Genomic DNA, 57671 nt, shown 5'->3' with positions numbered 1-57671 from the left:
CTCGACGACGGCTCGCGGCTGCCCGCGGACGCCGTCGTCGTCGGCATCGGCGCGCGGCCGGCGACCTCCTGGCTCGCCGGTTCCGGAATCGAACTCGGCGAGCACGGAGAGGTCGTCGCCGACGCGTCCCTGCGCACCTCCGCCCCCGACGTGCACGCCGTCGGCGACTGCGCCTCGTTCCCGTCGGCCCGCTACGGCCGCCGTCTGCTGGTCCACCACTGGGACAACGCGCTCCAGGGCCCGCGCACGGTCGCCGCGAACATCGTCGGCGAGGTGCCCGCCGTCCACGACCCCGTGCCCTACTTCTGGTCCGAGCAGTTCGGCCGCTTCGTGCAGTACGCGGGAGACCACGCCCGTGCCGACACCCTGGTGTGGCGCGGCGCGCCCGAGGCCCCCGCCTGGTCCGTGTGCTGGCTGCGCGGTGACCGCCTCACCGCGATCCTGGCGGTGGGCAGGCCGCGCGACCTGGCCCAGGGCAGGCGGCTGATCGAGTCGGGGGAGGGTGTGGACGCGGCCCTCCTCGCGGACCCCGCGCTGCCCCTGAAGAAGGCCGTGCTCCAGGCACCCGGGTGACGCTCCGGAACTCTTCGGCACCAGCCCGGCTACCGACTGTCAGTCCGGGATGGCAGGCTTGTCCCCGTGACCGAGATTGACGCAAAGATCGATGCTCTCGTCCCCGCCTGGCTCACCCTCCCCGACATCGCCGAACAGTTCGGCGTCGAGGTGACGCGCGTCCGGCAGCTGGTCAAGGAAGGCCAGCTCATCGCCGTACGCCGTGGTGAGAACCGCGCGCTGCACGTCCCCGCCGCTTTCATCGACGGGGCCGAGCAGAAGGTCGTCAAGGGCCTGACCGGCACCTTGACGCTCCTCAGGGACGACGGCTTCTCCGACGAAGAGATGCTCGAGTGGCTCTTCACCCCCGACGAGAGCCTGCCCGGTACGCCCGCGCAGGCTCTGAGCGAGAATCGCGGCACGGAGGTGAAGCGCCGCGCCCAGGCGCTCGCCGTCTGACCTGAACGCCGCCGGCGTACGGGCCCCCGCCGGGCCCGTACGCCGCAGACATCACAACGGGGGACCCACACATGCCCGAATCCACCGCACGCGCGCAGCTCGCCGACGCCCGGGTCTACCTGTGCACGGACGCGCGCAGGCGGCAGGGCGACCTCCCCGAGTTTCTGGACGCGGTCCTCGCCAACGGCGTGGACATCGTGCAGCTGCGGGACAAGGGCATGGAGGCGGCCGAGGAGCTGGAGCACCTGGCCGTCCTCGCGGACGCCTGCCGGCGGCACGGCAGGCTGCTCGCGGTGAACGACCGCGCTGACGTCGCGCACGCCGCGGGCGCGGACGTACTGCACCTGGGCCAGGGCGACCTGCCCGTTCCGGCGGCCCGCGCGCTGCTCGGCGACGAGGTCCTGATCGGCCGCTCCACGCACGCGGAGCACGAGGCCGCGGCCGCCGCGGCGCAGGACGGCGTGGACTACTTCTGCACGGGCCCCTGCTGGCCGACCCCCACGAAGCCCGGACGCCACGCGCCGGGCCTCGACCTGGTCCGGTACGCGGCCGCCCTCGGCACGGACCGCCCGTGGTTCGCCATCGGCGGCATCGACCTCGGCAACCTCGACGAGGTGCTCGACGCGGGTGCCCGCCGGGTCGTCGTCGTCCGTGCGATCACCGGGGCCGACGACCCGGGAGCGGCGGCGGCGGAGTTCGCGAAGCGGCTGCGGACCGTCTGAGGGCCCCGCTCCGGCCGGCCGGCACGGACCCCGGAGGGCCCGGCCGACCTGCCGGGCACGGGCCGGGCACGGGCCGCGGGAGCCCGTCCGCGCGGCCCGTGTTCGAGGGCGCCGGCCCGCGAGCGGCGGGTTCTGTCCGAGGGGTGGACAACAAATCGGCAATTCGGGCATTTTCCCCACATCCGGTTGGGGGACCGTCGAGCCCTGGCTAACCTGCCGGTATGGCCCTCGGATCTGCCTCCACCAGGACTGACCGCGCCCGCACGGTGCGCGACATGCTCGCAGCGGGCAAGACGACGTACTCCTTCGAGTTCTCCGCCCCGAAGACCCCCAAGGGCGAGCGGAACCTGTGGAACGCGCTCCGGCGGATCGAGGCCGTCGCCCCCGACTTCGTCTCGGTGACCTACGGAGCCGGCGGCTCCACCCGCGCCGGCACCGTCAGGGAGACCGAGCAGATCGTCGCCGACACGACGCTCACCCCGGTCGCCCACCTCACGGCCGTCGACCACTCCGTCGCGGAACTGCGCAACATCATCGGCCAGTACGCGGACGCCGGGATCCGGAACATGCTCGCCGTGCGCGGAGACCCGCCCGGCGACCCGACGGCCGACTGGGTCCCGCACCCCCGGGGCCTGACCTACGCGGCCGAACTCGTCCGGCTCATCAAGGAGTCCGGCGACTTCTGCGTGGGCGTCGCGGCCTTCCCCGAGATGCATCCCCGGTCCACCGACCGGGACGTGGACGTGGAGCACTTCGTCGACAAGTGCCGCGCGGGCGCCGACTACGCGATCACACAGATGTTCTTCCACCCGGAGTCGTATCTGCGTCTGCGCGACCGGGTCGACGCGGCGGGCTGCGGGACCCCCGTGATCCCCGAGGTCATGCCCGTCACCAGCGTGAAGATGTTGGAAAGACTGCCGAAGCTCAGCAACGCTTCGTTCCCGGACGTCCTGAAAGAGCGCATCCTCACAGCCAAAGACGATCCGGCGGCTGTACGCTCCATTGGCATCGAGTTCGCCACGGAGTTCTGCGCGAGGCTGCTGGCCGAGGGAGTCCCCGGACTGCATTTCATTACGCTGAACAACTCCACCGCGACGCTCGAGATCTACGAGAACCTGGGCCTGCACCACTCACAGCAGGCCTAGACCGGTCGCATCGTCGTACGACACACTGCGTAGCGGCTATCTGGGAGAGGGGCGTACATGGGCTGGACGGTCCTCTACATCGCGTTCGGCATCGTCGCGCTGTGGCTGCTCGGCGAGGTGCTGCTGCAGTACAAGGCGCGGCTGCGGTGGCGGCTGCTGGCCTTCGGCGGCTTCCTCGGTGTGGTGCTCGGTGTCCTGATCCCGTCCGTGGTCGTCATCGGCCTGGGCGCCGCCGCGTTCGCCGTCGGGCAGACCTACGTCACGCTGTCGTTCCGCAGCGGCTTCGCGGCCGGCTGGGCCGTCACCGGCCGTCCGTCCGTCACCAAGCGCCGCCGCGGCGAGGCCGAGCGCCAGGAGCCGACGCTCGAGGTCACCGACCTCCAGCCCGCGGACACCGGTTCGTACGCCCGCGAGGAGTTCGGCCAGGACGACGCCTACGGCGGCGACGAGTCGGTCTTCGGCGGGCGCCCCGAGACGCCGGCCGACCCCGCGGCCGTGTACGAACCGCAGCCGCTCCCCGAGGACACGGGCCAGTACGGCGTGTACAGCGAAGGCGCCTACGCCGCCGCCGACCCGGCCTACGCGGGTGCCGCGCAGAGCCAGGACCAGGGCCAGGGCCAGAGCCAGGACCAGTTCGCGCAGAACTACGGGTACGACGGCTACACGGGCTACGACCAGCAGCAGTACGGCTACGACACCGGACAGCAGCAGCAGTACGCGGCCTACTCCGACCCGTACGTCGGCACGCAGAACTACGGCGGCGGCACGTACGACCAGTCCTACGACACCTCGCAGCAGCAGTACGCCCAGCAGGGCTACACCCAGGACCAGTACGCGGCCGGCGGCTACGGCGGCGAGACCCCGTCCAACGGCGTCTGGGTGCCCCAGCAGCGCACGACCGAGGACCAGTACGGCGGTGAGCTGCCGCCCGAGCAGTCCTACCCCTACGAGGGCAACGGTCAGCAGGGCGGCTACGACGAGCAGCAGCAGTACCGCTACTGAGCTGTCCGGTACGGCCGCCGGGCCGTCGCGACCACCGGCCCCCGGAACCCATGGGCCCGGTGCGGGCACACGCGCCGGCGGCGCCGGGCGGTCCGTGAGCCGGTGAGCGGTGGTGCCCCGGGGCACCCGTCACTGGGAGCCGCGGAAGTCCGGCCCCTCGACGATCAGTCCGGCGACCAGCGCGCCCGACATCCCCGCGTGCGGCAGTCCGCCGCCGGGGTGGGCCCAGCCGCCGGCCGTGAACAGACCCGGAACCCGCGTGCTGTTGGAGGGCCGCAGCAGGACACCGTCCCCGCCCGCCAGCGTCGGCGCGGGCACCGCGCCGCCCTCCGCCCCCGTCTCCCGCTCGGTGTGCACCGGCGTGCGGACCTCGCGCCACAGCACGCGCCCCGGCAGGGAGGGCAGCGCCCGCCCGGCGGCGGCGACCATCCGGTCCGCGAACGCGTCGGCGGCACCGGCGGCCGACCAGTCGTGATGGGCCAGGGACGGCACGGTCGCCGTCAGCACCACCGACTCGTGGCCGTCGGGACGCAGCAGGGGGTCGTCGGGCCGCTCCACCCACACCGTGGGCCGTGCCGGCGGTCCGCCGGTGCCGAAGAGCGCCAGCTCGTCCTCCCGGTCCGTGGTGTGCACGACCGTGCGGTGCGCGGCGCCCGTCTCGCGCGGGCCGCGCAGCGCCAGGCAGACGACCACCTTCCCGCAGGACAGGGCCGCGGGGTCCGGCTCGGGCGCGTCGCCCCCGTACAGGTCCTGACCGCCCGTCAGGGCCGCGGTCGCGTCCGGCGGGCCGCCGACGACGAAGTCCGCCCCGGCGACCGTCCCGTCGGCCAGCTCCACCCCCGAGGCCCGGCCGTCCTTCTCGACGACCGAGACGACCTCGGCGCCGAAGACGAACTCCACCCGGCGGGCCGTGCACCGCTCGTGCACCGCGCGGGCCAGTTCGCGGACACCGCCGCGCACGTACCACGCGCCGAAGGCGTGCTCCATGTACGGCAGGACCGCCGCGCTCGCCGGGGCCGTGCGCGGGTCGAGGCCGGCCGCGAGCGCGTGGCACTCCAGGAGGGCGGTCAGCCGCGGGTCGCCCAGCTCCAGGGTGCCCACCTCGGCGAGCGTGCGCGCCGTGCGCGTCCGCAGCAACCGGCGCCGGGACAGCGCCGGGTAGGGCTCACGCTCGGCCAGCACCCGCCAGTTGGGCCACAGCGGCTCCTCCAGGAGCGGCCGGCGGGTCCTGTCCCAGGCTTCACGGGCCCGCACCAGGAAGTCGCCCCAGCGCTCCCCCGCGTCCGCCCCGAGGGCCTCGCCCAGGGCCGAGACCACACCCGCGCGCGAGGCGTTGGGCAGCGAGACCTCCGTGCCGTCGGCGAACACGTGCCGCGCCGCCGGGTCGACCTGCACCAGCTCGACGCAGCTCTCCAGGGGCTCCTTGCCCGTCTTGACGAACAGGTCGCGGTAGACCGCGGGCAGATGCAGCAGCCCGGGGCCGGTGTCGAACCCGAAGCCGTCGCGCTCGAAGCGGCCCACCGATCCGCCGTACGTCGCCGTCCGTTCGTACACCGTCACCCGGTGGCCCGCGACGGCCAGCCGGGCGGCGGCAGCCATCGCGCCCATCCCGGCGCCGATCACCGCAATCCGTGCCATGCAGGGGACTGTATCGGCCGCCGCCGACAACCGGTCCGCCGAGGTCAGCCCGGTGGCGGCAGCTCGCTCCGGGCGAGCGTCCGCTCCTCGCGGCGCTGCGCCCTGCGACGCAGGAACCGCCTGATCCGCGAGACCAGGAACCAGAGCACCACCAGGCCGGAGACCAGCAGGACGGCCGCGATGATCGCCGCGGCCTGCGGATTGAACATCGCGAAGGTCAGGATGCCGGCGACCCCGAGGTCCTCCGCGATGCTGACCGCGATGTTGCTGAACGGCTCGGGCGAGGTGTTGACCGCCATCCGCGTCCCGGCCTTCACGGCGTGACTGGCCAGTGCCGTCGAACCGCCGATCGCCCCCGCGGCGAGGTCGGGCAGCGAACCGCTGTGCCCGGCGAGGAGCGCCGCCACGACGGCGCCCGACACCGGTCGGATCACGGTGTGCGCGGAGTCCCACACCGAATCCACGTACGGGATCTTGTCGGCGACGGCCTCGCAGGCGAACAGGACGGCCGCCGCGATCAGGACGTCGGTGCGCTGGAGCGACTCGGGCACCTCGTCGGTGAGCCCGGTCGCGCCGAAGACGCCGAGCACCAGCACCACCGCGTACGCGTTGATGCCGCTGGCCCAGCCGCTGGTGAAGACCAGGGGGAGTACGGACACGGACGCGATCGTAGCCAGTCGGCGGCGGCGCGTCCTGGGGATGGGCACCCAGGGCTGAGTACGCGTACCCAGGGCGTGAGTTGAGTACCCGCGCGGATGGGTGGCGACCCGCGCGGACGAGAGAGTGGGGGCACGGAAGGGGGCGCGGCTCCGGCACCGCCGACACGGGGCGGCGGAACGGTGCGACGCCTCCGGAAGCTCCTTCCGCCGGTGACTCGGCGGGAGCGAGGCACGGGGGAGGACCGGCGGGGACCGAACGGGGTCCTTCCGGGAGCACGGGGACACGGGGGACAGGGGGACACGGGGGAGCACGGGGGAGTTCGAAGGGGCGCCGGTCGGCGTGGCCCGCGGGGGACGCGGCCACGCCGACCGGCGCTCACCCGCGTCCGGCCCGCTCCCCGCCGACCCGTCCCTGGAGCAGCCGCGACAGCGCCGCGTGGACGTCGTCGAGGGAACGCTCCGGCTGGAACGCCTGCCAGTCCAGCGCCGCCACCAGCACCATGCCGACCAGCGCAGCCGCCGTGAGCGGGATGTCGATCTCGTCGCTCAGTTCGCCGGCCGCGATCCCGTCCCGCAGGACGTCCTCTACGACCGCGACGGCCTGCTGCCGCACCACCATGAGCGTGGACTGCCAGGCGCGGTTGGTGCGCCACAGCTCCGCCACGTAGAGCTGGGTGAAGGCGGGGTAGCGGTCGATGAAGACGAGCCCCGCGCGGATCATCGCGTCGAGCGCGTCGACCTTGCTCCCGCCCTCCCGCGCGGTCCGCTCCGACGCCTCCCTCAGGGACGCGGTGAGCAGGCCGACACCGTGCCGCAGAAGCTCCTCGAAGAGGACCGACTTGCTCGCGAAGTTGTAGTAGACCGTGCCCTTCGCGACACCCGCCCGTTCGGCGATCTCGTCCACGGTGGTGGCCGAGAAGCCCTGTTCGGCGATGAGGGTCACCGCCGCCTCGTAGAGCTTCTGCCGGGTCGCCTGCCGTCGGCCGCCGCCGCTGTCCACCGTCCTGCTGCTTTCCATGGCCCCGATTGTCACAGGCTCAGCTCCGGGTGCAGTCGGTCGAGGGTCCACACCTGCCGCCGCCGCGCGCAGACGGCGGTCAGCGCGAGGGCTCCCGCCGTGAAGGCCGCGAGGACCGCGCACGCCTCCCACACCGGTCCCAGTCCGCCGCCCGTGATGAGCCTGCGCAGGGCGTCGACGACGTAACTCATCGGCATGAACGGGTGGATCGCGTTGAAGAAGCCCGGGCTGGTCTGTACGGGGTACGTGCCGCCCGCGGAGGTCAGCTGCAGCATCAGGAAGGCGAGGACGAGGATCCGGCCGGCCGCCCCGAAGCGGGCGTTCAGCCACTGCACGATCGCCGCGAAGCAGCCCGTCACCAGGAACAGGAAGCCGATCGTGCCGGCCGCCCGGGCCATCTGCAGGCCGACGGCCCAGTGCAGGACGGACATCAGCGCGACCGTCTGGAGCACGCCGAGCGCGGCCACCGGGAGCCAGCCCGCCAGCGCGACGCGCGGTCCGGAGGCGCCCGCGGCGAGCGCGCGCCGGTTCAGCGGCGGGATCAGCATGTAGGCCACCATCGCGCCCACCCAGAGGGAGAGCGGAATGAAGTACGGGGCGAATCCCGTGCCGTAGTTCGGCGCCTTGTGCAGGTCCTGCGAGGCGAGGCGGACGGGGTCGGCCATCACCTCGGTACGCCGGTCGCGGTCCTCCGTGCCGTAGTCCGGGATGCGGCCGGCTCCGTCGTGCAGCCCGCCGGCGAGCCTGCCCGAACCGTCGACGAGCTTGTACATCCCGCCTTCGAGGTCGCTCGCCCCGGTCTCCAGCACGCCGACGCCCGTGTCGAGGTCGCTCGCGCCCGTCCGGGCCGTGCCCAGCCCCGTGTGCAGCGTCTTCGCCCCCTTGGCGACCTTCGCGGCCCCCTTGTTCAGCGCGTGCACCTTGGAGACGGCGTCGTCGAGGTCCTCTGAGAGGTGCGGGGCGCGGTCGGCCAGCGCCCGGGCCTGCTTCTCCAGCGCGGCCAGGTGCCGGTCCAGCGTGTCCAGGTCGCCGTCCTGGTCGGTGACCAGGGTGTCGACGTCGCCGGCGATGCCCGCGACGTCGGCCGCCGCCTCCTCGGCCTTCTCGAGCTGCGGGCAGGCGGGGTCGGGCAGCGGAGCGTCCTCGCAGCGCGCCGCGTGCACGTCCTTCAGCGCGTCGGCGGCGGTACGGGCCTCCCGGGCGGCCGTCGGAGCGGCCTTCGCCAGCTCTTCGAGGTTGTCGCGGACGGCGGAGGCCGAGTCGGCGACGAGCCGTGCCGTGTCGCCGATCTCCTTCTCGTTGTCCTTCAGGAAGGGCCCCAGCTTGTCGGCCACGCCGTCGACCCTGTCGGTGAGCGCCTGCGTCCCCTGCGAGACCTGCCGGGAACCGTCCTCCAGGTCTCCGGCGCCCCTGTCGAGCCTCTTCAGGCCGGCCGAGAGCCTGCCGCTGCCCGCCTCGGCGTCCTTGAGGCCGTCCGCGAGGTCCTTCGAGCCCTTCTTCGCCCTGCCGATGCCGCCCTTGAGCCGGTCGGCGCCCTTGGCCGCCTTCTCGGTCTCGCCGTGGAGGTCGGAGAACGAGACGAAGATCCGGTCGAGGAAGGAGCGGGACGCCTTGGTCGAGGCGGCCGTCCGCACCTCCGAGAACACCGTCCGCGAGATCTGCCCGACGACGTAGTTGTTGGCGTCGTTCGTGCGCACCTGGAGGGCGCCCGTCTCCGGGGAGCCGCCGGAACTGGAGGCGACCCTCCTGCTGAAGTCGGACGGCATCGTCAGCGACAGGTAGTACGTGCCGTTCTCGACGCCCTCGCGGGCCTCCTCGGCGCTCACCTCCCGCCAGTCGAAGGTCTCGCTCCCGCGCAGCCCCTTCGTGATCTCGTCGCCCATCACGAGCCGCCTGCCCTCCGCGGTGGCCCCCTTGTCGTCGTTCACGAGGGCGACGGGGATGCGGTCCAGCCGGCCGTACGGATCCCAGAACGACCACAGGTACAGGGCGCCGTACAGCAGGGGCAGCAGCAGGAGCGCGACGAGTGCCGCGCGCGGGAGCCTTCCCCTGCCGAAGCGCCTCAGCTCAAGAGCGGCCAGCCTCGGCGAGCGCATCGGCCGCCTCCTTGTCTTCTCGGGGGTCTTGGGAGTCTTGGGGTGCCGGGGGTGCCGGGGATTCGTCGGATTCGCGGGACTCGCTGGATTCGCCGAGCTCGCGGGCCTCGTCGGACTCGCGGGCCTGGTCGGCCTGGTGGGTCCGGTGGGTCCGGTCCCTGGCGTCGGGTTCGCCCTCACGGCGTGCCGTGATCGCCGGGTCCGCGGCGTCGTCGGCGTTCCCGTCGGCCCTGTCGGCTCCGTCGGTTCCGTCTGCCTCATCGGCCTCGGCCTCGGCTTCGGGGGCGGGGGCGGGGGCGGGCGCGGACGCGGGGTCCGGCGCGGGCTCGGGGGCGGGTGCCGCGGGCCCCGTGGACACCACGACCGCGTCCGCGGGCGCGGTGCTGCACACGGCGACGACCGTGGTCCCGGCCGCGGCCAGCGAGCGCAACAGCTCCCAGACCTCGGCCCGCTCGCCCTCCGAGAGCTTCAGGTCGGTGTCGTCCACGCCGAGCAGCCGCGGCCGGCCGATCAGCGCGAGCGCCACGGAGAGCCGCAGCGCCTCGACACGCTCCAGGTCGCGTACGGCGGTCCGGGCGCCCTTGGGCAGCGCGTCCACGTCGAGCCCGGCCGCGGCCAGCGCGTCGTCGACCTGCCGCCGCGCCTCGGCCGACCGCCGGGCGCGCGGCCTCAGCAGCCCCCGCACGGAGTCGCCGAACCTGCGCTGGAGAAGCGCCCGTTCGCGCAGGTGCTCGGCGACGGACAGGGCGGGCTCCAGGTCCGTGACCCCGGGCACGTGGGCCAGCGCGGTGACCCGGCGCACGGCCGCCATGTGCCGGGGCAGCTCGGACCGGCCGACCCGTACGCGCCCCTCGGTGGGCCTCATCCGGCCCGTGAGCGCCAGCAGGAGGCAGGTGCGGCCCGAGCCCGACGGTCCCTCGACCGCGACGAGCGAGCCGGGCTCCACGTCCGCCCCGACGCCCCGGAACACCCACCCCCGCGGCCCCCTGAGCCCGAAGTCCTCGGCATGGAAGCCGAGTCCGTGCGGTTCTTCCACAACTTCCCCCACACCCCGCGTCCTTGCCCCGACCCGGTTTTTGAACTGACTGGTCAGTGCAAAAGTATCCCGAACCTGCGATCGAAGCAAAAGCCCAGGTCAGAACGGATTGTCAGTGGCATACCGCACGATGGGCACATACGGCACCTCCCGTCGGGAGGCGCCGTCACACTGACGACAGGAGGTTCGTCATGGCCAGCTCTTCCGCAGCCGCCGCCCGTCGGCACCGCGTCACCGGCCCTGCCCCCTCACTGACCGGCCCGCCGAGCGACGTGCACCCCGTGCTCCGCCGGGCCACCGCCCCGCCGGCGGCCCTCGACCTGCTCGCCCAGGCCCGCGCCGGACTCGACGAGGCGGCCCTGCTGGAAACGCCGAACGAGCGGTACGCGACGGCACATCTGGCGGCCCTGCGCACCGCCGCCGCCGTGCTCGCCGCCCGCGGCCGCCCCGAGACCACCGCGAGGCGCCGGGCCAGGATCAGGAGCGCCTGGGAGGTGCTCCCCGAGATAGCGCCCGAACTCGCCGAGTGGAGCGTGCTGTTCGCCTCCGGGGCACGCCGACGTGCCCGCGCCGAGGCGGGCATCCAGGGCGCGGCGAACCCGCGCGACGCGGACGACCTCCTGCGGGACGTCGCGATGTTCCTCCGCCTCGTCGAGCGCATGCTCGTGCTCCAACCCGTCCTGCCGCAGCCGCGGAAGGACGACCACCGGGACGCACCGGAGGCCCCGGACGTCCCCGACGCCGGATGAGCGGTCCGGGGCCGCCCCGGTCCGGCCCGCCCGCCTTCCCGTGGCCACCCGCCGTTCCGGCGCGCGAGACGGAGGGCCGGGCACGGGGCGGGAGGCAATAGGGTTGGGGACGCCTGCATCTCCCCGGCGCCGAACAGGCGGGGGAGAAGCCCCCATCGCCCCGCCGTCACCAGGCGGTGCCGTGCCGAGGAGTCGACTGCCGTGCCGGACCCGATGCGCCCCCGCGCCTCCCTCCGTACCGCCGTGGTCTGGGACGTCGTCAAGGACGCCCTCGACCGCCGGGTCAAGGCCACGGGCCGGGAGTCGCTGGACGTGCTCGACACCGGAGGCGGCAGCGGCAACTTCGCGGTGCCCGTCGCCCGTCTCGGCCACCGTGTCACCGTCGTCGACCCCAGCCCCAACGCGCTCTTCGCGCTGGAGCGCCGGGCTGCCGAGGCAGGCGTCCCCGACCGGGTCAGGGGCGTCCAGGGCGACGCCCACGGCCTCTTCGACGTCGTCGACCGGGGCGGCTACGACGTGGTCCTGTGCCACGGGGTCCTGGAGTACGTGGACGACCCCGCCGAGGGCATCCGCAACGCGGTCGGCGCGCTGCGCCCCGAGGGCGTCCTCAGCCTGCTCGCGGCGGGCGTCGGCGGCGCGGTGCTCGCGCGCGCCCTCGCCGGCCACTTCACGGAGGCCCGCCAGGCGCTCGGTGACCCGGACGGCCGCTGGGGCGAGGGTGATCCCGTACCGCGCCGCTTCACGGCCGAACAGCTCACCGGGCTGGTCGAGGGCGCGGGCCTGGCCGTCGCGGCCGTGCACGGTGTCCGCGTCTTCGCCGACCTGGTGCCCGGAGTGCTGGTGGACACCGAGCCGGGCGCCATGGACGCCCTGCTCAAGCTGGAGGCCGCGGCCGCGGAGCTTCCGGCCTTCCACTCCGTGGCGACGCAGCTGCATGTGCTCGGTGGGACGCGGGAGCCCGGCGGGGCCTGAGCCGACTCCCGCGGTGAGCCGCTGATCAGGGGCTCGGCAGCAGATGGAGTACGCCACAGGCCGCCCGATCGAGCGCTCGGAGCCGTATGATCGGGGGAGACCGCCCGGCATGACGGGCCGGTCGCTGGGGAATCTACGCCTCAGTGAACCGGAGCGCCATGGTGGGTTCCGGTTGGCGGATTGGCGCAGAGGGGCGGGTTTCACGGGGGCGATTCCCTGCCTATCCTGAAGGGACCCCCGGTCGCCCAGGCGACTGCACGATGAGGAGGACGCCGTGCCGCTCTCGGAGCACGAGCAGCGAATGCTCGAGCAGATGGAGCGAGCGCTGTACGCCGAAGATCCCAAGTTCGCGACAGCGCTTGAGGGAAGCGGGCTGCGTACGTACACCCGGCGACGGGTCTACCAGGCGGTCGCCGGCTTCCTCGTTGGTATTGCACTTCTCATGGCCGGAATGGTCGCACAGCAGATCTGGGTCAGCGTGGTGGGTTTTCTCGTCATGCTGGGCTGCGCGGTGCTCGCCGTCACCGGTTGGCGCAAGGCTCCCAAGCCGGGTGAACAGCCCGCCGTGGGTGCGCCGGGCGCTCCGCAGGCCCGCCGTCAGGGCCGGCAGAAGCGCTCCATGATGGACCGAATCGAACAGCGCTGGCAGAAGCGCCGTGATGAGCAGGGTGGCCACTAGCCTCCGGGCCACGGCCGACAGACGCACGTAAGGGGTGACCACCGAGAGGTGGCCGCCCCTTCAGCGCACCCGCTCCACGGCGCGACCCGGGCTCCCGCCCGGACCTGCCGCCCCTCGGCGCGCGGGGATGCCCGCACGCCGGATAGCCCTCGACCCCGTCTCCGTACCCGCTCGCCCCTTCGGCGCACGATGTCCGGACGTGGGCCGCACTCCGCGCGTGCTCCGGCCCGGAGCACGCGGGCCGGTCAGGGCCCCGGCCCGAATCAAGCACGCCGGTCCCGTCCCCGGACCTTTCGGCAGGCGCGTCGCGGCCCTGGAGCCCTCGGCGGGCCAGTCCCGTCTCCGGACCCCTTCGGCCGGCCCAGTCCCGGTCCCGCCTCCAGCACGCCGGTCCCGGCTCGGGACCCTTCGGCTGGGCGGCTGGTCAGTCACGGTCCCGGACCCTTCGGCGGCCCGAGTGTGGGGGACTCGGGCCGCACCCGTACCCCCGTCGCGCCCCCGGGGGGCCGTAGTCCTCGCCCGGCCTTCTCCGCCGGAGCCGATGTGCGAGCGCCGTGCCCCCGGGACGCGTACACGTGGCGAACCGGCCTCCCCGCGGGCGGGGTCACTCGGTCCCCGCCGGGGCACCCGCAGGCCGGGCGACGGCACAGGACGGGCGAAGGGGCGTCCACCCGGACCGGGTGGACGCCCCTTCGCACGAGCCCTTCCGTCAGCCGCTGCCCTGCCCCGAGGGCCGGTGCACGACGGCCGTCCAGCGGGCCGCGGCCCGGGACTTCCATCCGGCCCAGCCCTCGGACACGGCCCACGCCACCCGAACGGCCGAACGAGGCGCCAGCAGTGCGCGCAGCCTCGGACCGCGGCCGACCGAGCCGCGCAGGCCCGCGCTCATCACGCGTACGTCATCGGCCAGACCCGGGGTCGTCCGGGGCTGCGGCGCGTAGAGGACCTGCTCCACCGCGTCGGCGACCCGGTGCACCGCGTCCGCCGCGTCCGCTTCGAGATGCCCGACGCGGACGATCCGTGCCGCCGCCTTGCGGGGAGTCCGGGACTCCTCCGGCGCGATGCCGAAGTCCCAGGCGGTGTCGGTCACCTCCTGCCAGGCCGCAAGCGTCGCGGCCGCGGCGTCCGCCTCGGTCCGCCCGTGGGAACCGAGGCGCACCGAGCGGGCCCGCATCCGCCACAGCATCGGCAGCAGGGGCACCGCGAGCACGGCCATTCCGGCCAGCGTGAGCCCGAGGATCAGGAACCACGGCGGACCGCCGTTCGTCGTCCCGATGACCGCCTGGGGGGACTCTCCACCGCAGGACGGGTCCAGCTTCTTCTCCGCCGCCGAGCAGCTCTCGCTGCTGGAAGGAGCGGCGGAGGGCTCGGTCGAGGCGCCGCGCGACGGGGTGTCCGGGTTCGGGATCGTGGTGCCCGGGGTGTCCGCGCGGGTGTACTCCGGGGTCGTGCCCCGGTTCGGGGTCGGCTCGAACCGGGTCCAGCCCACGCCCTCGAAGTACAGCTCGGGCCAGGCGTGCGCGTCCCGCAGACCGACCGACATCGTGCCGTTCGACTGCGGGGAGCCCGGGGTGAAGCCCACCGCCACACGGGCCGGTATCCCCAGCGTGCGCGCCATCGAGGCCATCGCGAAGGAGAAGTGGACGCAGAAGCCCTGCTTGTCCTTCAGGAAGCGGGCTATCGCCTGCGATCCGCTGCCGACCTGCACCTCGGTGTCGTACGTGAAGCCGCCCTCCAGCGCGAACCAGTCCTGGAGCTTCACCGCCCGCTCGTAGTCGTTCGACGAGCCCGCGGTGATCTCCTCGGCCGTGTTCCGCACCACCGGGGGCAGGGAGCCGGGCACCTCGGTGAACTCGCGCCGCAGCGCCGCCGGAGCGGGAGGCGCCTCGGCGAGCTGGTCGGCGGTCGGCTGCACGATCAGGCTCCGGACCGTGTACTCCAGTCCGCGCGTGGTCTGGCCGTGGTCGCCGACCAGGGTGCGCCCGATGGGCTCGTACCGCCACTTGCCGCCGATGCCCACCTGGCTGGCCGGGTAGGGCATGGGCAGCCAGTCCTGTCCGTACCAGTCCGCCGCCGAGATCCTGGTCTGGATCTCGGTGCGCCGCACGCCGTCACCGAGGCCCGGTGCCGTTGGGAACGGCTCGGGGACGTCCTCGACCTTGCGCTTGGCCGGCTTCCACGCCGTGCCGTCGAACTCGTCGAGCGACACGATCCGCAGATAGAGGTCCTGAGTCTGCTCCGAGTTGGTGCGGTAGGACATGACCTCGCGGTCCTCGTTCACGTTCAGGCTGTCGCGGAGCGAGACCAGCGGGTTCACCGCCGAGATCGTGCCGCCGCCCCCGGTGCCCGAGCCGACGCCCGTGCCGGTACCGCCCAGCAGGCCGCCGTCCAGGGCGGGCAGCGCCAGCGGCACCACCAGGGCGATCCCGAGGGCCACCGCGCCGATGCGCCGGCCCGTGCGGAACGGCGCGACCGCGCCCCCGGACGGGTCCGCGCCGGTCTGGGGCCCGCCGCCGAAGACCCGGCCCCACTGCGAGAGCCGGTCGCGCCCCTCGGCCAGCAGCAGCATGAGGTACCCGGCCGCCGCCAGGACGAACCAGACCCATCCGGCGCCGTCGGAAAGTCCCGCGGCGACCGAGTAGAGGGCCAGCAGCGGGAGTCCGGCCGGGGCCGCGCTGCGGAACGTCACCGCCAGCGCGTCGACGGCCAGACCGATCACGACGACCCCGCCGACCACCATCAGCCGGATGCCGTCGGACAGCGGCGCCGGTATGGAGTACTTGCCGACGTCGTCGCCGCCGGCCTGGAACAGGTCGCCGAAGTGCCGGAACGCGTCGGGGCCCGGGAACAGCCCGGCGAACGCGTACTCGTGGGCGAACAGCAGGGTCAGCAGCATCAGGGTCACCAGGGCCTGCGCCCCGATCGTGACCAGTCGCGCCAGCGGCACCCGGCGGGTCGCCGCGCCCACCCCGGTCTGCACCGCGAGCACGAACGCCGCCTGGATGATCCAGGTCGCCGGATCGACCAGCGGCAGCAGCGCGCAGGACGCCATGAGCGTCGCGGCCATGGCGCACAGCGCCAGTCGTGCCCGTCCGCTCATGAGCCACCGCCCCTCGCGGTACCGCCCGTCGAGGCGACCCCGCTGCGCTGCCGGTCCGCCTCCCGCCAGAGATCGCCCAGACCGGCGCCCGGCGGAACCGCCAGGGCCGTCCACCCCGCCTCGCGCAGCATCCGAAGCCGCTCCTCGCTCTGCTCGTCGGGGACTCCGTGCACCCACGCCTCACTGTCCAGGAGGAACGCGACCGCTCCACCGCTGCGCTGTCGCATCCTCGCGAGGACCGCGGCCTGTTCCTCGTCCAGGTCGCCGAGGAAGGCCACCAGCAGTCCCTCGTTGCCACCGCGCAGTACGTCGTAGGACCGGGACAGGCCCGTGCCGTCGGAGTGGTCGACCACCGCGAGGGTGTCCATCATCAGTCCGGCCGCGTCCGCCGACTCCTGGCTGGCCCCGGCGAAGCCGTCGGTGCCCTCGCCGGGCACCGAGGTGCCGGTGTCGGTCAGCAGGCGCACCGAGAAGCCCCGTTCGAGCATGTGCACCAGCGTGGACGCGGTGCCGGAGACGGCCCATTCGAAGGCCGAGTCCGGGCCCGCTCCCGCGTAGGCGGTGCCCCGGGTGTCGAGCAGCACCGTGCAGCGGGACCGCTGCGGCTGCTCCTCGCGGCGGACCATCAACTCGCCGTAGCGGGCGGTCAGTCGCCAGTGGACGCGGCGCAGGTCGTCCCCGTACCGGTAGCCGCGGGGGATCACGTCGTCCTCGCCGGCCAGGGCGAGCGAGCGCTGCCGCCCCTCGCCGTACCCCTTGGCCTCGCCGGTCAGCCGGACCGGCGGCAGCGGCTCCACGCGCGGGACGACCGTCAGGGTGTCGTACGTGGAGAAGGAGCGGGTCAGCTCGCACATGCCGAAGGGGTCGCTGAGCCGCAGTTGCAGGGGGCCCAGCGGATAGCGGCCGCGCAGGTCGGAGCGCACGCGGTAGGACACCTCGCGCCGGCCGCCCGCCTCGACCCGGTCCAGGACGAAGCGCGGTCGCGGCCCCAGTACGTACGGCACGCGGTCCTGGAGCATGAGCAGGCCGGTGGGCAGCCGCGAGACGTTGTCCATGCGCAGATGGACGCGTGCCTCGGCCCCCGCGGGCACCCGCCCCGGGGAGAGGCGGCGGCTGCCCGCGACCCGGTAGCGGGTGCGGTACAGCACCGCCGTGCACACCAGCGGCAGCACGGCGAGCAGCAGCCCGACCCGGAGAAGCTCGCTCTGCCCGAGGACGTAGGCGCAGATCGCGGCCGCGATGCCGGCGGCCAGGAAGGACCGCCCGCGTGTGGTGAGGCCGGCGAGTGCCGTCCGCAGTCCGCCCTTGTCGTCCTCGGTCTGCGCCGCCGGCATCCCCCCGGTGGTCATCACAGCCTCCGGGGTGGCTGCTGACCGAAGGCGGACGTGCTCCGGCGGCCCATCGCCAGACCGCCGGGCGCCGGGGGAGCCGAGGGCACCGGCGTCCGCTGGAGGATCTCCAGCACGACCTGCTCGGCCGTGCGGCGGTTGAGCTGGGCCTGCGCGGTGGGCAGGAGGCGGTGCGCGAGGACGGCCACGGCCAGGGCCTGGATGTCGTCGGGCAGCGCGTAGTCCCGGCCGCTCAGGGCGGCGGAGGCCTTCGCCGCGCGCAGCAGGTGCAGCGTGGCACGCGGCGAGGCGCCGAGTCTCAGGTCCGGGTGGGTACGTGTGGCGGAGACCAGGTCCACCGCGTAGCGGCGCACCGGATCGGCCACGTGGACCGTGCGGACGGCGTCGATCAGCTTCACGATCTCGTGGGCGTGCGCCACCGGCTGGAGGTCGTCCAGCGGGGAGACCCCGCCGTGGATGTCGAGCATCTGCAGCTCGGCCTCCGCGCTGGGGTAGCCGATGGAGACTCGGGCCATGAAGCGGTCGCGCTGCGCCTCGGGCAGCGGGTAGGTGCCCTCCATCTCGACCGGGTTCTGGGTGGCCACCACCATGAAGGGGCTCGGCAGCTCGTACGTCTGCCCGTCGATGGTGACCTGGCGCTCCTCCATGGACTCCAGGAGCGCGGACTGCGTCTTGGGCGACGCGCGGTTGATCTCGTCGCCGATCACGATCTGCGCGAAGATCGCCCCCGGCTTGAACTCGAAGTCCCTGTTCTGCTGGTCCCAGATCGACACGCCTGTGATGTCGGAGGGCAGCAGGTCGGGAGTGAACTGGATACGCCGCACCGAGCAGTCGATGGACCGCGCCAGTGCCTTCGCGAGCATGGTCTTTCCGACGCCGGGGACATCCTCGATCAGAAGATGTCCCTCGGCGAGCAGTACGGTCAGCGAAAGCCGTACGACCTCAGGCTTGCCCTCGATCACTTCCTCCACCGAACTGCGGACTCTCTCCGCAGTGGCAGTCAGATCTGTGAGGCTCGCTCGATCGTCATAGGTCGTCACCCGGCCCTCCTCGGCCCGTTCTTTCCGGGCCGACGCTCTGCGCTGCGGCCCGGCCCACCCCGAAATACGGACACCACGCGCAATCGTCTCGCGTGACGCCACACCCGCATTCTTGTTGCCGTTACCGGTTCGTGTCACTCGCCTGTGGATAACTGACAGCGGATTGTCAGGTTGTACGGCGTTTGACCGGGTCGAGTCGATGTCAGGTGGGGTCTATCTCACGCAGCAGCCCCGTCTTCACATCGAACACGAAACCACGTACGTCGTCCGTGTGCAGAAGGAACGGAGAGGTGCGCACGCGCCGCATCGACTGCCGTACGTCCTGTTCGACGTCGCGGAAGGCCTCCACCGCCCACGCCGGGCGCTGGCCGACCTCCATCTCCAGGTCGTGCCTGAACTCCTCGGTGAGGGACTCCAGGCCGCAGCCGGTGTGATGGATCAGTACGACGCTCCGGGTGCCGAGCGCCCGCTGACTGATGGTGAGGGAGCGGATGACGTCGTCGGTGACCACGCCGCCCGCGTTGCGGATGGTGTGACAGTCGCCGAGCTCCAGGCCCAGCGCGTCGTGCAGGTCCAGGCGGGCGTCCATGCAGGCTACGACCGCCACGTGCAGGACCGGGCGGGCGTCCATGCCGGGGTCGGTGAAGGCGGCGGCATAGCGTTCGTTCGCCTCGACGAGGCGGTCGGTGACGGTGCCGTCCTTGCTCATGGCGCCTTCGGGCCCGGTGGGAACAGATGCGGAAGTCGTCATACCTATGACGGTAGTGGTCACACGTTGTCCGGTCCTGCTGTGAGAGGGGACAAAGAACATCAATGAGCGTTGTTGTGAGGTAACCCACAGGGGTGGTTCGAGTGTACTCGTACGGGTGAAAAATGTGGTTTTGTCGCTTCGTTTCGGGCTCGGGGCGCGACGCGCAGGCCGGTTCGTTGACCGCGAGACACCGTGGACTAAAGTGACGCGAAGCGGAGGCGACACGCTCTCCCCGCTGGACCTGCAATACCCCGGAGGACCGGCGAGGTGCCGGGAACTCCCCGCGTGCGCGGCGCGTACGTACGGCTCGGCCTCCTCCCGCTCCCGGTCGGCTGACGCTTCCGGCGCCGGCAGGCCGTCCCCTTCTCGGAGCGGGCGGGGACCCGGCGGTGCGTACCGCGGCGCCGGACCTGAGAGGGCCCCTTGAGCCAGAGTCGACATGTCCCGGTGATGCTCCAGCGGTGCCTGGACATGCTGGCCCCCTCACTGGAGCGGCCGGGAGCCGTGGTCGTCGACTGCACCCTCGGCCTCGGCGGGCACAGCGAGGCCCTGCTCACCCGCTTCCCCGAGGCCCGCCTGGTCGCCCTCGACCGCGACAAGGAGGCCCTGCGCCTCTCGGGTGAACGGCTCGCCCCCTTCGGCGACCGGGCCACTCTCGTGCACGCCGTGTACGACGAACTCCCCGAGGTGCTCGACCGCCTGGGGCTCCCGCGCGTCCAGGGCGTCCTCTTCGACCTGGGTGTCTCCTCCATGCAGCTCGACGAGGCGGACCGCGGCTTCGCGTACGCCCAGGACGCCCCGCTCGACATGCGCATGGACCAGACGACCGGCATCAGCGCCGCTGAGGTCCTCAACACCTACCCGCCGGGCGAACTCGTACGGATCCTGAGGGCGTACGGGGAGGAGAAGCAGGCCAAGCGGATCGTCTCCGCGGTCGTGCGCGAGCGGGACAGGGACCCCTTCACCAACAGCGCGCGGCTCGTCGAGCTGATCCGCGACTCCCTGCCGCAGGCCGCCAAGCGCACCGGCGGCAACCCCGCCAAGCGCACCTTCCAGGCGCTGCGCATCGAGGTCAACGGTGAACTCACCGTGCTGGAGCGCGCGATCCCCGCCGCCGTCGGGGCGCTCGCCGTCGGCGGCCGGATCGCCGTGCTCTCGTACCACTCGCTGGAGGACCGGCTCGTCAAGCAGGTGTTCGCGGCCGGCGCCGCCACCACCGCGCCGCCCGGACTGCCGGTCGTCCCCGAGCGCTACCAGCCCCGGCTCAAACTGCTGACCCGCGGTGCCGAGCTCCCCACCGAGGAAGAGGTCGCGGAGAACCGGCGGGCCGCCCCCGCGCGGCTGCGCGGCGCCCAGCGCATCAGGGAGGACGCCGAGTGACGGCAGGACGCGTGCAGCGGACAGCCGAAACCACCGGGCCCGCGGGCCGAGTTCCCCGGCCCACCGGGAGGGCGCGTGAATAGGAAACCCGAACTGACGGGGAGGGCGGCCCGGCTCGCCCGCCTCTTCCCCGCGGGCGCCGCGCAGGCGGCCCGTACCCCCTTCGTCCTGCTGGTCGTGCTGCTGCTCGGCGGCGGCCTGATCGGACTCCTCGTCCTGAACTCGGCCCTCAGCGAAGGGTCGTTCAGGCTCGACGACCTCCAGAAGGACACCAAGAGCCTCACCGACCAGGAGCAGGAGCTCCAGCGGGACGTGGACGCCTACTCCGCGCCCGACGCCCTCCAGCGCCGCGCCCGCGAGCTGGGCATGGTCCCCGGCGGCGACCCGGTCTTCCTGGACCCCGACGGCCGCGTCCGGGGCGTTCCCGGCGCTGCCGAGAAGTCCTCCCTCGCCGTCCCCGTGCGTCCGCCCGAGATGTTCGCGCCGGCCGCGGCGGCGTCCCCCGCGGCGAAGGCTCCGCCCACCCGGACACCGGCCGGCGAACCGCCCGCGCGGCCCGGGCCGACCGCTGTGAATCCGCCCGCTCCGACTCCCGGCAGGTGACGGAAGTGTCCGACAGGGAACCCCCGCGCCGCCGGGTGCCCCCGCCCGCCCGGCCGGCCCGCCCCGGCGGCCGGCGGCCCGGCCCGGGAGCCCGCCCCGCGCGCCGCCCGGCACCGCCCCGCTCCCAGGGCCCGCGCGTCATCCGGCTCGGCAGTCCGCGCCCGCGGCTGCGCCTGGTCGGCGTGGCCCTGACCCTGGTGCTCGTCGCCTTCGTGGTGCGGCTCCTCCAGGTGCAGGCGGTCGACGCGGGCGAGTACACCGCCAAGGCGGAGAAGAACCGCTACCTGAGCCGCACCCTGGCCGCCGAACGCGGCGGCATCACCGACCGCAACGGCGTCGACCTGGCCATCAGCGTCGACGCGAACGACATCACCGCCGACCCCACGCTGTTCACGCGCGGGGCGACGAAGATCGACGACGCGCCCGAACAGGCCGCCGCGCTCCTCGGCCCCATCCTCGACAAGGACCCCGACGAGCTCGCCAGGAAGCTCCGCACCAAGGACACCCGGTACGTGGTGCTCGCCCGGCGCCAGATCCCCCAGGTCTGGACGCAGATCAAGGACCTGAAGAGCACGCTCGCCGACAAGGCGGGCGAGGACAGGACCGCCGTCAACGTCCTCGCGGGCGTCCTCCAGGAGCCCAGCAGCAAACGCGTCTACCCGAACGGCGACCTCGGCGCGGGGATACTGGGCTGGGTCAACGCCGACGGCAAGGGCGGCGGCGGCGTCGAGCAGCAGCTCCAGGGCAGGCTGGCCGGCAAGGACGGCGAGATCCGCTACGCGCAGTCCGGTGGTCGGCACGTGCCCACCGCCGGCTCCACCGAGAAGCCCGCGGTGGCCGGCTCCCAGGTCGAGCTGACGATCGACCGGGACATCCAGTGGGCCGCCCAGAACGCCATCACCGAGCAGGTGAAGGAGTCCAGGGCCGACCGCGGCTACGTCATCGTCCAGGACAACAGGACCGGCGAGATCCTCGCGATGGCCAACGCGCCCGGCTTCGACCCCAACGACCTCTCCGCGGCCGACTCCGCCGCCCTGGGCAACGCCGCGCTCCAGGACGCCTACGAGCCCGGCTCCACCGCCAAGGTCATGTCGATGGCCGCCGTGCTGGAGGAGAACGCCGCCACCCCCGCCACGCATGTGACCGTGCCCAACCGGCTGCACCGCGGCGACCGGCTCTTCCGCGACGACATCGACCACCCGACCTGGTACCTGACGCTCAACGGCGTCCTCGCCAAGTCCAGCAACATCGGCACCATCCTGGCGACCGGACAGCTCGGCACGACGCAGAAGGAGGCCAACCGGGTCCTCCACTCGTACCTGCGCAAGTTCGGCATCGGCGGCTACACCGGGCTCGGCTTCCCCGGTGAGACCAAGGGCATCCTCGCGCCCGCCGACGAGTGGTCCACCTCCCAGCAGTACACGATTCCTTTCGGCCAGGGCGTGTCCGTCAACGCGATGCAGGCGGCCTCCGTCTACTCGACCATCGCCAACGGCGGCGTACGCGTCGAACCGACGCTCGTGCGCGGCACGAAGGGACCCGACGGGCGGTTCACCCCGGCCGCCGAGCCCAAGGAGACCAGGGTCGTCAGTGAGAAGACCGCGAAGACCCTGGCGCGGATGCTGGAGTCCGTCGTGGACGACGAGGAGGGCACCGGCACCAAGGCGCGCATCCCCGGCTACCGCGTCGCGGGCAAGACCGGCACGGCCAACCGCGTGGATCCGGCCACCGGCCGGTACCGCGGATACACGTCGTCCTTCGCCGGGTTCGCGCCCGCCGACAACCCCCGGGTCACCGTCTACTGCGCCATCCAGAACGCCACCAAGGGGAGCTACTTCGGCGGACAGATCTGCGGACCCGTCTACAAGGAGGTGCTGGAGTTCGCCCTGAAGACCCTCCAGGTGCCGCCCACCGGGACCTCCTCCGCCCGGCTCCCCGTCACCTTCACCCCCTGATCAGCACCGACCGGAACCCCGTACCGCACCCGGAACACCGACCAGGAACGACCTCGTGACAACGAACACTCCCGATCCCGGCCATCGCACCCCACCGTCCGACGGGCCGCGCCCCTCGCTTCGCTCCGGCGGGGGTGCGCCCGGTACGCTCACCGCCGTGCCACAAGCTGATCAGTCCCAAACCACCCAGAAGGGCGCTCCTGTGACATATCCGGGGCCGCCGCGACCGGTTCAGAACTCCGCCAGATCCCTCGCGGAGCTCGCCGAGCAGGTGGGTGCCGAACAGCCGGAGGACCCGCGGGGCGCCGTCGAGATCACGGGCATCACCCATGACTCGCGCGCGGTGCGCCCGGGGGACCTCTACGCCGCCCTCCCGGGCGCGCGGCTCCACGGCGCCGACTTCGTGACGCAGGCGGCCGGCCTCGGCGCCGCCGCCGTCCTCACCGATCCGACGGGCGCCGAGCGCGCCGCGGCCACGGGGCTGCCGGTCCTCGTCGTCGACGACCCGCGCGGCCGGATGGGCGGGCTGGCCGCGTCGATCTACGGCCACCCGGGCCGGGACCTGCTCCAGATCGGCATCACCGGGACGTCCGGCAAGACCACGACGGCCTACCTCGTCGAGGGCGGCCTCAGGACCGTCCGCAGCACCGGGCTGATCGGCACCGTGGAGATGCGCATCGGCGACGAGCGCATCAAGTCGGAGCGCACGACCCCCGAGGCCACCGACCTCCAGGCGCTGTTCGCCGTCATGCGCGAACGGGGCGTCGACGCGGTCGCCATGGAGGTCTCCAGCCACGCGCTGGTCCTGGGCCGGGTCGACGGCTGCGTCTTCGACGTCGCCGTCTTCAACAACCTCAGCCCGGAGCACATGGAGTTCCACTCCGACATGGAGGACTACTTCCAAGCCAAGGCGCGGCTGTTCACGCCGGAGCGCAGCAGGCTCGGCGTGGTCAACCTCGACGACGAGTACGGCCGCCGCCTCACCGCGGAGGCCACCGTCCCGGTCGTGACGTTCTCCGCCGAGGGCCACCCCGACGCCGACTGGCGCGCCGAGGACGTCCGCGTCGGGCCGATGGACTCGGTCTTCGTCGCGGTCGGCCCCAAGGGCGAGCGGATCACCGCCAGGTCGCCGCTCGCGGGCCCCTTCAACGTGGCGAACACCCTGGCCGCGATCGCCTCCCTCGCCGTCGCCGGACTCGACCCGCAGACCGCCGCCGACGGCATCGCCGCCGTTCCCGGCGTACCGGGCCGGCTGGAGAGGGTGGACGCCGGCCAGGACTACCTCGCGGTCGTCGACTACGCCCACAAGACCGACGCGGTGGAGTCCGTCCTGCGGGCCCTGCGCAAGGTCACCGAGGGCAGGCTGCACATCGTCCTCGGCTGCGGCGGGGACCGGGACACGACCAAGCGGATGCCGATGGGCGCCGCCGCGGCCCGGCTCGCCGACACCGCCGTACTGACATCGGACAACCCCCGTACCGAGGACCCCCTCTCGATCCTCGCCACCATGCTCGCGGGCGCCGCCGAGGTGCCCGCGCACGAGCGCGGAGAGGTCCAGGTCTTCGAGGACCGGGCCGCCGCGATCGCCGCGGCGGTCGCCCGCGCACGGCCGGGCGACACCGTGCTCGTCGCGGGCAAGGGCCACGAGCAGGGCCAGGACATCGCCGGCGTGATCCGTCCCTTCGACGACCGCCAGGTGCTCCGCGAAGCTATCCAGAAGACCCAGGGATGAACTTGTGATCGCCCTCTCCCTCGCCGAGATCGCGTCAGTCGTCGGCGGGCAGACGCACGACATACCGGATCCGTCGGTCCAGGTCACCGGACCCGTCGTCAGGGACTCCCGCGAGGTGCGCCCGGGCAGCCTCTTCGTCGCCTTCGTGGGCGAGCGGGTCGACGGCCACGACTACGCCGCGGACGTCGTCGCCGCCGGTGCCGCGGCCGTCCTGGCGTCCCGGCCGGTCGGAGTCCCCGCGATCGTCGTGGACGACGTCCAGCGGGCGCTGGGCGCCCTCGCGCGGCACGTCGTCGAACGGCTCGGCGCCACACTCGTGGCCCTCACCGGCTCCGCGGGCAAGACCAGCACCAAGGACCTGATCGCACAGGTCCTCCGGCGCAAGGCGCCCACGGTCTTCACACCGGGCTCCCTGAACAACGAGATCGGGCTCCCGCTCACCGCGCTCAGCGCCACCGGTGAAACCCGCTTCCTGGTCCTGGAGATGGGCGCCCGCGGCATCGGGCACATCCGGTACCTCACGGAACTGACGCCCCCGCGGATCGGTCTCGTCCTGAATGTCGGAACCGCCCACATCGGCGAGTTCGGCGGCCGCGAGCAGATCGCCCGGGCCAAGGGCGAGTTGGTGGAGAGCCTGCCCGCGGACGGCGCGGCGATCCTGAACGCCGACGATCCGCTCGTACGGGCCATGGCGTCGCGGACCAAAGCGCGCGTGCTCCTCTTCGGAGAGTCCGGCGAAGCGGACGTACGTGCCGAGAACGTGCGGCTCACGGCGGGCGGACAGCCTTCGTTCAGCCTTCACACACCCTCCGGGTGCAGCGATGTGACCATGCGCCTGTACGGTGAGCACCACGTGTCGAACGCGCTCGCCGCGGCCGCCGTCGCGCATGAGCTGGGCATGTCCGCAGACGAGATCGCCACCGCGCTCTCGGAGGCTGGCTCCCTCTCCCGCTGGCGGATGGAGGTCACCGAGCGCCCGGACGGCGTGACGGTCGTCAACGACGCCTACAACGCGAACCCCGAGTCCATGCGAGCCGCCCTGCGCGCGCTCGCGGCCATGGGCAAGGGGCGGCGGACCTGGGCGGTGCTCGGTCAGATGGCCGAGCTCGGGGACGAGGCGCTCGCCGAGCACGACGCGGTCGGACGGCTCGCCGTCCGGCTCAATGTCGGCAAGCTCGTCGCGGTCGGGGGCAGGGAAGCGTCCTGGCTGCAACTGGGCGCATATAACGAGGGTTCGTGGGGTGAGGAGTCGGTGCACGTGTCCGACGCACAGGCGGCGATCGACCTGTTGCGCAGTCAGCTGCGCCCGGGAGACGTCGTACTCGTGAAGGCGTCCCGGTCGGTCGGGCTCGAACGGGTGGCCCTCGCGCTGCTCGACAGCGGCGCCGAGGGTGAGGTTTCCGCCCGATGATGAAGCAGATCCTCTTCTCGGGAGTCATCGGTCTCTTCCTGACCCTGGTCGGCACTCCGCTGCTGATCAAGCTCCTGGCCCGCAAGGGCTACGGCCAGTACATCCGTGACGACGGCCCGCGCGAGCACCACAGCAAGCGCGGTACGCCGACCATGGGCGGCATCGCCTTCATACTGGCGACGATCATCGCCTACTTCCTGTCCAAGGTGATCACGGGCTATCCGCCGACCTTCTCGGGTCTGCTGGTGCTCGGACTGATGGCCGGGATGGGCGTGGTCGGCTTCCTGGACGACTACATCAAGATCGTCAAGCGGCGTTCGCTCGGTCTGCGGGCCAAGGCGAAGATGGCCGGCCAGCTGATCGTCGGCATCGCCTTCGCGGTGCTCGCGCTCCAGTTCGCGGACAACCGCAACAACACGCCGGCCTCCACGAGGCTCTCCTTCGTGCAGGACTTCGGCTGGTCCATCGGACCGGTGCTGTTCGTCATCTGGGCCCTGTTCATGATCCTCGCGATGTCGAACGGCGTGAACCTGACGGACGGTCTGGACGGCCTGGCCACCGGCGCGGCCACCATGGTGTTCGGCGCCTACACCTTCATCGGCGTCTGGCAGTTCCAGGAGTCCTGCGCCAACGCGCAGACCCTCGCCAACCCGGGTGCCTGCTACGAGGTGCGCGATCCGCTCGACCTCGCGGTCGTCGCCTCCGCCCTCATGGGCGCCTGCTTCGGCTTCCTGTGGTGGAACACCTCGCCGGCCAAGATCTTCATGGGCGACACCGGTTCACTGGCCCTCGGCGGCGCGCTCGCCGGCCTCGCGATCTGCTCCCGCACGGAGATCCTGGTCGCCCTGCTCGGCGGACTCTTCGTCCTCATCACGATGTCGGTGGTCATCCAGGTCGGCTCCTTCAAGCTGACCGGGAAGCGCGTCTTCCGCATGGCCCCGCTGCAACACCACTTCGAACTCAAGGGGTGGTCCGAAGTCCTTGTGGTGGTCCGCTTCTGGATCATCCAGGGCATGTGCGTGATCGTCGGACTCGGCCTCTTCTACGCAGGATGGGCAGCCAAGAAGTGACGACTCCGGTCGACTGGCAGGGCATGAACATCACCGTCGCCGGTCTCGGCGTGAGCGGCGTCAGCGCCGCCCGCGCCCTGGCCGGCCTCGGCGCGTCCGTCACGGTCGTCGACGGGGGCTCCTCGGACGCCCACCGAGAGCGGGCGGCGGCGCTGGAGGAGCACGGGATCACCGTCCGCCTCGCGGACGCCGAGACCCTTCCCGAAGGCACCGACCTGGTGGTCACCTCGCCGGGCTGGAAGCCGGGCGGCCCCCTCTTCCTGGCGGCCGCCGAGGCGGGCGTGGACGTCGTCGGCGACGTGGAGATCGCCTGGCGCCTGCGCGGACCCGACGCGGCGCCCTGGCTCGCCGTGACCGGCACCAACGGCAAGACCACCACCACGCAGATGCTCGCCTCCATCCTGGTCGCCGCGGGCCTGCGCACAGCCGCCGTCGGCAACATCGGGACACCGATCATCGACATCGTGCAGGAGGGCGACACGGCGTACGACGTCCTCGCCGTGGAGCTGTCGAGCTACCAGCTGCACTGGGCGCCCTCGCTGCGCGCCCACTCCGCCGCCGTCCTGAACCTCGCCCCCGACCACCTCGACTGGCACGGCTCCATGGAGGCGTACGCCGCCGACAAGGGCCGTATCTACGAGGGCAATCGGATCGCCTGCGTCTACAACGCGGCCGACAAGGCCACCGAGGACCTGGTGCGCGCCGCGGACGTCGAGGAGGGCTGCCGGGCCGTCGGGTTCACGCTCGGCACCCCGGGTCCCTCCCAACTCGGCGTCGTGGAGGGCATCCTGGTCGACCGCGCCTTCGTCGAGCACCGGCACAAGCAGGCCCAGGAGCTGGCCGAGGTCGCGGACGTCGACCCGCCCGCCCCGCACAACATCGCCAACGCCCTTGCCGCGGCCGCCCTGGCCCGCGCGTTCGGCGTGCCGGCCGCCGCCGTGCGCGACGGCCTGCGCGCGTTCCGCCCCGACGCCCACCGCATCCAGCACGTGGCCGACGTCGACGGCGTGACGTACATCGACGACTCCAAGGCCACCAACACCCATGCGGCGGAAGCCTCCTTGGCCGCCTACGGGTCGATCGTGTGGATCGCCGGAGGGCTCGCCAAGGGAGCGACCTTCGACGAGCTCGTCGCCAGGTCGGCCGAGCGGCTGCGGGGCGTCGTGCTGTTCGGCGCCGACCGGGCCCTCATCCGTGAAGCGCTCGCGCGACACGCGCCCGAGGTACCGGTCGTCGACCTCGACCGGACCGACACTGGGGCGATGTCCGCCGCGGTGCGGGAGGCCGCGCGGCTCGCCCGGGCGGGCGACACGGTGCTCATGGCCCCCGCCTGTGCGTCCATGGACATGTTCACCAACTACAACCAGCGCGGTGACATGTTCGCGGAGGCCGTCCGCGAACTCGGCGCCGCGAGCGCCTGACGGCGGATCAGAGCCGCTCCGGGGCGCCCGGGACCCTTGGGAGGGACGCGTGACGCCATCGTGGCCGGTGCTTCACAGGCGGTGTTCGGCCGGCGGCAGCCCTCCCGCGCCCGGCGTGGACCTTCCCGCCGGGGCCGGAGGTGCCTCCCGTGCCCAGTAGCCGTACCGGGCGTCCTCCGGTCCAACGGGCCGCGAAACGGCCCGCCGTGTCCCGTACCCCCCGCGACAACGCCGTACGCCGCCTGTACGGCCGCGCACGCCGTGCCTGGGACCGGCCGCTGACCGCGTACTACCTGATCCTCGGCGGCAGCCTGCTGATCACCGTGCTCGGGCTCGTGATGGTCTACTCGGCCTCGCAGATCAAGGCGCTCCAACTGTCCCTGCCAGGGTCGTACTTCTTCCGCAAGCAGTTCCTGGCCGCCGGGATCGGCGGCCTGCTGATGCTGGCCGCCTCGCGGATGCCGGTGAAGCTCCACCGGGCGCTCGCCTACCCGATGCTCCTCGGATCGGTCTTCCTGATGGTCCTCGTCCAGGTGCCGGGGATAGGAGTCGCGGTCAACGGCAACCAGAACTGGATCTCGGTCGGCGGCCCCTTCCAGCTCCAGCCCAGCGAGTTCGGCAAGCTCGCGCTCGTCCTGTGGGGGGCCGACCTGCTGGCCCGCAAGCAGGACAAGCGGCTGCTGACACAGTGGAAGCACATGCTGGTGCCACTGGTCCCGGTGGCCTTCATGCTGCTCGGACTCATCATGCTCGGCGGCGACATGGGCACGGCGATCATCCTCACCGCGATCCTGTTCGGACTGCTGTGGCTCGCGGGGGCGCCCACCAGGCTGTTCGGGGGCGTGCTCGCCGTCGCGGTGGCCATCGGCTTCCTGCTCATCAAGACCAGCCCGAACCGCATGAGCCGCCTCGCCTGCCTCGGCGCGACGGAGCCGGGCCCCGGCGACACCTGCTGGCAGGCCGTGCACGGCATCTACGCCCTGGCCTCCGGCGGGCTGTTCGGGTCCGGGCTCGGCGCGAGTGTGGAGAAATGGGGCCAACTGCCCGAAGCGCACACCGACTTCATCTTTGCCGTCACCGGTGAGGAACTGGGTCTCGCGGGGACGCTGTCGGTGCTCGCCCTCTTCGCGGCCCTAGGCTATGCGGGTATCCGCGTGGCCGGACGCACGGAGGACCCCTTCGTGAGGTATGCCGCGGGAGGCGTGACCACCTGGATCACGGCCCAGGCCGTGATCAACATCGGTGCGGTGCTCGGTCTGCTGCCGATCGCCGGTGTCCCGCTCCCGCTGTTCTCCTACGGGGGTTCGGCCCTGCTGCCGACCATGTTCGCCGTCGGACTGCTGATCGCCTTCGCGCGGGAGGACCCCGCCGCGCGGGCGGCACTCGCGATGCGGCAACCCCGCTTTGGCAGAAAGCGGGGTGCGGTGAGAGAGTCCGCAAGGGCCGCGGGGCCCGGGAGATGGAACACGATGCGACGGCGTGCCTCGGCGGCGCGTTCGTCCGGAGAGCGGTGAATTTCGGTGCATGTCGTACTCGCCGGCGGGGGGACCGCCGGCCACATCGAGCCCGCGCTCGCCCTCGCGGACGCCCTGCGCAGGCAGGACCCCACCGTGGGTATCACGGCCCTGGGCACGGAACGCGGACTTGAGACCCGACTCGTACCGGAACGCGGCTACGACCTCGCGCTGATCCCGGCCGTCCCCTTGCCGCGCAAGCCGACCCCCGAACTGATCACCGTGCCGGGCCGGCTGCGCGGCACGATCAAGGCGGCGGAGCAGATCCTGGAGCGCACCAAGGCGGACGCGGTCGTCGGGTTCGGCGGCTACGTCGCGCTGCCCGGCTACCTCGCGGCCAAGCGCCTCGGCGTCCCGATCGTCATCCACGAGGCCAACGCCCGGCCCGGCCTCGCCAACAAGATCGGCTCGCGGTACGCCGCGAGGGTCGCCGTCTCCACCCCGGACAGCAAGCTGCGCGACGCCCGCTACATCGGCATCCCGCTGCGCCGTTCCATCGCGACCCTCGACCGGGCCGCGGTGCGGCCGGAGGCGCGCGCCGCGTTCGGGCTCGACCCGAACCTGCCGACGCTCCTCGTGTCGGGCGGCTCGCAGGGAGCCCGCCGCCTCAACGAGGTGGTCCAGCAGGCCGCTCCGTACCTCCAGCAGGCCGGAATCCAGATCCTGCACGCGGTCGGCCCGAAGAACGAACTGCCGCAGGTCCACCAGATGCCGGGGATGCCCCCGTACATCCCGGTACCGTACGTGGACCGGATGGATCTCGCGTACGCCGCAGCCGACATGATGCTGTGCCGCGCGGGAGCGATGACCGTCGCCGAACTCTCCGCCGTCGGGCTCCCCGCCGCCTACGTCCCGCTGCCCATCGGCAACGGCGAACAGCGGCTGAACGCCCAGCCGCTGGTGAAGGCCGGCGGCGGACTGCTCGTCGACGACGCGGAGCTGACCCCGCAGTGGGTGCAGGGCAACGTGCTGCCCGTGCTCGCCGATCCGCACCGGTTGTTCGAGATGTCGCGCGCGGCCTCCGAGTTCGGCCGGCGGGACGCCGACGACCTGCTCGTCGGGATGGTGTACGAGGCGATCGCGTCACGCCGCTAGCGCGTGGCAGAAGGCAGGGGAGCGTGGCCGGACCGACCACCGCCGAACGGCAGCAGACGGACTCCGGCCCGCTCCGGGCGATCCGCCTCAGGAGGCCACCGGGGCCCCGTGTGCTCGTCGTTGCGCTCCTCTGCCTGGCCCTGGTGGGCGCGGGCTGCACGTGGCTGCTCTACGGCTCCCAGTGGCTGCGCGTGGAGCGCGTACCGGTCTCGGGGGCCCGGGTCCTGACCGCGGGGCAGGTCCTCGAAGCCGCCGACGTCCCGGTCGGGTCGCCGATGGTCTCGGTCGACACCGGCGCCATCGAGGCGCGGCTGCGGCAGGAACTCCCGCGCATCGACTCGGTCGAGGCCGTCCGCTCCTGGCCCGACGCAATCGGGCTGAAGGTGACCGAACGGACGCCGGTCCTCATCGAGAGGAAGAACGGCAAGTTCGTCGAGGTGGACGCCAAGGGCGTGCGGTATGCGACGGTTTCGCGCGCCCCGAAGGGGGTGCCCGTACTCGAGGTGTCCGCCTCCCCGTCCGCGAGTCTGCGACGATTCGGTACGGAACGACTGGTGCGCGAAGCCGTCCGGGTCGCGGGTTCCCTGCCGCCCGCGGTCGCCCGGGACACCCGCGTCGTCAAGGTCCGTTCGTACGACTCCATCTCGCTGGAACTCGGCGGGCGGCGCACGGTCGAGTGGGGGAGCGGCGAAAGGGCCCGCGCCAAGGCGCGTACGCTCACCGCTCTCATGAAAGCGGCTCCCGGTGCGCGGTACTTCGACGTCAGCGTGCCCACAGCCCCTGCCTCATCAGGGAGTTGACGCGCATCGACGCAGGCCAGCACCCTGGTTGGGCAGCGCTACGCCTGATCACATAGGGTGAAAAGAAAAACGGGAGGTTCGGCGTGTTCGTTGAACGTGCGCCACTTGTCGACTTAGTGTCCTGTTCGGAAGAGTCCAAGGAACAGACACACTGGTAACCCTAAACTTCAACGTTAGGGTTCGGGTCGGCGTTCGGACCGTCCCATTCGGCATCAGTCGTCGGATCGCTCGACAGCGAGGCGGCGACACGTAACTCGAGGCGAGAGGCCTTCGACGTGGCAGCACCGCAGAACTACCTCGCAGTCATCAAAGTCATCGGTGTCGGCGGCGGTGGTGTCAATGCCATCAACCGGATGATCGAGGTCGGTCTCAAGGGCGTCGAGTTCATCGCCATCAACACGGACGCCCAGGCGCTGTTGATGAGCGACGCCGACGTCAAGCTCGACGTCGGCCGGGAACTCACCCGCGGACTCGGCGCCGGAGCCAACCCGGCCGTGGGCCGCAAGGCGGCCGAGGACCACCGCGAGGAGATCGAGGAGGTCCTCAAGGGGGCCGACATGGTCTTCGTGACGGCCGGCGAGGGCGGTGGCACCGGCACCGGCGGCGCGCCCGTCGTGGCCAACATCGCCCGCTCGCTGGGCGCGCTCACCATCGGCGTGGTCACCCGCCCGTTCACCTTCGAGGGCCGGCGCCGCGCCAACCAGGCCGAGGACGGCATCGCGGAACTGCGCGAAGAGGTCGACACCCTCATCGTCATCCCGAACGACCGGCTGCTGTCCATCTCGGACCGCCAGGTCTCGGTCCTCGACGCCTTCAAGTCGGCGGACCAGGTCCTGCTCTCCGGCGTCCAGGGCATCACCGACCTCATCACCACGCCCGGCCTGATCAACCTCGACTTCGCCGACGTCAAGTCGGTCATGTCCGAGGCCGGTTCGGCCCTCATGGGCATCGGCTCCGCCCGCGGCGACGACCGCGCCGTGGCCGCCGCCGAGATGGCCATCTCCTCGCCCCTGCTGGAAGCCTCCATCGACGGCGCCCGGGGCGTGCTGCTCTCCATCTCCGGCGGTTCCGACCTGGGCCTCTTCGAGATCAACGAGGCCGCGCAGCTCGTCAGCGAGGCCGCGCACCCGGAGGCCAACATCATCTTCGGTGCGGTGATCGACGACGCCCTCGGCGACGAGGTGCGGGTCACCGTCATCGCCGCCGGCTTCGACGGCGGCCAGCCCCCGTCCAAGCGGGACAACGTCCTCGGCTCCTCCTCGGTCAAGCGCGAGGAGCCGGCGCCCTCGCGCGCCGCCGAGAGCCGTCCGTCCTTCGGCTCGCTCGGCAGCGTCACGCCGAAGGAGGCCCCGGAGCCCGCTCCGGAGCCGGTGAGCAACGAGCTGCCCCCGGTCTCCCCGCCGGTCCCGCCGTCGCGGACCTACTCCGACAGCGCGGCCGAAGAGCTGGACGTGCCGGACTTCCTGAAGTGATAGGACGGCGCGAATCCGTGAGCGGCGCGCACTTCGCCTTCACCGACAGGTGGGGCGGGGTGAGCGCCGTTCCGTACGAGGAGCTCAATCTCGGCGGAGCGGTCGGCGACGACCCCGAAGCCGTACGCGCCAACCGGGAGCGCGCCGCGAAGTCGATCGGGCTCGACGCGGCCCGGGTCGTCTGGATGAACCAGGTCCACGGACCGGACGTCGCCGTGGTCGAGGGGCCCTGGGGGGACCGGCCGGTCCCCGAGGTCGACGCGCTCGTCACCGTGCGGCGCGGGCTCGCCCTCGCCGTGCTGACCGCGGACTGCACACCGGTCCTGCTCGCCGACCCCGTCGCCGGGGTGGTGGCCGCGGCCCACGCGGGGCGGCCCGGCATGGTGGCCCAGGTGGTGCCCGCCGCCGTCGCGGCGATGGTCGGGGCGGGCGCCGAACCGTCGCGGATCGTCGCCCGCACCGGACCCGCCGTCTGCGGCGGGTGCTACGAGGTGCCGGAGGAGATGCGGGCCGAGGTCGCCGCCGTGGAACCCGCGGCGTACTCCGAGACCACGTGGGGCACCCCCGCGGTGGACGTGACCGCCGGAGTCCACGCGCAACTGGAACGGCTCGGGGTGCGGGACCGGGCGAAGTCACCGGTGTGCACGATCGAGTCCGACGACCACTTCTCGTACCGCCGCGACCGGACCACCGGACGGCTCGCCGGCTATGTGTGGCTGGACTGATGGGACATGACGGACCGTAGAGCTCAACTCGCCGCGAATCTGGCGAAAGTGGAAGAGCGCATCGCGGCGGCCTGCACGGCCGCCGGACGCAAGCGCGAAGAGGTGACCCTGATCGTGGTCACCAAGACCTATCCCGCCGAGGACGTGCGGATCCTGTCGGGACTCGGTGTGCGTCACGTCGCCGAGAACCGCGACCAGGACGCGGCGCCGAAGGCCGGGGCCTGCTCCGATCTGCCCCTCTCGTGGCACTTCGTCGGTCAGCTGCAGACCAACAAGGTGCGTTCCGTGGTGGGTTACGCGGATGTCGTGCAGTCGGTCGACCGGGGCCGGCTCGTCACCGCGCTGTCGAAGGAGGCGGTGCGCGCCGGGCGCGAACTGGGCTGCCTGATCCAGGTGGCCCTCGACGCGGAGGAGGGGGGACGCGGTGAGCGCGGCGGCGTCGGACCCGGCGGTGTGGCCGAGTTGGGCGACCTCGTCGCCGGCGCGCCGGGGCTGCGGCTCGACGGGCTGATGACCGTGGCCCCGCTCACCGGTCCGTACGCGGGGCGTGAACCGGCGGCATTCGAGCGGCTGATGGATTTGTCGACTGACCTGCGCCGGACACATCCGGCTGCGAACATGGTCTCGGCAGGGATGAGTGCGGACCTCGAGCAGGCGGTGGCGGCCGGAGCGACACATGTACGCGTCGGCACCGCGGTACTCGGCGTCCGCCCCGGGCTCGGGTAACGTCGCCAAGAAGTCGGACCACAGCAGAAAATATGGTCATTGCCGCTCATGAGCGGACAAACGACCTCGTGGATCGCGGGCGCTTGGCAACAGTCAGCCGATCCACCACAGAGCGGAGGACTCAGAGCATGGCCGGCGCGATGCGCAAGATGGCGGTCTACCTCGGCCTCGTGGAGGACGATGGGTACGACGGCAGGGGCTTCGACCCCGACGACGACTTCGAGCCCGAGCTCGATCCGGAACCCGAGCGGGACCGCCGACGGCACGAGCCGTCACATCAGTCGCACCAGCCGCATCAGTCCCAAAGGGACGAATCGGTACGAGTGGTGCAGCCTCCGGTACAGCGCGACCCCGTGTCCCATTCGCCCTCGCTCTCCGCGGAAGCGGGGCGTCCCGCACGGATCGCCCCCGTGGCGTCCATCACACAAGAACGTCAGAGCATGGAGAAGAACGCACCGGTGATCATGCCCAAGGTCGTGTCGGAACGAGAGCCGTACAGGATCACCACGCTGCACCCCCGGACCTACAACGAGGCCCGTACCATCGGGGAACACTTCCGTGAGGGCACCCCGGTGATCATGAATCTCACCGAGATGGACGACACCGATGCGAAGCGACTTGTCGACTTTGCGGCCGGTTTGGTGTTCGGTCTTCACGGCAGCATCGAGCGGGTGACGCAGAAGGTGTTCCTGTTGTCGCCTGCTAACGTCGATGTCACGGCGGAGGACAAGGCTCGCATCGCAGAGGGCGGGTTCTTCAACCAGAGCTGAGACGCAGGACCGGACAAGGCACGGAACAGGGGAGAGGGAAACACCGATCATGAGCGTGGTTGCGCAGATTCTCTACGTCGCGCTGATGTGTTTCCTCATCGTGCTGATCTTCCGGTTGGTCATGGACTATGTGTTCCAGTTCGCCCGCTCATGGCAACCCGGCAAGGCGATGGTGGTCGTTCTTGAGGCCACTTACACTGTCACTGATCCACCGCTCAAGCTTCTGCGGCGGTTCATCCCGCCGCTGCGTCTCGGGGGCGTGGCGCTCGACCTGTCCTTCTTCGTACTGATGATCATCGTCTACATCCTGATCTCCGTTGTGAGCCGGCTGTGAACGATACGGTCTTGCCGAACGCCGACGATGCCGACGACTACGTTGAGGTGAAGAGATGCCGTTGACCCCCGAGGACGTGCGGAACAAGCAGTTCACGACCGTCCGCCTCCGAGAAGGCTATGACGAGGACGAGGTCGATGCCTTCCTCGACGAGGTCGAAGCCGAACTGACCCGCCTGCTCCGCGAGAACGAGGACCTGCGCGCCAAGCTGGCCGCCGCCACGCGCGCCGCCGCGCAGAACCAGCAACAGGGCATGCGCAAGCCACCGGAACAGGACCAGCAGCCCCCGCAGGGCATGCGCGGTCCCGGCGCCCCCGTGCCCGCCGGCATATCGGGCCCGCCGCAGCAGCAGATGGGCGGCCCCATGGGTGGCCCGCCCCAGCTGCCCAGCGGTGCGCCGCAGCTGCCCGCCGGCCCCAGTGGCCAGGGCGGCCCGCAGGGCCAGGGTCCGATGGGCCAGGGCCCCATGGGTCAGGGTCCGATGGGCCAGGGTCCGATGGGGCAGGGCCCCATGGGCCAGGGTCCGATGGGCCAGGGTCCCGGTCAGATGCAGCAGATGCAGCAGCAGCAGATGCAGCAGCAGATGGGCGGCCCGATGGGCGGTCCCATGGGTGGTCCGATGGGCGGCCACGGTCCGCAGATGGGGCAGCAGCAGGGTCCCGGCGGCGACAGCGCCGCCCGCGTCCTCTCGCTGGCCCAGCAGACCGCCGACCAGGCGATCGCCGAGGCCCGTTCCGAGGCCAACAAGATCGTCGGCGAGGCCCGCAGCCGCGCCGAGGGTCTTGAGCGCGACGCCCGCTCGAAGGCCGACGCCCTGGAGCGGGACGCGCAGGAGAAGCACCGCGTCGCGATGGGCTCCCTGGAGTCCGCCCGCGCCACGCTGGAGCGCAAGGTCGAGGACCTGCGAGGCTTCGAGCGCGAGTACCGTACGCGTCTGAAGTCCTACCTGGAGTCACAGCTCCGTCAGCTGGAGACCCAGGCCGACGACTCGCTGGCTCCGCCGCGCGCCCCGGCCGCCGCGTCGCTGCCGTCGGCTCCGAGCCCGTCCATGGCTCCGGCCGGGGCGAGCGCGCCGTCCTACGGCGGCAACCCGATGGGCGGCCCCGGCCCCGCCGGACCGTCCTACGGCGGCGGCCAGCAGGGAATGTCGCCGGCCATGACCCAGCCGATGGCGCCGGTCCGGCCGCAGGGCCCGTCGCCCATGCAGCAGGCGCCCTCGCCGATGCGTGGCTTCCTGATCGACGAGGACGACAACTGACGGCCTTGCGTACGCCATAGGCGTCGGCAGCGTTCAGGGCGGAGCCCCCGGATTCCCGGGGGCTCCGCCCTTTTGGCGTGCGCGTTCGAACGGGGCGAGCGGGTGTGCCCGGCACGCAACGCCGAAGGCCCGGTCCCGCCGGGGTCTTCGGCGGGACCGGGCCTTCGTGCGTCGTCGCTACGCCTTGCGCAGGCGGAACGTCAGCGACAGCGACTCGTCGGTGAACGGGTCGCCGTACGTGCCGTCCGCGTCACCCTGGGCGAAGTCCGTCGCGAGGACCTCGTCGGCGATCAGCGAGGAGTGCTCGCCGAGCGCCCCGACGACCTTCGGGTCGGCGGACGACCAGCGCAGGGCGATCCGGTCGGCCACGTCGAGGCCGCTGTTCTTGCGCGCCTCCTGGATCAGCCGGATCGCGTCACGGGCCAGGCCCGCCTGCCGCAGCTCCTCCGTGATCTCCAGGTCCAGGGCGACCGTCGCGCCGGAGTCCGAGGCGACGGACCAGCCCTCGCGGGGCGTCTCAGTGATGATCACCTCGTCCGGGGCGAGCGTGACCGTCTCGCCGTCCACCTCGACCGACGCCGTGCCGGCGCGCAGGGCCAGCGAGAGCGCGGCCGCGTCCGTCTCGGCGACGGCCCTTGCGACCGCCTGGACGCCCTTGCCGAACCGCTTGCCCAAGGCGCGGAAGTTGGCCTTGGCGGTGGTGTCGACGAGTGAGCCGCCCACGTCGCTCAGCGACGCCAGAGCCTCGACGTTCAGCTCTTCCGTGATCTGGGCGTGGAGTTCGCGGTCGAGGGACTCGAAGCCCGCGGCCGCCACCAGCGCGCGCGACAGCGGCTGGCGGGTCTTGACGCCCGACTCGGCGCGGGTGGCGCGTCCCAGTTCCACGAGGCGGCGGACGAGCACCATCTGCTTCGACAGCCCCGGGTCGATGGCGGACAGGTCCGCCTCCGGCCAGGACGACAGGTGGACGGACTCGGGGGCGTCCGGTGTCACCGGCACCACGAGGTCCTGCCAGACCCGCTCGGTGATGAACGGCGTCAGCGGGGCCATCAGGCGGGTGACCGTCTCGACGACCTCGTGCAGGGTGCGCAGCGCCGCCTTGTCGCCCTGCCAGAAGCGGCGACGGGAGCGGCGTACGTACCAGTTGGACAGGTCGTCGACGAACGCGGAGAGCAGCTTGCCCGCGCGCTGGGTGTCGTACGCCTCCAGCGCCTGCGTCATCTGGTCGGTGAGCGCGTGGAGTTCGGACAGCAGCCAGCGGTCGAGGACCGGGCGGTCCGCCGGGGCCGGGTCGGCCTCGCTGGGCGCCCAGTCCGAGGTGCGCGCGTACAGGGCCTGGAAGGCGACCGTGTTCCAGTACGTGAGGAGCGTCTTGCGCACGACCTCCTGGATCGTGCCGTGGCCCACGCGGCGGGCCGCCCAGGGCGAACCGCCCGCGGCCATGAACCAGCGGACGGCGTCGGCTCCGTGCTGGTCCATCAGCGGGATCGGCTGCAGGATGTTGCCCAGGTGCTTGGACATCTTGCGGCCGTCCTCGGCGAGGATGTGGCCGAGGCAGACCACGTTCTCGTAACTGGACTTGTCGAAGACCAGCGTGCCGACCGCCATCAGCGTGTAGAACCAGCCGCGCGTCTGGTCGATGGCCTCGGAGATGAACTGCGCCGGGTAGCGGCTCTCGAACAACTCCTTGTTCCGGTACGGGTAGCCCCACTGCGCGAACGGCATCGAACCCGAGTCGTACCAGGCGTCGATGACCTCCGGGACGCGCGTGGCCGTCTTCTCGCACCGGGGGCACGCGAAGGTGACCTCGTCGATGTACGGGCGGTGCGGGTCCAGCTCGGACTGGTCGTCACCGGTCAGCTCCGAGAGCTCGGCGCGCGAGCCGACGACGGTGAGGTGGTCGTCCTCGCAGCGCCAGATCGGCAGCGGGGTGCCCCAGTAGCGGTTGCGGGACAGCGCCCAGTCGATGTTGTTGTTCAGCCAGTCGCCGTACCGGCCGTTCTTGACCGAGTCCGGGAACCAGTTGGTGTTCTCGTTCTCCTGGAGGAGGCGGTCCTTGACGGCCGTGGTGCGGATGTACCAGGACGGCTGCGCGTAGTAGAGGAGCGCGGTGTGGCAGCGCCAGCAGTGCGGGTAACTGTGCTCGTACGGGATGTGCTTGAAGAGCAGGCCGCGGTTCTGGAGGTCCTCGGTGAGCCGTTCGTCCGCCTTCTTGAAGAAGACGCCGCCGACCAGCGGGACGTCCTCCTCGAACGTGCCGTCGGGGCGGACAGGGTTGACCACCGGCAGGCCGTACGCGCGGCAGACCTTGAGGTCGTCCTCGCCGAAGGCGGGGGACTGGTGGACCAGACCCGTGCCGTCCTCGGTCGTGACGTACTCGGCGTTCACCACGAAGTGGGCGGGCGCCGGGAACTCGACCAGCTCGAAGGGGCGCCGGTACGTCCAGCGCTCCATCTCGGCGCCGGTGAAGGAGACACCGGTGGTCTCCCAGCCCTCGCCGAGAGCCTTCTCGACGAGCGGTTCGGCGACGACGAGCTTCTCCTCGCCGTCCGTCGCGACGACGTAGGTCACGTCGGGGTGGGCGGCGACCGCGGTGTTGGACACCAGGGTCCACGGGGTCGTCGTCCAGACCACCAGCGAGGCCTCGCCCGCGAGCGGGCCGGAGGTGAGCGGGAAGCGGACGTACACCGAGGGGTCGACGACCGTCTCGTAGCCCTGGGCCAGCTCGTGGTCCGACAGGCCGGTGCCGCAGCGCGGGCACCAGGGGGCGACGCGGTGGTCCTGGACCAGCAGGCCCTTGTTGAAGATCTCCTTCAGCGACCACCAGACGGAGTCCACGTACTCGGGGTCCATCGTGCGGTACGCGTCGTCGAGGTCGACCCAGTAGCCCATGCGGGTCGTCAGCTCGGCGAAGGCGTCGGTGTGGCGGGTCACGGACTCGCGGCACCGGGCGTTGAACTCGGCGATGCCGTACGCCTCGATGTCCTTCTTGCCGTTGAAGCCGAGTTCCTTCTCGACCGCCAGCTCCACCGGGAGGCCGTGGCAGTCCCAGCCGGCCTTGCGGGCCACGTGGTAGCCCCGCATGGTGCGGAAGCGGGGGAAGACGTCCTTGAAGACGCGGGCCTCGATGTGGTGGGCACCGGGCATGCCGTTGGCCGTGGGCGGGCCTTCGTAGAACACCCACTCCGGGCGGCCCTCGGACCGCTCCAAGCTCTTGGCGAAGATCTTCTGCTCGCTCCAGAAGTCGAGCACGGCGTGCTCGAGGGCGGGCAGGTCGACCTGGGCGGGCACCTGGCGGTACTGCGGCGGTTTCATCGGCGAGCTTCCTCCGGCGGACTTCGAGCCTTCCGTCCGGAGGGACGAGAGCTGTGCTGTCACCTACGCCGTGTCCGGCGCGCTCCCGCGGTACCACCCTCCTTGGCCCTCCGCCGCCCGTGGGCGCCGGTGGACCCCCTCATTGGGGTCGCGATACCGGGTCTACCTGCCGCGCCCGGTGGGCTGCGGCCATCTTCCGGCGGCTCCGGGGTGATCTTCGCGTCGCGCTCGCCCCCGGGCTCGCACCGTCCCCGGGTCGCTCATGGCTGCGTACGTCGCTACTCGTCCCCATCCACGCTTCTCGCTGGGCCCAGTGTACGGCGCCGGGCCGAGGGCCGCGGACCGGTTTTCCGGGGCCCTCGCGGGCGGCCCGGAGGAGGGCCTCCCGTGCCCTCCGGGGCGGTGGCGTACGGCCCGCGCACTGACCCGAATGCCGACGCGGGAGCGGTCGCCCCGCGGGACGGACCGCTCGGCGGATTACCCGGCGGAGAGCTGGGCACAACGCTTGCAGACTCGCCGCGCGGAGCACGCGGGGCGGGCGAATCGGGCGGCGTGCCCCGTTGCCGCGGGACTCAAGTCGATTTATCGTCCCAGCACGATTCGCGAGCAAGATCACAATATGTGAAGGGGCCGCGGCCATGGTGGCGAAGAAGACCGCCGTACAGCAGTCGGCGTCCGGCAGATCCATGGAGGCGGCCGACGGCGCCGGGACCGCGGCCAAGGACGTGAGCGGCAGGAAGGGCGCGCGGGCCGGGTCCGGGAAGGGGGCCGCGGTCCACGCCGCCTCCGGTGCCCGCAAGACCGCCGCCAGGAAGAGCACGGTCAAGAGGGCCGCCGCGGCCACCGGGGCGGCGGACGCCGGTCCGGACGGGCCCGCGGCGCGGGACGGGAGGGCCGGGGCCTCCACGGGCCCGCCCGCGGCCGAGGAGGCCCCGCGGGGCCTCGCGGAGGGCGCGGGGCCCGAGGCGGACGGCACGGCGACGACCGCCGGGGGAACGGGCACCGGCGGGACCGGCACCGGCGGGACCGCGCGGAGGACGGCCCGCGGCACCGCGGCGCGGGCGGCGCCCGCGCGCCCCGCGGGGACGCACGCCGCCGGCGACGGCTCCGATGCCGGGGAACCGGCCGCGAAGGGCACGGCCCGGTCGTCCGGCGGCAGGAGGACGGCCGCGCGCAGGAGCACGGCGAAGAAGGCCGCGGCGAAGAAGGCCGGGGCGGGGAACCCCGCAGAGGCGCCCGCCGGGCGGACGGGCGGCAAGGGCACACGCACGGCCAGGAAGAAGGCCGCCTCCGCGGCCGAGGGCGCGGCCGAGGCCGCCGAGACGACGGGAGCCACGACAGTGGTTGCGAAGAAGACCCCTGGCACGGCCACGGCGGCGGACAAGGCGGTTCCCAAGGCGCGGGCGGCCGCCGCGGAGCCCGGCGAACTGGCAGTGCGCCCCGGTGAGGAGCCCTGGACACCCGAGGAGGCCGCGGCGGCGCGCGACGAGCTGCTCTCCGAGGCCCTGCGGCTGAGCAGCGAGATCACCCACTCCGAGGAGGCCCTGGTGGGCCTGATGCGCGACTCGGGCGACGGCGCGGGCGACGACCAGGCGGACACCGGCACGAAGAACATCACGCGGGAGAGCGAGATGGCGCTCGCGGCCAACGCCCGGGAGATGCTGGAGCAGACCGAGCGCGCCCTGCACCGCCTCGACGCGGGGACGTACGGACTCTGCGAGAACTGCGGCAATCCCATCGGCAAGGCACGGATGCAGGCCTTCCCGCGGGCCACCCTGTGCGTCGAGTGCAAGCAGAAGCAGGAGCGCCGCTACTGACGGGCGCCCTTGCGTCCGCCCGGGGCGCCCCCGGGCGGACGCGGAGCAGGTCGGCGGCCCCTGTCGCCCCTCCTGACCATGGGGCGGCGGCGGGCCGTGCCGTACCCTCGTCCTCAGTCAGGCACCTAGGTTGAGGGACTCACGTGGCAGAGGCGGAGCGCATCATCGGTACGCCGGATTCCCCGGACGCGGCAGGGGCCGAGCCGGAGCAGACCGACCGCGGCGCGGTGCCGGGCGAGCGCTCGGACACCGATGGCGCCCGGGACCCCGGCGAGCGGTCCGGCAGCGGCGCCGGCAGCCCCGGTGAGGGCGCTGCGGCGGGCGCGTCCGACGAGGCGGGGCGGCAGCCCGGCAGCCCGCGCGGCAGGCGCCGGATCGCCGTGCTGTTCACGGTCGCCGCCCTCGCGTACGCGCTGGACCTGATCAGCAAGATGATCGTGGTCGCGAAGCTGGAGCACCACGAGCCGATCGAGATCGTCGGGGACTGGCTGCGCTTCGAGGCGATCCGCAACGCGGGCGCGGCCTTCGGCTTCGGCGAGGCCTTCACCATCATCTTCACCGTGATCGCCGCCGCGGTGATCGTGGTGATCGCCCGGCTCGCCCGCAAGCTCTACAGCCTGCCCTGGGCCATCGCGCTCGGCCTGCTGCTGGGCGGTGCCCTCGGCAACCTCACCGACCGGATCTTCCGCTCCCCGGGCGTCTTCGAGGGCGCGGTCGTCGACTTCATCGCACCCAAGCACTTCGCCGTCTTCAACCTCGCCGACTCGGCGATCGTCTGCGGCGGCATCCTCATCGTGCTGCTGTCCTTCCGCGGGCTGGACCCGGACGGCACGGTCCACAAGGACTGAGCGGCACGGTCCACAAGGACTGAGCGGCACGGTCCACAAGGACTGAGCGGCACGGGTCCGCAGGGCTCGCGTCCGGTGGTGTCCGAGCCGTCCGGCATACTCGACGGGTGAGCACCATTCCCGAGATCCGAACCCTGCCCGTGCCCGACGGCCTGGAGGGCGAGCGCGTCGACGCCGCCATTTCACGCATGTTCGGCTTCTCCCGCACGAAGGCCGCCGAGCTTGCCGCGGCGGGGAAGGTCTCGGTCGACGGCTCGGTGGTCGGGAAGTCCGAGCGGGTGCACGGCGGCGCCTGGCTCGAGGTGGAGATGCCGCAGGCGCCCGCGCCCGTGCAGATCGTCGCCGAGCCGGTCGAGGGCATGGAGATCGTGCACGACGACGACGACGTGGTCGTGATCGCCAAGCCGGTCGGAGTCGCCGCGCACCCCAGCCCCGGCTGGTCCGGACCGACCGTGATCGGCGGCCTCGCCGCCGCCGGGTACCGGATCTCGACGTCCGGCGCCGCCGAGCGCCAGGGCATCGTGCACCGCCTCGACGTGGGCACCTCCGGGCTCATGGTCGTCGCCAAGTCGGAGTACGCGTACACGTCGCTCAAGCGCCAGTTCAAGGAGCGCACGGTCGACAAGCGCTACCACACGCTCGTCCAGGGCCACCCGGACCCGACCAGCGGCACCATCGACGCCCCGATCGGCCGGCACCCCAACCACGACTACAAGTGGGCGGTCACCGCCGAGGGCAAGCCCTCCGTCACGCACTACGACCTGATCGAGGCGTTCCGCGCGGCCTCGCTGCTCGACGTCAAGCTGGAGACGGGGCGCACCCACCAGATCCGCGTCCACATGGCCGCCCACCGGCACCCCTGCGTCGGCGACCTGACGTACGGCGCGGACCCCACGCTGGCCAAGCGCCTCGGACTGACCCGGCAGTGGCTGCACGCGGTGCGGCTCGGCTTCGAGCACCCCGGGGACGGCGCGTGGGTCGAGTTCGAGAGCGGCTACCCGGACGACCTGCAGCAGGCGCTGGACCGCGTCCGGGAGGAAAGCTACGCATGAGCACGTCGTCCTACGTGGTGCGGGAGGCCGTGGACCCCGCCGACCGTGAGGCCTGCTTCGCGGTGCGCAAGGAGGTCTTCGTCGTCGAGCAGGGCGTCCCGCAGGACCTGGAGTACGACGCGTACGACGCCGTGGCCGTGCACGTGCTCGCCGTCGGCGGGGACGGGGAGCCGCTCGGCGCGGGACGGCTGCTGCACGGCGAGCGGGCCGCGGCCAAGACCGGCGGCGAGCCCGGTGTCGGCTCGCTGGGACGGCTCGCGGTGCTCAAGGCCGCCCGCGGTCTGGGCGTCGGGGTCGCGCTCGTCCGGGGCATCGAGGAGGCGGCCCGCGCGCTCGGGCTGACCGCCGTGGACCTGCACGCGCAGACGCACGCCCTGGGGTTCTACGAGCGGCTGGGCTACGTGGCCTACGGCCCGGAGTTCCCCGACGCGGGCATCGCGCACCGCGCCATGCGGCGCGAGCTCCGGCCGGCCGGCTGACGGACACCGGGGCGTCCGGTACCGGGGCCCGTCGCCCAGGCGTTCGCCACGAGGCGCGCCCGGGGGCGTTCGCCCTGTGATCCGCTCCTCGGTGGCACGCTGGGGTCTGCCCGTCTGATCGTCCAGACCCCGGAGCCCGACCGTGGATCAGTTGGCCCTGCTGTTCGTGCTGCTCCTCGGGGCCGTGCTGAGCGTCCCGCTGGGGGACCGACTGGGGCTTCCCTCGCCGGTGCTCATGACGGTGCTCGGGATGGTGCTCGCGGTACTGGACTTCGTCCCGAACGTCGACATCCCGCCCGAGCTGATCCTGCCCGCCCTGCTTCCGCCGCTGCTGTACGCGGCCGTGCGGCGCACCTCCTGGCGGCAGTTCGCGGCCAACAAGCGACCGATCTTCCTGCTCGCGGTGGCGCTGGTGTTCGTCACGACCGCCGTGGTGGCCGCGGTCGCCCACGCGCTCGTGCCCGGACTGCCGATCGCCGCCGCCGTGGCGCTGGGAGCACTCGTGGCGCCTCCCGACCCGGTCGCCGCGACGGCCGTCGCGGGCAAGCTCGGCCTGCCGCGCCGGCTGGTGTCGATCCTGGAGGGCGAGGGCCTCTTCAACGACGTGACGGCCATCGTGCTCTACCACGTGGCCATCGCGGCCGCCGTCAGCGGCAGCTTCTCGCTGCCCCGGGCGGTGCTCGACTTCGTACTGTCAGCGGTCGTCGCGCTGGTCGTCGGACTCGGCCTCGGCTGGGCCACGAACCGGCTGCTGGGCATCCTGGACGACGCGACCCTGCAGATCGGGCTGACACTGCTCGTGCCGTACGTCTCGTACGTGCTGGCGGAGGAACTGCACGGCTCGGGGGTGCTGGCGGTGCTCACCACGGCGCTGTTCCTCGCCGAGTACGCGACGGACGCCGACGACGTCATGACCCGGCTGGCCGGGCACACGGTCTGGGACGTCGTGGACACCCTGGTCACCGGGGCGGCCTTCGGGCTCATCGGACTGGAGCTGCACAACGCGATCAGGACGGCCTCGGGGCGCTGGGGCGAGATGCTCGGCTGGGCCGCCGTGGTCGTGGTCGTCGTCGTGCTCGTACGCCTGCTGTGGCTGATGCCCGCCACCTGGCTGACGAAGCGGCTGCACGCGAAGCGGGACTACGACGAGGAGATCCCGGTGAGCTGGCGGGAGACCGTCGTCATGTGGTGGGCCGGGATGCGGGGGGTGGCGTCCGTGGCGCTGGCGCTGGCCATCCCGCTGACGACGGACGACGGGGCGCCGTTCCCGCACCGGGACGAGATGGTGTTCATCGCGTTCGGAGTGATCACCGGGACGCTCGTGGTGCAGGGGCTGAGCCTGCCGTGGCTGGTCCGCAGGCTGCGGGTGCGGGCCGACGACGACCGGGTGGAGGAGTTCGAGAGGTCGCTCGCGCTGCGGGCCGCCAAGGCCGCCAAGCGTCGGCTCAGGGAGATCGAGGAGGTCGAGGACCTGCCCGAGGAGCTGTCCGAGCAGTTGCTGAGGCGGGCGTTCGACATCGGCCTGCGGATCAGCCCCGACCTCGGTGTGGAGGAGCGGCGCGAGGCCCACGAGCAGCGGGTGCGCTGGCTCAGGCGGGTCCGGAGGATCCAGGGGGAGATGCTGTCGGCGGCCCGGCACGAGGTGCTGTCGGCGCGCAGCGAGGCGGGCGCCGACCCGGAGGTCGTCGACCGGGTACTGCGGCATCTGGACGTGCGCAGTATGCGTTGAGGTGGACCCGCCGCCCGGTCCGGCCGCGAACCGGCCTCAGGACGCCCCGGCCTTCGTAGGATCGGCCCATGGCTCGCAATGTGGTGATCAGCGGAGGCGGCACGGGCATCGGTCTCGCCGCGGCCCGGGCGTTCGCGGCGGACGGGGACCGGGTGCTGCTGCTCGGGCGGCGGGGCGCGGTGCTGGAGGAGGCGCGGGTGCCGGGCGCGCTCACGTACGCGGCGGACCTCGGCCGTGCCGAGGAGGTGCGCGAGGTCGCGGAGTTCGTGGGGGAGGAACTCGGGACGGTCGACGTGCTCGTGCACAGCGCCGGCGGCAACGGGCGGCTGGAGCAGGGCGACGGGGGCGACGACCCGCTCGGCGCCGTCGCGCACGACTGGACCGTCAACTTCCGGCTGAACACGCTGACGGCCGTCCTGCTCACCGAGGCCGTCCGGGACCGGCTCGCCTCGCCGGGCGGCCGGGTCCTGTTCCTCAGCTCCATCGCGGCGTACCGCGGTTCGGGGAGCGGTGCCTACGCGGCGTCCAAGGCGGCCCTGCACCCGTACGCCTTCGACCTGGCCCGGCAGTTGGGGCCCCGCGGCATCACCGTGAACCTCGTCGCGCCCGGCTATGTCGAGGACACCGGCTTCTTCGGCGGGGCCGTCGAGGAGACGCGCCGCGAGCAGTTGGTCGCCGAGACCTCGACGGGCCGGCCGGGGACGCCCGGGGATGTCGCGGCGACCCTCCACTGGCTCGCCTCGCACGCCGCCGGGCACATCACCGCCCAGGTGATCCAGGTGAACGGCGGTGCGGAGCGGGGGCGCTGAGCGTTCGAGCGGGTGCTCAGCCGCGTCCCGTGCGGGGCGGTTCCACGACGCCGCCGCGGGTGGCGCGCGCGGGCCGCGGGACGCTCCCGTTCCGGGTGGCGTCGGGCGGCAGGACCGCGTCGGCCGTGTTGACCCGCGGCAGCGCGTACGGGTGGTGGGCGGTCAGCCAGCGGATCATCTGCTCGCGGACGGTGACGCGGACCGTCCAGATGTCGTCCGCGTCCTTCGCGGTGACCAGGGCGCGCACCTCGATGGTGCTGGGGGTCGCGTCGGTGACGGCGAGTCCGTAGTCGCGGCCGTCCCAGGCGGGGCACTCGCGCAGGATGTCGCGGAGCTTGTCGCGCATCTCCTCGACGGGCGCGCTGTGGTCGACGTGGAAGAAGACCGTGCCGGTCATCTGCACACCGCCGCGTGACCAGTTCTCGAAGGCCTGCGAGGTGAAGTACGAGACCGGCATGGTGATCCGGCGCTCGTCCCAGGTGCGGACGGTGAGGAAGGTCAGGGTGATCTCGTCGACCGTGCCCCACTCGCCGTCGACCACCACCGTGTCGCCGAGCCGCACCATGTCGCCGAAGGCGATCTGCAGTCCCGCGAAGATGTTGGCGAGCGTGGACTGCGCGGCGACACCGGCGACGATGCCGAGGATGCCGGCCGAGGCGAGCAGCGAGGCACCGGCGGCGCGCATGGCCGGGAACGTCAGCAGCATCGAGGCGATCGCCACCACGCCGACGACCGCGGACACCACGCGCTGGATCAGCGTCACCTGGGTACGGACGCGGCGGACCCTGGCGGGATCGCGGTGGGCGTTGGCGTAACGCGCGTACGAGGACTCGACGATCGCGGCCGCGATCCGTACGAGGAGCCAGGCCGTGGAGCCGATGAGGAGCAGCGTCAGGGTCCGGCCGATCCCGACGGAGTGCTCGACGGCGATCTCGGCCTGCCGGTACGACCCTCTCAACAGGGCTGCGCACAGAACCAGTTGCAGCGGCAGGCGGCAGCGGCGCAGCAGTCCCCACAGCGGGGTCTCGTGGTGGCGCCGGTCGGCACGTCGCAGCAGCAGGTCGACCGTCCAGCCGACGAGCAGCGTGAGTACGAGCGAGCCGCCAACGATGATCAGCGGGCGCAGTACGTTCTCCATGCCTTCGACCGTAACCGCCATCCGGGGGTCCCTAACATGGGGTCCCGCCCTCGGGCGTGTGGCCTGAATCATGCCCTGTCGCGGGTTTGCCGGTGGCGGCTGGCACCATGGGCCCCATGAACATCATGCTCTTCCACTCGACCTACGGCCTGCGGCCCGCGGTGCGTGACGCGGCGGACCGGTTGCGCGCGGCGGGCCACGAGGTGTGGACCCCGGACCTCTTCGAGGGGCGCACGTTCGGGACGGTCGAGGAGGGCATGGCCCTCAAGGACGAGCTGGGCAAGGACGAACTGCTCAGGCGCGCGATCCTGGCCGCGGCCCCGTACTCGGAGCGGGGACTCGTGTACGCGGGCTTCTCGTTCGGCGCGGCGACCGCGCAGACCCTGGCGCTCGGCGACGACAAGGCCCGCGGGCTGCTGCTCCTGCACGGCACCTCCGACATCGCGGAGAGCGCCTCGGTGGACGACCTGCCGGTCCAACTGCACGTCGCCGAGCCGGACGCCTTCGAACCCGACGACTGGCTGGGCGCCTGGTACCTCCGGATGGGCAGGGTGGGCGCGGACGTGGAGGTCTACCGGTACCCGGGTGCCGGGCACCTCTACACCGACCCCGGACTGCCGGACTACGACGAGGAGGCGGCCGAGGCCACCTGGCGGGTGGCGCTCGGCTTCCTCGACACCCTCTAGCCGACCGTGCGCGGCCGGCCGGACACGCCCCCGTCCGGCCGGCCGGGGGCTCAGCCCACGGGGTCGTACGAGCGCTCGACCTTCTGAGTTCCGCTGCGCGTACGGTACGAACGGGCCCAGGACGCCGTCGCGCCGGGGGAAGTGCGGTCGGACAGGACGTAGTAGTCCATCTGCGCCCGTTCGGCGGTCAGGTCCAGGACGCCGTAGCCGTGGCGGTCGGTGTCGACCCAGTGGACGTGCCGGTTGGCGGCGCGGATGAGCGGTGACGCCAGCGCGGAGACCGTGCCCTCGGGGACCTTGACGATGTCGTCGAGGTTGTCCGAGGTGACCGAGGTGACGACGAACTCGGTGGCGGCGGAGGCCGACAGCGGGTACGTGGCGGCGTTGTGCGGCACGTCGTTGGCCCAGGCCATGTGGATGTCGCCGGTGAGGAAGACCGTGTTGCGGATCGCGTTGGCCTTCAGGTGCGCGAGGAGTTCGCGGCGGTCGTCCGTGTAGCCGTCCCACTGGTCGGTGTTGAGGGCCAGGCCCTCCTTGGGCAGGCCGAGCAGTTCGGCCAGGGGCTTCAGGAGTTCGGCGGAGAGCGAGCCGATGGCGAACGGCGCGATCATCACGGAGTTGCCCACCAGCCGCCAGGTGGTGTCCGACGACTTCAGCCCGGCCTTCAGCCAGTCGAGTTGGGCCCGCCCGGTGAGCGTGCGGTCCGGGTCGTCCACCGAGCCGTTGCCGGTGGCCGCCTGCTGCGAGCGGTAGGAGCGCAGGTCGAGCAGCGAGAGGTCGGCCAGTCTGCCGAAGCGCAGGCGGCGGTAGGTGGTGCCCTCGGTCGCGGGCCGCACGGGCATCCACTCGAAGTAGGCCTGCTTGGCGGCCGACTGGCGGGCGCCCCAGGCTCCCTCGGCCCCCTCGGTGTGGTTCTCGGCGCCGCCCGACCAGGCGTCGTTGGCGAACTCGTGGTCGTCCCAGATGGCGATGACGGGAGCCACGGCGTGCAGGGCCCGCAGGTCCGGGTCGGTCTTGTAACGGCCGTGCCGGGTGCGGTAGTCGGCGAGGGTGACGATCTCGTGGGCCGGGGCGTGCGGCCGTACGACGGTGTCGCGCGTCCCGTACTCGCCGGTCCCGTACTCGTATATGTAGTCGCCCAGGTGCAGCCAGGCGTCCAGGTCGCCGCGCGCCGCCAGGTGCCGGTACGCGGAGAAGTGGCCGGCCTCCCAGTTGGCGCAGGACACCACGCCGAAGCGCATCCCGGCCACGGCGTCGTCGTGGGCGGGGGCCGTGCGGGTGCGGGCGGCGGGGGAGTCGGTGCCGCCGCTGGAGAAGCGGAACCAGTAGTCCGTGGCGGGCCGCAGCCCGCGGACGTCCGCCTTGACGGTGTGGTCGGAGGCGGCGGAGGCCGTGATGGAGCCGCCGGCCACGATGTTCGTGAACGACTTGTCCGAGGCCACCGTCCAGGCCACCTCGAGGTCGGGTCCGAGCCCCGAGCCGGGTACGGCCTCGGCCGTGGGCGTCACCCGCGTCCACAGCAGGACGCCGTCGGGCAGCGGGTCCCCGGAGGCCACGCCGTGCAGGAACGCGGGCGCCGCGGCGGCGCGGGCCGGTACCGCGGCGGCGAGAGGGCCCGCGAGCACGGCGGTCGCGGCGGCGGCCTTGACGACCGTACGGCGGCGCGGGCTGGGGGAGTTGAGGTTGAAGTGAGCTCTGCGACTGGTCACGGCCGATCAGATTACTGATCAGTAGGTCGCGGGGTAAGACATCGGACGCGAAAGGGCGGGCGAACCGCAGGAGTTCGCCCGCCCTTGTACCGCGCGTTACTTGGTGACGCCCGCGTCCTTGAGCGCCTTCTCCCAATCGGCCACGGTGGTCGGGTTGGTGATCACCTTGTCGTTGATCTTGATGGTCGGGGTCGAGTCGACGCCCTTGGAGTCGTCGAAGGACTTGCTCATCCGCATCGCCCAGGCGTCGTACGTGCCCTTCTCGACGGCGTCCTGGAACTTCTTGTTGTCCTTCAGCGCGTCGATCGTGTCCGCCACCTCCAGCAGGTAGCTGTCCTTGGAGAACTCGTCGGTCGACTCCTCGGGGTGGTACTTCGAGGAGTACAGCGCGGTCTTGAAGTCGAGGAACGCCTCGGGGCTCACGTTCAGCGCGGCGCCGAGCGCGCTCAGCGCGTTCTTCGAGCCGTCGCCGCCGAGGTTCCCGTCGAGGAAGGTGCCGAGGGTGAACGAGAGCTTGTAGTCGCCGTCGTCCATGCCCTTGTTGACGGTCTCGCCGATGGTCTGCTCGAAGGAGGCGCAGGCGGGGCAGCGCGGGTCCTCGTACAGGTGGACCGTGTTGTCCGTCTTGGAGTCGCCGACCGTGATGGTCGAGCCGTTCTTGCCGCTGGTGTTGGCGGGGGCGACGACCTTCGCGGTCTTCGCCTCGTCCCACGCGGAGGGTTCGCTGTTCTGCACGACGGCGTAGCCGATGCCGCCGGCTATCGCGAGGACCGCGACGATCGAACCGGCCACGACGACCTGGCGCTTCGTCCTGTCGCGCTTGGCCTGGCGCTCGCGCTCGACGCGCAGACGCTCACGGGCGGCCGACTTCGAGGCCTGGCTGTTCCGCTTGCTCATGATGGTGTTCTCCGTGGTGATGGCGGGTGGGGGGCGTGCTCAGGCGGCGAGTGCCGAGCACGGCGGTCCACGCCGCCCCAGGGAGAACACGAGGAGCCGGGTGCGCGTCGCGGAGAACCGGCGCGTCGGGCGCGGCAGCCCGCGCGCCGGGGTGCGGCGCACGGCCACGGCGGCGACCGCGACCATCAGCGGCCGGAAGGTCGCGGCGGACGCGGCGCGCAGGAGCTGGGCCAGCGCCCGCTCACCGCGGTGCAGCCAGGCCGCCGCGGCGAGGCCCACCGCGACGTGCGCGCCGAGCAGCAGCCAGGCGGCGGCCGGATCGGCGTCCGCGAACAGGGCCGCGGCTCGCTCGCCCCGCTCACCCGTGACCCGGGCCAGCGGGGCTCCGACCTGGCCGCCGCACAGGACGTCCAGGCCGACCGAGCGCAGCGGGCCGGCCACCGGCCCGCCCGTCTCGCCGTAGCAGGCGTGCTGGCCGGTGGTGAACAGCGTGTCGGCGGCCAGCTCCAGCGGGACCAGCAGGGCGGCGATCCGCCCGAAGCCCCGCTCGCGGCCCGCCAGCGCGTACGCGACGGCGAAGATCGCGCCGCCGGTCACGGCCACGGTGACCAGCGGCAGCGGGGCCCGGGACAGCAGGACGTGCGACGCGGTGCTGAGCGTCACGACGACCGCCGTGAACAGCGCCGCGCGCACGGCCCTGAGCTGTATCCCGGATATGTCCATAGCGCTGGAGAGTCTGTCACGTCCTCCTGTAAGGGACCCCTAAAGGTTTCCTGTGATCCTCGGGGCCCCGCCCCCGCGGTGGGCGGGCCGGCGGCTACAGGCCGGGAATCCGGCCGTTGCGGAACAGGTCCACGAAGATCTGGTGGTCGGCGCGCGCGCGTGCCCCGTACTCGTGGGCGAAGCCGACGAGGAGATCGCCGAAGCCGTCCTCGTCGGCGGCGATCGCCGCGTCGATGGCACGCTCCGTGGAGAACGGCACCAGCTCCGAGTGGCCGCTCTCGTCGTCCGCCGCCGCGTGCATCGTCGCGGTGGACCGGCCCAGGTCGGCGACGACCGCCGCGATCTCCTCCAGGTCGTCGATGTCGCCCCAGTCGAGGTCGACCGCGTACGGCGAGACCTCGGCGACCAGCTGGCCCGTGCCGTCCAGCTCGGTCCAGCCCAGCCACGGGTCCGCGTGAGCCTGGAGGGCGCGCTGCGAGATCACCGTGCGGTGGCCCTCGTGCTGGAAGTAGTCGCGGATCGCGGCGTCCGTGACGTGCCGGGAGACGGCCGGGGTCTGCGCCTGCTTGATGTAGATCACCACATCGTTCTCCAGGGCGTCCGTGGCGCCCTCCAGGAGGATGTTGTACGACGGCAGCCCCGCCGAGCCGATGCCGATGCCCCGCCGGCCCACGACGTCCTTCACCCGGTACGAGTCCGGGCGGGTGAGGGAGGACTCGGGCAGCGTCTCCAGGTAGCCGTCGAAGGCCGCGAGCACCTTGTAGCGGGTGGCCGCGTCCAGCTCGATGGAGCCGCCGCCCGGCGCGAAGCGGCGCTCGAAGTCCCGGATCTCGGTCATCGAGTCGAGCAGGCCGAAGCGGGTCAGCGAGCGGGCGTCGCGCAGCGCGTCCAGGAGCGGCCCCTGCGCGGTGTCCAGGGTGAAGGGCGGCACCTCGTCGCTCTTGGCGCCGGTGGCCAGGGCGTGGATCCGCTCGCGGTACGCCGCGCCGAGGACCCGCACCAGCTCGGTGATCTGCTCGTCGGAGAGCGCCTTCGCGTAGCCGATCAGCGCCACGGAGGCCGCCAGGCGCTTGAGGTCCCAGGTGAAGGGGCCGACGTACGCCTCGTCGAAGTCGTTGACATTGAAGATCAGGCGGCCCTGGGAGTCCATGTACGTGCCGAAGTTCTCGGCGTGCAGGTCACCGTGGATCCACACCCGCGAGGTCCGCTCGTCCAGGTACGGTCCGCCCCGGCGCTCCTGGCCGAGGTCGTGGTAGAAGAGGCACGCCGTGCCCCGGTAGAAGGCGAACGCCGAGGCGGCCATCTTCCGGAACTTCACCCGGAACGCGGCCGGGTCGGCGGCCAGCAGTTCGCCGAAGGCGGTGTCGAAGACGGCGAGGATCTCATCGCCGCGTTGCTCGTCGCTGAGCTGCGGAACCGACATCGCTGGGTGCCTCCTGGTGCAGGTGGTGCTTGACGGGTGGGACGGAGCACCCTCCGCCGGAACGGATGTCTCCGTCAGGTCACAACGGACGGGCGGACACGGGAGTGCCCGGTTCCCCCGCCTGAAGGTACGGGGGAGAGACCACTCCGTGTCAGTGCCCGGGCATAGACTTCGACGCTGTCCCCCAGACTGTCCGCAGCCTGTCGGGAAACCGTCGACGCCCGTTCTTCCTGGAGGCCGAAGCCGTGTCAAAGCCGCCGTTCACGCACCTGCACGTCCACACCCAGTACTCGCTGCTGGACGGTGCCGCGCGGCTCAAGGACATGTTCGACGCGTGCAACGACATGGGCATGACCCATATCGCGATGAGCGACCACGGCAACCTCCACGGGGCCTACGACTTCTTCCACACGGCGAAGAAGGCGGGCGTCACGCCGATCATCGGCATCGAGGCGTACGTCGCCCCCGAGTCCCGGCGCAACAAGCGCAAGATCCAGTGGGGCCAGCCGCACCAGAAGCGCGACGACGTGTCCGGTTCGGGCGGTTACACCCACAAGACGATCTGGGCCGCGAACCGGACGGGGCTGCACAACCTCTTCAAGCTCTCCTCGGACGCGTACGCGGAGGGCTGGCTGCAGAAGTGGCCCCGGATGGACAAGGAGACGATCTCCCAGTGGTCGGAGGGGCTCATCGCCTCCACCGGCTGCCCCTCCGGCGAGCTCCAGACCCGGCTGCGCCTCGGCCAGTTCGACGAGGCGGTCAAGGCGGCCGCCGAGTACCAGGACATCTTCGGCAAGGACCGGTACTTCCTGGAGCTGATGGACCACGGCATCGACATCGAGCGCCGGGTCCGCGACGACCTGCTGAGGGTGGGCAAGAAGCTCGGCATCCCGCCGCTGGTGACGAACGACTCGCACTACACGTACGCGCACGAGGCGACCGCCCACGACGCCCTGCTGTGCATCCAGACCGGCAAGAACCTCTCCGACCCGGACCGCTTCCGCTTCGACGGCACCGGCTACTACCTGAAGTCGACGGACGAGATGTACGCGGTCGACTCCTCGGACGCCTGGCAGGAGGGCTGCGCGAACACCCTCCTCGTGGCCGAGCAGATCGACACGACCGGCATGTTCGAGGCGAAGAACCTCATGCCGAAGTTCGACATCCCCGAGGGCTTCACCGAGGTCACCTGGTTCAAGGAGGAAGTCCGGCTCGGCATGGAGCGCCGCTTCCCCGGCGGCGTCCCCGACGACCGCCAGAAGCAGGTCGAGTACGAGATGGACGTCATCATCCAGATGGGGTTCCCGGGGTACTTCCTCGTCGTCGCCGACTTCATCATGTGGGCGAAGAACCAGGGCATCGCGGTGGGCCCCGGCCGCGGCTCCGCGGCCGGCTCGATCGTCGCCTACGCCATGGGCATCACCGACCTCGACCCGATCCCGCACGGCCTGATCTTCGAGCGGTTCCTCAACCCCGAGCGCGTCTCCATGCCCGACGTCGACATCGACTTCGACGAGCGCAGGCGCGTCGAGGTGATCAGGTACGTGACCGAGAAGTACGGCGCCGACAAGGTCGCCATGATCGGCACGTACGGCAAGATCAAGGCGAAGAACGCCATCAAGGACTCCGCGCGCGTGCTGGGCTACCCGTACGCGATGGGCGACCGGCTCACCAAGGCGATGCCCGCCGACGTCCTCGGCAAGGGCATCGACCTGAACGGCATCACCGATCCCAAGCACCCCCGCTACGGCGAGGCCGGCGAGATCCGCGGGATGTACGAGAACGAGCCGGACGTCAAGAAGGTCATCGACACCGCCAAGGGCGTCGAGGGCCTGGTCCGGCAGATGGGCGTGCACGCCGCCGGCGTGATCATGTCCAGCGAGCCCATCGTCGACCACGCCCCGATCTGGGTGCGGCACACCGACGGCGTGACCATCACGCAGTGGGACTACCCCCAGTGCGAGTCGCTGGGCCTGCTGAAGATGGACTTCCTCGGCCTGCGCAACCTCACGATCATGGACGACGCCATCAAGATGGTGAAGGCCAACAAGGGCGTCGACCTGGAGATGCTCGCGCTCCCGCTGGACGACCCCAAGACCTTCGAACTGCTCTGCCGCGGCGACACCCTCGGCGTCTTCCAGTTCGACGGCGGCCCGATGCGCTCGCTGCTCCGCCAGATGCAGCCCGACAACTTCGAGGACATCTCCGCCGTCTCGGCCCTCTACCGGCCGGGCCCGATGGGCATGAACTCGCACATCAACTACGCCGAGCGCAAGAACAAGCGCCAGGAGATCACGCCGATCCACAAGGAGCTGGAGGAGCCGCTCGAGGAGGTCCTCGCGGTCACCTACGGCCTGATCGTCTACCAGGAGCAGGTCCAGAAGGCCGCCCAGATCATCGCCGGGTACTCGCTCGGCGAGGCCGACATCCTGCGCCGCGTGATGGGCAAGAAGAAGCCCGAGGAACTGGCGAAGAACTTCACCATCTTCCAGGCCGGGGCCAAGAAGAACGGCTACAGCGACGAGGCGATCCAGGGCCTGTGGGACGTCCTGGTCCCGTTCGCCGGCTACGCCTTCAACAAGGCCCACTCCGCCGCGTACGGACTGGTCTCGTACTGGACCGGCTACCTCAAGGCGAACTACCCGGCCGAGTACATGGCCGCGCTGCTCACCTCGGTCAAGGACGACAAGGACAAGTCGGCCGTCTACCTCAACGAGTGCCGCCGCATGGGCATCAAGGTGCTCCCGCCGAACGTGAACGAGTCCGAGCAGAACTTCGCCGCCCAGGGCGACGACGTGATCCTCTTCGGCCTCTCCGCCGTCCGCAACGTCGGCACCAACGTCGTCGAGTCGATCATCCGCAGCCGCAAGGCCAAGGGGAAGTACGCCTCCTTCCCCGACTACCTCGACAAGGTCGAGGCGGTCGCCTGCAACAAGCGCACCACCGAGTCGCTCATCAAGGCCGGCGCCTTCGACACGATGGGCCACACCCGCAAGGGCCTCACCGCGCAGTTCGAGCCCATGATCGACAACGTGGTCGCGGTCAAGCGCAAGGAGGCCGAGGGGCAGTTCGACCTCTTCGGCGGCATGGGCGAGGAGGAGAGCACCGAGCCCGGCTTCGGCCTCGACGTCGACTTCACGACCGACGAGTGGGACAAGGTCTACCTGCTCGCCCAGGAGCGGGAGATGCTCGGCCTGTACGTCTCCGACCACCCGCTCTTCGGCCTGGAGCACGTGCTGTCCGACAAGGCGGACGCGGGCATCTCGCAGCTCACCGGCGGCGAGCACGGGGACGGCGCGGTCGTGACCATCGGCGGCATCATCTCGGGCCTCCAGCGCAAGATGACCAAGCAGGGCAACGCCTGGGCGATCGCCACCGTCGAGGACCTGGCGGGCTCGATCGAGTGCATGTTCTTCCCCGCGACCTACCAGCTCGTGTCGACCCAGCTCGTCGAGGACGCCGTGGTCTTCGTCAAGGGACGCCTCGACAAGCGCGAGGACGTGCCGCGCCTCGTGGCCATGGAGCTCCAGGTCCCGGACCTGTCGAACGCCGGCACCAACGCGCCCGTGATCCTCACCATCCCGGCGCTGAAGGTGACCCCGCCCATGATCAGCAGGCTCGGCGAGATCCTCACCCACCACAAGGGCGAGAGCGAGGTGCGGATCAGGCTCCAGGGCCCGAGCAGGACCACGGTGCTGCGGCTCGACCGGCACCGGGTGAAGCCGGACCCCGCGCTCTTCGGCGACCTGAAGGTGCTGCTCGGCCCGGCCTGCCTGGCGGGCTGAGCGGCCGGCCGACGACACGCGAGTGGGG

At 72.0% G+C, this 57671-nt stretch carries 47 protein-coding genes (1 of these 47 only partly in view); 32 read left to right on the top strand and 15 right to left on the bottom strand.

The window, feature by feature from the left end; genetic code table 11:
- From IE265_RS15660 to IE265_RS15640, 5 genes are all read left to right on the top strand, one after another.
- Positions 1 to 573 carry the 3' portion of an NAD(P)/FAD-dependent oxidoreductase gene (locus IE265_RS15660; RefSeq protein ID WP_190036160.1) on the top strand. 669 nt of this gene lie to the left of the window's left edge, so 573 of the gene's 1242 nt are visible here — the last part of the coding sequence; its start codon lies off the left edge, out of view; the stop codon is at positions 571 to 573.
- Between the two features lie 66 nt (positions 574 to 639).
- Positions 640 to 1011: an Rv2175c family DNA-binding protein gene (locus IE265_RS15655; RefSeq protein ID WP_190036159.1), complete on the top strand. Its 372-nt coding sequence runs from the start codon at positions 640 to 642 to the stop codon at positions 1009 to 1011.
- A gap of 71 nt (positions 1012 to 1082) precedes the next feature.
- Positions 1083 to 1733: a thiamine phosphate synthase gene (thiE, locus tag IE265_RS15650; protein WP_190036158.1), complete on the top strand. Its 651-nt coding sequence runs from the start codon at positions 1083 to 1085 to the stop codon at positions 1731 to 1733.
- Between the two features lie 221 nt (positions 1734 to 1954).
- Positions 1955 to 2878 (top strand): methylenetetrahydrofolate reductase [NAD(P)H], encoded by a 924-nt coding sequence (metF, locus tag IE265_RS15645; protein WP_190036157.1) that lies wholly within the window; start codon positions 1955 to 1957, stop codon positions 2876 to 2878.
- 57 nt (positions 2879 to 2935) lie between these two features.
- Positions 2936 to 3880 carry an SCO2102 family sporulation regulator gene (locus IE265_RS15640; RefSeq protein WP_190036156.1) on the top strand — a complete coding sequence of 315 codons (945 nt, stop codon included), beginning with the start codon at positions 2936 to 2938 and terminating at the stop codon, positions 3878 to 3880.
- Between the two features lie 129 nt (positions 3881 to 4009).
- On the opposite strand, the gene IE265_RS15635 is transcribed toward IE265_RS15640, so the two are convergent.
- The 5 genes from IE265_RS15635 to IE265_RS15615 form a co-directional block, all read right to left on the bottom strand.
- Positions 4010 to 5518, bottom strand: a complete 1509-nt coding sequence (locus tag IE265_RS15635; RefSeq protein ID WP_190036155.1) for a phytoene desaturase family protein — start codon at positions 5516 to 5518, stop codon at positions 4010 to 4012.
- 44 nt (positions 5519 to 5562) lie between these two features.
- A complete protein-coding gene (locus IE265_RS15630; RefSeq protein ID WP_190036154.1) occupies positions 5563 to 6177 on the bottom strand; it encodes a DUF4126 domain-containing protein in 615 nt (204 codons plus the stop codon).
- A gap of 376 nt (positions 6178 to 6553) precedes the next feature.
- The gene (locus IE265_RS15625) at positions 6554 to 7195 is read right to left on the bottom strand and encodes a TetR/AcrR family transcriptional regulator (RefSeq protein ID WP_190036153.1); all 642 of its coding nucleotides are present in this window, start codon (positions 7193 to 7195) and stop codon (positions 6554 to 6556) included.
- Between the two features lie 11 nt (positions 7196 to 7206).
- Positions 7207 to 9291, bottom strand: coding sequence for a YhgE/Pip family protein (locus IE265_RS15620; RefSeq protein ID WP_190036152.1), 2085 nt, complete (start codon positions 9289 to 9291; stop codon positions 7207 to 7209).
- Complete coding sequence (locus tag IE265_RS15615) at positions 9263 to 10339, bottom strand: ABC transporter ATP-binding protein (protein WP_373302955.1); 1077 nt, start codon at positions 10337 to 10339, stop codon at positions 9263 to 9265. Before IE265_RS15615 ends, IE265_RS15620 begins: the two co-directional genes overlap by 29 nt.
- A gap of 179 nt (positions 10340 to 10518) precedes the next feature.
- On the opposite strand from IE265_RS15615, the gene IE265_RS15610 reads away from it, so the two are divergent.
- The 3 genes from IE265_RS15610 to IE265_RS15600 all read left to right on the top strand — a co-directional run bounded on the left by IE265_RS15610 (position 10519) and on the right by IE265_RS15600 (position 12727).
- A complete protein-coding gene (locus tag IE265_RS15610) occupies positions 10519 to 11076 on the top strand; it encodes an SAV_6107 family HEPN domain-containing protein (RefSeq protein ID WP_190036151.1) in 558 nt (185 codons plus the stop codon).
- A 201-nt stretch (positions 11077 to 11277) separates the two neighbouring features.
- Positions 11278 to 12048, top strand: a complete 771-nt coding sequence (locus tag IE265_RS15605) for a methyltransferase (RefSeq protein WP_190036150.1) — start codon at positions 11278 to 11280, stop codon at positions 12046 to 12048.
- 274 nt (positions 12049 to 12322) lie between these two features.
- A complete protein-coding gene (locus IE265_RS15600) occupies positions 12323 to 12727 on the top strand; it encodes an SCO2097 family morphological protein (protein ID WP_190036149.1) in 405 nt (134 codons plus the stop codon).
- A 709-nt stretch (positions 12728 to 13436) separates the two neighbouring features.
- Here IE265_RS15600 and IE265_RS15595 read toward each other — a convergent pair.
- From IE265_RS15595 to IE265_RS15580, 4 genes are all read right to left on the bottom strand, one after another.
- On the bottom strand, positions 13437 to 15827 hold the full coding sequence (locus IE265_RS15595; RefSeq protein WP_190036148.1) for a transglutaminase TgpA family protein: 2391 nt from the start codon (positions 15825 to 15827) through the stop codon (positions 13437 to 13439).
- Positions 15824 to 17176, bottom strand: a complete 1353-nt coding sequence (locus IE265_RS15590) for a DUF58 domain-containing protein (RefSeq protein WP_190036147.1) — start codon at positions 17174 to 17176, stop codon at positions 15824 to 15826. Before IE265_RS15590 ends, IE265_RS15595 begins: the two co-directional genes overlap by 4 nt.
- Complete coding sequence (locus IE265_RS15585) at positions 17176 to 18216, bottom strand: AAA family ATPase (RefSeq protein ID WP_190036146.1); 1041 nt, start codon at positions 18214 to 18216, stop codon at positions 17176 to 17178. The genes IE265_RS15590 and IE265_RS15585 overlap by 1 nt, the downstream gene beginning before the upstream one ends.
- Positions 18217 to 18418: 202 nt before the next feature.
- On the bottom strand, positions 18419 to 18967 hold the full coding sequence (locus IE265_RS15580; protein ID WP_190036145.1) for a beta-class carbonic anhydrase: 549 nt from the start codon (positions 18965 to 18967) through the stop codon (positions 18419 to 18421).
- A 423-nt stretch (positions 18968 to 19390) separates the two neighbouring features.
- Between IE265_RS15580 and rsmH the strand changes: the two genes are divergently transcribed.
- The 16 genes from rsmH to IE265_RS15500 all read left to right on the top strand — a co-directional run bounded on the left by rsmH (position 19391) and on the right by IE265_RS15500 (position 37233).
- Positions 19391 to 20347: a 16S rRNA (cytosine(1402)-N(4))-methyltransferase RsmH gene (gene rsmH, locus IE265_RS15575; RefSeq protein ID WP_190036144.1), complete on the top strand. Its 957-nt coding sequence runs from the start codon at positions 19391 to 19393 to the stop codon at positions 20345 to 20347.
- A gap of 75 nt (positions 20348 to 20422) precedes the next feature.
- Positions 20423 to 20950, top strand: a complete 528-nt coding sequence (gene ftsL, locus IE265_RS15570) for a cell division protein FtsL (RefSeq protein ID WP_190036143.1) — start codon at positions 20423 to 20425, stop codon at positions 20948 to 20950.
- A gap of 5 nt (positions 20951 to 20955) precedes the next feature.
- Entirely contained in the window at positions 20956 to 22905 is a 1950-nt protein-coding gene (locus IE265_RS15565) for a peptidoglycan D,D-transpeptidase FtsI family protein (protein WP_308434789.1), read from the top strand.
- A gap of 55 nt (positions 22906 to 22960) precedes the next feature.
- Positions 22961 to 24637: a UDP-N-acetylmuramoyl-L-alanyl-D-glutamate--2,6-diaminopimelate ligase gene (locus IE265_RS15560; RefSeq protein WP_190036141.1), complete on the top strand. Its 1677-nt coding sequence runs from the start codon at positions 22961 to 22963 to the stop codon at positions 24635 to 24637.
- A 4-nt stretch (positions 24638 to 24641) separates the two neighbouring features.
- Positions 24642 to 26048 carry a UDP-N-acetylmuramoyl-tripeptide--D-alanyl-D-alanine ligase gene (locus IE265_RS15555; protein ID WP_190036140.1) on the top strand — a complete coding sequence of 469 codons (1407 nt, stop codon included), beginning with the start codon at positions 24642 to 24644 and terminating at the stop codon, positions 26046 to 26048.
- Complete coding sequence (gene mraY / locus IE265_RS15550) at positions 26045 to 27118, top strand: phospho-N-acetylmuramoyl-pentapeptide-transferase (RefSeq protein ID WP_190036139.1); 1074 nt, start codon at positions 26045 to 26047, stop codon at positions 27116 to 27118. The genes IE265_RS15555 and mraY overlap by 4 nt, the downstream gene beginning before the upstream one ends.
- A complete protein-coding gene (gene murD / locus IE265_RS15545; protein WP_190036138.1) occupies positions 27100 to 28539 on the top strand; it encodes a UDP-N-acetylmuramoyl-L-alanine--D-glutamate ligase in 1440 nt (479 codons plus the stop codon). The genes mraY and murD overlap by 19 nt, the downstream gene beginning before the upstream one ends.
- A gap of 149 nt (positions 28540 to 28688) precedes the next feature.
- The gene (ftsW, locus tag IE265_RS15540; RefSeq protein ID WP_190036137.1) at positions 28689 to 30053 is read left to right on the top strand and encodes a putative lipid II flippase FtsW; all 1365 of its coding nucleotides are present in this window, start codon (positions 28689 to 28691) and stop codon (positions 30051 to 30053) included.
- A 6-nt stretch (positions 30054 to 30059) separates the two neighbouring features.
- Positions 30060 to 31148 (top strand): undecaprenyldiphospho-muramoylpentapeptide beta-N-acetylglucosaminyltransferase, encoded by a 1089-nt coding sequence (gene murG, locus IE265_RS15535; protein WP_190036136.1) that lies wholly within the window; start codon positions 30060 to 30062, stop codon positions 31146 to 31148.
- Between the two features lie 23 nt (positions 31149 to 31171).
- Positions 31172 to 31948, top strand: a complete 777-nt coding sequence (locus tag IE265_RS15530) for a cell division protein FtsQ/DivIB (RefSeq protein WP_190036135.1) — start codon at positions 31172 to 31174, stop codon at positions 31946 to 31948.
- Between the two features lie 275 nt (positions 31949 to 32223).
- Entirely contained in the window at positions 32224 to 33420 is a 1197-nt protein-coding gene (ftsZ, locus tag IE265_RS15525) for a cell division protein FtsZ (protein WP_190036134.1), read from the top strand.
- The gene (gene pgeF, locus IE265_RS15520) at positions 33417 to 34145 is read left to right on the top strand and encodes a peptidoglycan editing factor PgeF (RefSeq protein ID WP_190036133.1); all 729 of its coding nucleotides are present in this window, start codon (positions 33417 to 33419) and stop codon (positions 34143 to 34145) included. Before ftsZ ends, pgeF begins: the two co-directional genes overlap by 4 nt.
- A 6-nt stretch (positions 34146 to 34151) precedes the next feature.
- On the top strand, positions 34152 to 34871 hold the full coding sequence (locus tag IE265_RS15515) for a YggS family pyridoxal phosphate-dependent enzyme (RefSeq protein ID WP_190036132.1): 720 nt from the start codon (positions 34152 to 34154) through the stop codon (positions 34869 to 34871).
- A 128-nt stretch (positions 34872 to 34999) separates the two neighbouring features.
- Positions 35000 to 35641, top strand: a complete 642-nt coding sequence (locus IE265_RS15510) for a cell division protein SepF (RefSeq protein WP_190036131.1) — start codon at positions 35000 to 35002, stop codon at positions 35639 to 35641.
- Between the two features lie 49 nt (positions 35642 to 35690).
- Entirely contained in the window at positions 35691 to 35975 is a 285-nt protein-coding gene (locus IE265_RS15505) for a YggT family protein (protein WP_190036130.1), read from the top strand.
- Positions 35976 to 36030: 55 nt separating this feature from the next.
- A complete protein-coding gene (locus IE265_RS15500) occupies positions 36031 to 37233 on the top strand; it encodes a DivIVA domain-containing protein (RefSeq protein ID WP_190036129.1) in 1203 nt (400 codons plus the stop codon).
- 177 nt (positions 37234 to 37410) lie between these two features.
- On the opposite strand, the gene ileS is transcribed toward IE265_RS15500, so the two are convergent.
- Positions 37411 to 40548: an isoleucine--tRNA ligase gene (gene ileS / locus IE265_RS15495; protein ID WP_190036128.1), complete on the bottom strand. Its 3138-nt coding sequence runs from the start codon at positions 40546 to 40548 to the stop codon at positions 37411 to 37413.
- A gap of 638 nt (positions 40549 to 41186) precedes the next feature.
- Between ileS and IE265_RS15490 the strand changes: the two genes are divergently transcribed.
- From IE265_RS15490 to IE265_RS15465, 6 genes are all read left to right on the top strand, one after another.
- Complete coding sequence (locus IE265_RS15490; RefSeq protein WP_190036127.1) at positions 41187 to 42365, top strand: TraR/DksA family transcriptional regulator; 1179 nt, start codon at positions 41187 to 41189, stop codon at positions 42363 to 42365.
- Between the two features lie 143 nt (positions 42366 to 42508).
- Positions 42509 to 43213 (top strand): signal peptidase II, encoded by a 705-nt coding sequence (gene lspA, locus IE265_RS15485; RefSeq protein WP_190036126.1) that lies wholly within the window; start codon positions 42509 to 42511, stop codon positions 43211 to 43213.
- A gap of 107 nt (positions 43214 to 43320) precedes the next feature.
- Positions 43321 to 44265 carry an RluA family pseudouridine synthase gene (locus IE265_RS15480; RefSeq protein ID WP_190036125.1) on the top strand — a complete coding sequence of 315 codons (945 nt, stop codon included), beginning with the start codon at positions 43321 to 43323 and terminating at the stop codon, positions 44263 to 44265.
- Positions 44262 to 44744, top strand: coding sequence for a GNAT family N-acetyltransferase (locus IE265_RS15475; protein ID WP_190036124.1), 483 nt, complete (start codon positions 44262 to 44264; stop codon positions 44742 to 44744). Before IE265_RS15480 ends, IE265_RS15475 begins: the two co-directional genes overlap by 4 nt.
- A 142-nt stretch (positions 44745 to 44886) precedes the next feature.
- Positions 44887 to 46473: a Na+/H+ antiporter gene (locus IE265_RS15470; protein WP_190036123.1), complete on the top strand. Its 1587-nt coding sequence runs from the start codon at positions 44887 to 44889 to the stop codon at positions 46471 to 46473.
- 68 nt (positions 46474 to 46541) lie between these two features.
- Positions 46542 to 47282 carry an SDR family NAD(P)-dependent oxidoreductase gene (locus tag IE265_RS15465; RefSeq protein ID WP_190036122.1) on the top strand — a complete coding sequence of 247 codons (741 nt, stop codon included), beginning with the start codon at positions 46542 to 46544 and terminating at the stop codon, positions 47280 to 47282.
- Between the two features lie 16 nt (positions 47283 to 47298).
- Here IE265_RS15465 and IE265_RS15460 read toward each other — a convergent pair whose 3' ends face one another.
- Complete coding sequence (locus tag IE265_RS15460) at positions 47299 to 48420, bottom strand: mechanosensitive ion channel family protein (RefSeq protein WP_190036121.1); 1122 nt, start codon at positions 48418 to 48420, stop codon at positions 47299 to 47301.
- Positions 48421 to 48536: 116 nt separating this feature from the next.
- Here IE265_RS15460 and IE265_RS15455 point away from each other — a divergent pair, with 116 nt between their 5' ends.
- Positions 48537 to 49106 (top strand): dienelactone hydrolase family protein, encoded by a 570-nt coding sequence (locus IE265_RS15455; RefSeq protein ID WP_190036120.1) that lies wholly within the window; start codon positions 48537 to 48539, stop codon positions 49104 to 49106.
- A 50-nt stretch (positions 49107 to 49156) separates the two neighbouring features.
- On the opposite strand, the gene IE265_RS15450 is transcribed toward IE265_RS15455, so the two are convergent.
- From IE265_RS15450 to IE265_RS15435, 4 genes are all read right to left on the bottom strand, one after another.
- The gene (locus IE265_RS15450; RefSeq protein WP_190036119.1) at positions 49157 to 50815 is read right to left on the bottom strand and encodes an alkaline phosphatase D family protein; all 1659 of its coding nucleotides are present in this window, start codon (positions 50813 to 50815) and stop codon (positions 49157 to 49159) included.
- 96 nt (positions 50816 to 50911) lie between these two features.
- Positions 50912 to 51712 (bottom strand): DsbA family protein, encoded by an 801-nt coding sequence (locus IE265_RS15445; protein ID WP_190036118.1) that lies wholly within the window; start codon positions 51710 to 51712, stop codon positions 50912 to 50914.
- A gap of 39 nt (positions 51713 to 51751) precedes the next feature.
- Entirely contained in the window at positions 51752 to 52435 is a 684-nt protein-coding gene (locus tag IE265_RS15440) for a hypothetical protein (protein ID WP_190036117.1), read from the bottom strand.
- Between the two features lie 94 nt (positions 52436 to 52529).
- Positions 52530 to 53858, bottom strand: a complete 1329-nt coding sequence (locus IE265_RS15435) for a DUF2252 domain-containing protein (RefSeq protein ID WP_190036116.1) — start codon at positions 53856 to 53858, stop codon at positions 52530 to 52532.
- A gap of 245 nt (positions 53859 to 54103) precedes the next feature.
- Here IE265_RS15435 and dnaE point away from each other — a divergent pair, with 245 nt between their 5' ends.
- On the top strand, positions 54104 to 57643 hold the full coding sequence (gene dnaE, locus IE265_RS15430; protein ID WP_190036115.1) for a DNA polymerase III subunit alpha: 3540 nt from the start codon (positions 54104 to 54106) through the stop codon (positions 57641 to 57643).
- Positions 57644 to 57671: the final 28 nt, after the last annotated feature.

Source organism: Streptomyces fructofermentans (assembly GCF_014651055.1).
In the GTDB taxonomy this organism is placed as follows: Bacteria; Actinomycetota; Actinomycetes; order Streptomycetales; family Streptomycetaceae; genus Streptomyces; species Streptomyces fructofermentans.
Note: the sequence above shows the minus strand (reverse complement) of the source record. Positions and strands in the feature narration are given on the sequence as shown.

Bases quoted from the DNA above. Each gene is read 5' to 3' on its own strand.
- thiE (WP_190036158.1), top strand. From the start codon at position 1,083: ATGCCCGAATCCACCGCACGCGCGCAGCTCGCCGACGCCCGGGTCTAC.
- metF (WP_190036157.1), top strand. From the start codon at position 1,955: ATGGCCCTCGGATCTGCCTCCACCAGGACTGACCGCGCCCGCACGGTG.
- IE265_RS15640 (WP_190036156.1), top strand. From the start codon at position 2,936: ATGGGCTGGACGGTCCTCTACATCGCGTTCGGCATCGTCGCGCTGTGG.
- IE265_RS15635 (WP_190036155.1), bottom strand. From the start codon at position 5,518: ATGGCACGGATTGCGGTGATCGGCGCCGGGATGGGCGCGATGGCTGCC.
- IE265_RS15625 (WP_190036153.1), bottom strand. From the start codon at position 7,195: ATGGAAAGCAGCAGGACGGTGGACAGCGGCGGCGGCCGACGGCAGGCG.
- IE265_RS15620 (WP_190036152.1), bottom strand. From the start codon at position 9,291: ATGCGCTCGCCGAGGCTGGCCGCTCTTGAGCTGAGGCGCTTCGGCAGG.
- IE265_RS15610 (WP_190036151.1), top strand. From the start codon at position 10,519: ATGGCCAGCTCTTCCGCAGCCGCCGCCCGTCGGCACCGCGTCACCGGC.
- IE265_RS15595 (WP_190036148.1), bottom strand. From the start codon at position 15,827: ATGAGCGGACGGGCACGACTGGCGCTGTGCGCCATGGCCGCGACGCTC.
- IE265_RS15590 (WP_190036147.1), bottom strand. From the start codon at position 17,176: ATGACCACCGGGGGGATGCCGGCGGCGCAGACCGAGGACGACAAGGGC.
- IE265_RS15580 (WP_190036145.1), bottom strand. From the start codon at position 18,967: ATGACGACTTCCGCATCTGTTCCCACCGGGCCCGAAGGCGCCATGAGC.
- mraY (WP_190036139.1), top strand. From the start codon at position 26,045: ATGATGAAGCAGATCCTCTTCTCGGGAGTCATCGGTCTCTTCCTGACC.
- murD (WP_190036138.1), top strand. From the start codon at position 27,100: ATGGGCAGCCAAGAAGTGACGACTCCGGTCGACTGGCAGGGCATGAAC.
- IE265_RS15515 (WP_190036132.1), top strand. From the start codon at position 34,152: ATGACGGACCGTAGAGCTCAACTCGCCGCGAATCTGGCGAAAGTGGAA.
- IE265_RS15510 (WP_190036131.1), top strand. From the start codon at position 35,000: ATGGCCGGCGCGATGCGCAAGATGGCGGTCTACCTCGGCCTCGTGGAG.
- IE265_RS15505 (WP_190036130.1), top strand. From the start codon at position 35,691: ATGAGCGTGGTTGCGCAGATTCTCTACGTCGCGCTGATGTGTTTCCTC.
- IE265_RS15500 (WP_190036129.1), top strand. From the start codon at position 36,031: ATGCCGTTGACCCCCGAGGACGTGCGGAACAAGCAGTTCACGACCGTC.
- ileS (WP_190036128.1), bottom strand. From the start codon at position 40,548: ATGAAACCGCCGCAGTACCGCCAGGTGCCCGCCCAGGTCGACCTGCCC.
- IE265_RS15490 (WP_190036127.1), top strand. From the start codon at position 41,187: ATGGTGGCGAAGAAGACCGCCGTACAGCAGTCGGCGTCCGGCAGATCC.
- IE265_RS15475 (WP_190036124.1), top strand. From the start codon at position 44,262: ATGAGCACGTCGTCCTACGTGGTGCGGGAGGCCGTGGACCCCGCCGAC.
- IE265_RS15465 (WP_190036122.1), top strand. From the start codon at position 46,542: ATGGCTCGCAATGTGGTGATCAGCGGAGGCGGCACGGGCATCGGTCTC.
- IE265_RS15460 (WP_190036121.1), bottom strand. From the start codon at position 48,420: ATGGAGAACGTACTGCGCCCGCTGATCATCGTTGGCGGCTCGCTCGTA.
- IE265_RS15455 (WP_190036120.1), top strand. From the start codon at position 48,537: ATGAACATCATGCTCTTCCACTCGACCTACGGCCTGCGGCCCGCGGTG.
- IE265_RS15445 (WP_190036118.1), bottom strand. From the start codon at position 51,712: ATGAGCAAGCGGAACAGCCAGGCCTCGAAGTCGGCCGCCCGTGAGCGT.
- IE265_RS15440 (WP_190036117.1), bottom strand. From the start codon at position 52,435: ATGGACATATCCGGGATACAGCTCAGGGCCGTGCGCGCGGCGCTGTTC.
- IE265_RS15435 (WP_190036116.1), bottom strand. From the start codon at position 53,858: ATGTCGGTTCCGCAGCTCAGCGACGAGCAACGCGGCGATGAGATCCTC.